The sequence below is a fragment of the Arthrobacter sp. zg.Y820 genome (assembly GCF_030125555.1).
Classification (GTDB): Bacteria; Actinomycetota; Actinomycetes; order Actinomycetales; family Micrococcaceae; genus Arthrobacter_B.
This window is the reverse complement of record NZ_JASKLX010000008.1, coordinates 113,068-167,367: the sequence shown is the minus strand read 5'-3', so window position 1 is coordinate 167,367 and position 54,300 is coordinate 113,068. Positions and strand designations below refer to the sequence as shown.

The 54,300-nt window shown below is 64.2% G+C and carries 60 protein-coding genes, 3 pseudogenes and 1 riboswitch (2 of these 64 cut by a window edge); of the genes and pseudogenes, 35 read left to right on the top strand and 28 right to left on the bottom strand.

Annotated features, from left to right (window positions below; genetic code table 11):
• The 7 genes and pseudogenes from QNN99_RS08320 to QNN99_RS08290 all read left to right on the top strand — a co-directional run.
• Window positions 1-380, top strand: partial view of a chloride channel protein gene (locus QNN99_RS08320; RefSeq protein ID WP_284015818.1) — the 3' end only. The gene continues 451 nt to the left of window position 1, outside the view; 380 of the gene's 831 nt are visible here — the last part of the coding sequence; its start codon lies beyond the left edge, outside the window; its stop codon occupies window positions 378-380.
• Window positions 263-886 carry a chloride channel protein gene (locus QNN99_RS08315; RefSeq protein WP_284015821.1) on the top strand — a complete coding sequence of 208 codons (624 nt, stop codon included), beginning with the start codon at window positions 263-265 and terminating at the stop codon, window positions 884-886. The genes QNN99_RS08320 and QNN99_RS08315 overlap by 118 nt, the downstream gene beginning before the upstream one ends.
• 174 nt (window positions 887-1,060) lie before the next feature.
• Entirely contained in the window at window positions 1,061-1,393 is a 333-nt protein-coding gene (locus QNN99_RS08310; protein WP_229965996.1) for a histone-like nucleoid-structuring protein Lsr2, read from the top strand.
• Between the two features lie 419 nt (window positions 1,394-1,812).
• A complete protein-coding gene (locus QNN99_RS08305) occupies window positions 1,813-3,051 on the top strand; it encodes a cobalamin-independent methionine synthase II family protein (protein WP_231712726.1) in 1,239 nt (412 codons plus the stop codon).
• A gap of 145 nt (window positions 3,052-3,196) precedes the next feature.
• Entirely contained in the window at window positions 3,197-4,423 is a 1,227-nt protein-coding gene (locus tag QNN99_RS08300; protein WP_229965995.1) for an acyl-CoA dehydrogenase family protein, read from the top strand.
• A gap of 57 nt (window positions 4,424-4,480) precedes the next feature.
• Window positions 4,481-4,927: a hypothetical protein gene (locus QNN99_RS08295; RefSeq protein ID WP_229965994.1), complete on the top strand. Its 447-nt coding sequence runs from the start codon at window positions 4,481-4,483 to the stop codon at window positions 4,925-4,927.
• Between the two features lie 113 nt (window positions 4,928-5,040).
• Window positions 5,041-5,364: pseudogene (locus QNN99_RS08290) on the top strand (nucleotidyltransferase family protein); the annotation flags it as partial.
• 400 nt (window positions 5,365-5,764) lie between these two features.
• Here the strand turns inward: QNN99_RS08290 and QNN99_RS08285 are convergent.
• Both QNN99_RS08285 and QNN99_RS08280 read right to left on the bottom strand, forming a co-directional pair.
• Entirely contained in the window at window positions 5,765-6,352 is a 588-nt protein-coding gene (locus QNN99_RS08285; RefSeq protein WP_229965993.1) for a TetR-type transcription factor C-terminal domain-containing protein, read from the bottom strand.
• A 112-nt stretch (window positions 6,353-6,464) separates the two neighbouring features.
• The gene (locus QNN99_RS08280) at window positions 6,465-7,286 is read right to left on the bottom strand and encodes an SMP-30/gluconolactonase/LRE family protein (protein ID WP_229965992.1); all 822 of its coding nucleotides are present in this window, start codon (window positions 7,284-7,286) and stop codon (window positions 6,465-6,467) included.
• Between the two features lie 227 nt (window positions 7,287-7,513).
• On the opposite strand from QNN99_RS08280, the gene QNN99_RS08275 reads away from it, so the two are divergent.
• From QNN99_RS08275 to QNN99_RS08230, 11 genes are all read left to right on the top strand, one after another.
• Window positions 7,514-9,106 carry an ABC-F family ATP-binding cassette domain-containing protein gene (locus tag QNN99_RS08275; RefSeq protein ID WP_229965991.1) on the top strand — a complete coding sequence of 531 codons (1,593 nt, stop codon included), beginning with the start codon at window positions 7,514-7,516 and terminating at the stop codon, window positions 9,104-9,106.
• A 50-nt stretch (window positions 9,107-9,156) separates the two neighbouring features.
• Window positions 9,157-10,515: a TrkH family potassium uptake protein gene (locus QNN99_RS08270; protein WP_229965990.1), complete on the top strand. Its 1,359-nt coding sequence runs from the start codon at window positions 9,157-9,159 to the stop codon at window positions 10,513-10,515.
• On the top strand, window positions 10,508-11,209 hold the full coding sequence (locus tag QNN99_RS08265; RefSeq protein WP_229965989.1) for a potassium channel family protein: 702 nt from the start codon (window positions 10,508-10,510) through the stop codon (window positions 11,207-11,209). The genes QNN99_RS08270 and QNN99_RS08265 overlap by 8 nt, the downstream gene beginning before the upstream one ends.
• Before the next feature lie 190 nt (window positions 11,210-11,399).
• A riboswitch (SAM riboswitch) is annotated at window positions 11,400-11,517 on the top strand.
• Between the two features lie 236 nt (window positions 11,518-11,753).
• Window positions 11,754-13,409, top strand: coding sequence for an ABC transporter substrate-binding protein (locus QNN99_RS08260; RefSeq protein ID WP_229965988.1), 1,656 nt, complete (start codon window positions 11,754-11,756; stop codon window positions 13,407-13,409).
• On the top strand, window positions 13,406-14,446 hold the full coding sequence (locus tag QNN99_RS08255) for an ABC transporter permease (RefSeq protein ID WP_229965987.1): 1,041 nt from the start codon (window positions 13,406-13,408) through the stop codon (window positions 14,444-14,446). Before QNN99_RS08260 ends, QNN99_RS08255 begins: the two co-directional genes overlap by 4 nt.
• A complete protein-coding gene (locus QNN99_RS08250) occupies window positions 14,443-15,300 on the top strand; it encodes an ABC transporter permease (protein ID WP_229965986.1) in 858 nt (285 codons plus the stop codon). Before QNN99_RS08255 ends, QNN99_RS08250 begins: the two co-directional genes overlap by 4 nt.
• On the top strand, window positions 15,297-16,526 hold the full coding sequence (locus QNN99_RS08245; protein ID WP_331461772.1) for an ATP-binding cassette domain-containing protein: 1,230 nt from the start codon (window positions 15,297-15,299) through the stop codon (window positions 16,524-16,526). The genes QNN99_RS08250 and QNN99_RS08245 overlap by 4 nt, the downstream gene beginning before the upstream one ends.
• Window positions 16,418-16,876 carry an ATP-binding cassette domain-containing protein gene (locus QNN99_RS17415; protein WP_502858931.1) on the top strand — a complete coding sequence of 153 codons (459 nt, stop codon included), beginning with the start codon at window positions 16,418-16,420 and terminating at the stop codon, window positions 16,874-16,876. The genes QNN99_RS08245 and QNN99_RS17415 overlap by 109 nt, the downstream gene beginning before the upstream one ends.
• Complete coding sequence (locus QNN99_RS08240; protein ID WP_229965985.1) at window positions 16,873-18,159, top strand: acyl-CoA dehydrogenase family protein; 1,287 nt, start codon at window positions 16,873-16,875, stop codon at window positions 18,157-18,159. Before QNN99_RS17415 ends, QNN99_RS08240 begins: the two co-directional genes overlap by 4 nt.
• Complete coding sequence (locus QNN99_RS08235; protein WP_229965984.1) at window positions 18,156-19,220, top strand: aldo/keto reductase; 1,065 nt, start codon at window positions 18,156-18,158, stop codon at window positions 19,218-19,220. Before QNN99_RS08240 ends, QNN99_RS08235 begins: the two co-directional genes overlap by 4 nt.
• Complete coding sequence (locus QNN99_RS08230; protein ID WP_229965983.1) at window positions 19,213-20,625, top strand: NtaA/DmoA family FMN-dependent monooxygenase; 1,413 nt, start codon at window positions 19,213-19,215, stop codon at window positions 20,623-20,625. The genes QNN99_RS08235 and QNN99_RS08230 overlap by 8 nt, the downstream gene beginning before the upstream one ends.
• 9 nt (window positions 20,626-20,634) lie before the next feature.
• Here QNN99_RS08230 and QNN99_RS08225 read toward each other — a convergent pair whose 3' ends face one another.
• Complete coding sequence (locus QNN99_RS08225; protein ID WP_229965982.1) at window positions 20,635-21,975, bottom strand: NtaA/DmoA family FMN-dependent monooxygenase; 1,341 nt, start codon at window positions 21,973-21,975, stop codon at window positions 20,635-20,637.
• A gap of 80 nt (window positions 21,976-22,055) precedes the next feature.
• Window positions 22,056-22,445 carry a MerR family transcriptional regulator gene (locus tag QNN99_RS08220; protein WP_229965981.1) on the bottom strand — a complete coding sequence of 130 codons (390 nt, stop codon included), beginning with the start codon at window positions 22,443-22,445 and terminating at the stop codon, window positions 22,056-22,058.
• Between the two features lie 245 nt (window positions 22,446-22,690).
• On the opposite strand from QNN99_RS08220, the gene QNN99_RS08215 reads away from it, so the two are divergent.
• Both QNN99_RS08215 and QNN99_RS08210 read left to right on the top strand, forming a co-directional pair.
• On the top strand, window positions 22,691-23,011 hold the full coding sequence (locus tag QNN99_RS08215) for a CYTH domain-containing protein (protein ID WP_331461770.1): 321 nt from the start codon (window positions 22,691-22,693) through the stop codon (window positions 23,009-23,011).
• A 342-nt stretch (window positions 23,012-23,353) separates the two neighbouring features.
• Entirely contained in the window at window positions 23,354-23,695 is a 342-nt protein-coding gene (locus QNN99_RS08210; protein ID WP_229965980.1) for a hypothetical protein, read from the top strand.
• 101 nt (window positions 23,696-23,796) lie between these two features.
• Here the strand turns inward: QNN99_RS08210 and QNN99_RS08205 are convergent, their stop codons facing one another.
• Genes QNN99_RS08205 through QNN99_RS08175 form a run of 7 tightly spaced genes read right to left on the bottom strand, consistent with a single transcriptional unit; the run spans window position 23,797 to window position 30,410 of the window.
• Window positions 23,797-24,918, bottom strand: a complete 1,122-nt coding sequence (locus QNN99_RS08205; RefSeq protein ID WP_229965979.1) for an acyl-CoA dehydrogenase family protein — start codon at window positions 24,916-24,918, stop codon at window positions 23,797-23,799.
• Complete coding sequence (locus tag QNN99_RS08200) at window positions 24,899-26,116, bottom strand: acyl-CoA dehydrogenase family protein (RefSeq protein ID WP_229965978.1); 1,218 nt, start codon at window positions 26,114-26,116, stop codon at window positions 24,899-24,901. Before QNN99_RS08200 ends, QNN99_RS08205 begins: the two co-directional genes overlap by 20 nt.
• Window positions 26,117-26,148: 32 nt before the next feature.
• Window positions 26,149-27,327, bottom strand: a complete 1,179-nt coding sequence (locus QNN99_RS08195; RefSeq protein WP_229965977.1) for a lipid-transfer protein — start codon at window positions 27,325-27,327, stop codon at window positions 26,149-26,151.
• On the bottom strand, window positions 27,324-27,728 hold the full coding sequence (locus QNN99_RS08190; protein WP_229965976.1) for a MaoC/PaaZ C-terminal domain-containing protein: 405 nt from the start codon (window positions 27,726-27,728) through the stop codon (window positions 27,324-27,326). Before QNN99_RS08190 ends, QNN99_RS08195 begins: the two co-directional genes overlap by 4 nt.
• Complete coding sequence (locus QNN99_RS08185) at window positions 27,725-28,171, bottom strand: Zn-ribbon domain-containing OB-fold protein (protein WP_229965975.1); 447 nt, start codon at window positions 28,169-28,171, stop codon at window positions 27,725-27,727. The genes QNN99_RS08190 and QNN99_RS08185 overlap by 4 nt, the downstream gene beginning before the upstream one ends.
• Entirely contained in the window at window positions 28,168-28,752 is a 585-nt protein-coding gene (locus QNN99_RS08180; protein ID WP_229965974.1) for an FAS1-like dehydratase domain-containing protein, read from the bottom strand. The genes QNN99_RS08185 and QNN99_RS08180 overlap by 4 nt, the downstream gene beginning before the upstream one ends.
• Complete coding sequence (locus QNN99_RS08175; protein WP_229965973.1) at window positions 28,752-30,410, bottom strand: AMP-binding protein; 1,659 nt, start codon at window positions 30,408-30,410, stop codon at window positions 28,752-28,754. The genes QNN99_RS08180 and QNN99_RS08175 overlap by 1 nt, the downstream gene beginning before the upstream one ends.
• A 158-nt stretch (window positions 30,411-30,568) precedes the next feature.
• Here QNN99_RS08175 and QNN99_RS08170 point away from each other — a divergent pair, with 158 nt between their 5' ends.
• Window positions 30,569-31,339 carry an IclR family transcriptional regulator gene (locus tag QNN99_RS08170; RefSeq protein ID WP_229965972.1) on the top strand — a complete coding sequence of 257 codons (771 nt, stop codon included), beginning with the start codon at window positions 30,569-30,571 and terminating at the stop codon, window positions 31,337-31,339.
• 39 nt (window positions 31,340-31,378) lie between these two features.
• Here QNN99_RS08170 and QNN99_RS08165 read toward each other — a convergent pair whose 3' ends face one another.
• From QNN99_RS08165 to QNN99_RS08150, 4 genes are all read right to left on the bottom strand, one after another.
• A complete protein-coding gene (locus tag QNN99_RS08165; protein ID WP_229965971.1) occupies window positions 31,379-31,978 on the bottom strand; it encodes a PaaI family thioesterase in 600 nt (199 codons plus the stop codon).
• Window positions 31,979-32,243: 265 nt separating this feature from the next.
• Window positions 32,244-33,191 carry a choloylglycine hydrolase gene (gene bsh / locus QNN99_RS08160; protein ID WP_229965970.1) on the bottom strand — a complete coding sequence of 316 codons (948 nt, stop codon included), beginning with the start codon at window positions 33,189-33,191 and terminating at the stop codon, window positions 32,244-32,246.
• A 187-nt stretch (window positions 33,192-33,378) separates the two neighbouring features.
• Window positions 33,379-33,834, bottom strand: a complete 456-nt coding sequence (locus QNN99_RS08155) for an ACT domain-containing protein (protein WP_229965969.1) — start codon at window positions 33,832-33,834, stop codon at window positions 33,379-33,381.
• A gap of 91 nt (window positions 33,835-33,925) precedes the next feature.
• On the bottom strand, window positions 33,926-34,888 hold the full coding sequence (locus QNN99_RS08150; protein ID WP_229966095.1) for an aldo/keto reductase: 963 nt from the start codon (window positions 34,886-34,888) through the stop codon (window positions 33,926-33,928).
• Window positions 34,889-35,228: 340 nt separating this feature from the next.
• On the opposite strand from QNN99_RS08150, the gene QNN99_RS08145 reads away from it, so the two are divergent.
• Genes QNN99_RS08145 through QNN99_RS08135 form a run of 3 tightly spaced genes read left to right on the top strand, consistent with a single transcriptional unit; the run spans window position 35,229 to window position 38,030 of the window.
• Window positions 35,229-36,053 carry a hypothetical protein gene (locus QNN99_RS08145; RefSeq protein ID WP_229965968.1) on the top strand — a complete coding sequence of 275 codons (825 nt, stop codon included), beginning with the start codon at window positions 35,229-35,231 and terminating at the stop codon, window positions 36,051-36,053.
• A complete protein-coding gene (locus tag QNN99_RS08140) occupies window positions 36,050-36,883 on the top strand; it encodes an enoyl-CoA hydratase-related protein (protein ID WP_229965967.1) in 834 nt (277 codons plus the stop codon). The genes QNN99_RS08145 and QNN99_RS08140 overlap by 4 nt, the downstream gene beginning before the upstream one ends.
• Before the next feature lie 43 nt (window positions 36,884-36,926).
• The gene (locus QNN99_RS08135; RefSeq protein WP_229965966.1) at window positions 36,927-38,030 is read left to right on the top strand and encodes an MBL fold metallo-hydrolase; all 1,104 of its coding nucleotides are present in this window, start codon (window positions 36,927-36,929) and stop codon (window positions 38,028-38,030) included.
• A gap of 173 nt (window positions 38,031-38,203) precedes the next feature.
• On the opposite strand, the gene QNN99_RS17495 is transcribed toward QNN99_RS08135, so the two are convergent.
• Together QNN99_RS17495 and QNN99_RS08130 are read right to left on the bottom strand one after the other, a co-directional pair.
• Window positions 38,204-38,557, bottom strand: a complete 354-nt coding sequence (locus tag QNN99_RS17495; protein WP_502858885.1) for a Pycsar system effector family protein — start codon at window positions 38,555-38,557, stop codon at window positions 38,204-38,206.
• Window positions 38,558-38,970: 413 nt separating this feature from the next.
• Window positions 38,971-39,339, bottom strand: a complete 369-nt coding sequence (locus QNN99_RS08130) for a hypothetical protein (RefSeq protein ID WP_229965965.1) — start codon at window positions 39,337-39,339, stop codon at window positions 38,971-38,973.
• An 867-nt stretch (window positions 39,340-40,206) separates the two neighbouring features.
• Between QNN99_RS08130 and QNN99_RS08125 the strand changes: the two genes are divergently transcribed.
• Window positions 40,207-40,953, top strand: coding sequence for an alpha/beta fold hydrolase (locus QNN99_RS08125; RefSeq protein WP_229965964.1), 747 nt, complete (start codon window positions 40,207-40,209; stop codon window positions 40,951-40,953).
• A gap of 163 nt (window positions 40,954-41,116) precedes the next feature.
• Here QNN99_RS08125 and QNN99_RS08120 read toward each other — a convergent pair whose 3' ends face one another.
• Entirely contained in the window at window positions 41,117-42,028 is a 912-nt protein-coding gene (locus QNN99_RS08120; protein WP_229965963.1) for a toll/interleukin-1 receptor domain-containing protein, read from the bottom strand.
• A gap of 253 nt (window positions 42,029-42,281) precedes the next feature.
• On the opposite strand from QNN99_RS08120, the pseudogene QNN99_RS08115 reads away from it, so the two are divergent.
• Window positions 42,282-42,467, top strand: a pseudogene (locus QNN99_RS08115) (DUF8548 family protein); the annotation flags it as partial.
• A 46-nt stretch (window positions 42,468-42,513) separates the two neighbouring features.
• Window positions 42,514-42,867, top strand: coding sequence for an iron chaperone (locus QNN99_RS08110; protein WP_229965962.1), 354 nt, complete (start codon window positions 42,514-42,516; stop codon window positions 42,865-42,867).
• 41 nt (window positions 42,868-42,908) lie between these two features.
• Here the strand turns inward: QNN99_RS08110 and QNN99_RS08105 are convergent, their stop codons facing one another.
• Window positions 42,909-43,190 carry a PLD nuclease N-terminal domain-containing protein gene (locus tag QNN99_RS08105; RefSeq protein ID WP_229965961.1) on the bottom strand — a complete coding sequence of 94 codons (282 nt, stop codon included), beginning with the start codon at window positions 43,188-43,190 and terminating at the stop codon, window positions 42,909-42,911.
• A 135-nt stretch (window positions 43,191-43,325) separates the two neighbouring features.
• Between QNN99_RS08105 and QNN99_RS08100 the strand changes: the two genes are divergently transcribed.
• Together QNN99_RS08100 and QNN99_RS08095 are read left to right on the top strand one after the other, a co-directional pair.
• Entirely contained in the window at window positions 43,326-43,835 is a 510-nt protein-coding gene (locus QNN99_RS08100) for a hypothetical protein (protein WP_229965960.1), read from the top strand.
• A gap of 148 nt (window positions 43,836-43,983) precedes the next feature.
• Entirely contained in the window at window positions 43,984-44,754 is a 771-nt protein-coding gene (locus QNN99_RS08095) for an SAM-dependent methyltransferase (RefSeq protein WP_229965959.1), read from the top strand.
• On the opposite strand, the gene QNN99_RS08090 is transcribed toward QNN99_RS08095, so the two are convergent.
• From QNN99_RS08090 to QNN99_RS08075, 4 genes are all read right to left on the bottom strand, one after another.
• The gene (locus tag QNN99_RS08090) at window positions 44,709-45,176 is read right to left on the bottom strand and encodes a GNAT family N-acetyltransferase (RefSeq protein ID WP_442860495.1); all 468 of its coding nucleotides are present in this window, start codon (window positions 45,174-45,176) and stop codon (window positions 44,709-44,711) included. The genes QNN99_RS08095 and QNN99_RS08090 overlap by 46 nt on opposite strands.
• Window positions 45,177-45,438: 262 nt before the next feature.
• Window positions 45,439-45,732: a transcriptional regulator gene (locus QNN99_RS08085; protein WP_231712725.1), complete on the bottom strand. Its 294-nt coding sequence runs from the start codon at window positions 45,730-45,732 to the stop codon at window positions 45,439-45,441.
• A complete protein-coding gene (locus QNN99_RS08080; RefSeq protein ID WP_229965956.1) occupies window positions 45,732-46,163 on the bottom strand; it encodes a hypothetical protein in 432 nt (143 codons plus the stop codon). The genes QNN99_RS08085 and QNN99_RS08080 overlap by 1 nt, the downstream gene beginning before the upstream one ends.
• A gap of 179 nt (window positions 46,164-46,342) precedes the next feature.
• The gene (locus QNN99_RS08075) at window positions 46,343-46,807 is read right to left on the bottom strand and encodes a nuclear transport factor 2 family protein (RefSeq protein ID WP_229965955.1); all 465 of its coding nucleotides are present in this window, start codon (window positions 46,805-46,807) and stop codon (window positions 46,343-46,345) included.
• A 287-nt stretch (window positions 46,808-47,094) separates the two neighbouring features.
• On the opposite strand from QNN99_RS08075, the gene QNN99_RS08070 reads away from it, so the two are divergent.
• Window positions 47,095-47,442, top strand: coding sequence for a hypothetical protein (locus QNN99_RS08070; RefSeq protein WP_229965954.1), 348 nt, complete (start codon window positions 47,095-47,097; stop codon window positions 47,440-47,442).
• A gap of 97 nt (window positions 47,443-47,539) precedes the next feature.
• Here the strand turns inward: QNN99_RS08070 and QNN99_RS08065 are convergent, their stop codons facing one another.
• Window positions 47,540-48,286 (bottom strand): formylglycine-generating enzyme family protein, encoded by a 747-nt coding sequence (locus tag QNN99_RS08065; protein ID WP_229965953.1) that lies wholly within the window; start codon window positions 48,284-48,286, stop codon window positions 47,540-47,542.
• A 129-nt stretch (window positions 48,287-48,415) separates the two neighbouring features.
• On the opposite strand from QNN99_RS08065, the gene QNN99_RS08060 reads away from it, so the two are divergent.
• Both QNN99_RS08060 and QNN99_RS08055 read left to right on the top strand, forming a co-directional pair.
• Entirely contained in the window at window positions 48,416-49,078 is a 663-nt protein-coding gene (locus tag QNN99_RS08060) for a GNAT family N-acetyltransferase (protein WP_229965952.1), read from the top strand.
• 2,020 nt (window positions 49,079-51,098) lie between these two features.
• Window positions 51,099-51,491, top strand: a complete 393-nt coding sequence (locus QNN99_RS08055; protein WP_229965951.1) for a DUF6176 family protein — start codon at window positions 51,099-51,101, stop codon at window positions 51,489-51,491.
• Between the two features lie 141 nt (window positions 51,492-51,632).
• On the opposite strand, the gene QNN99_RS17490 is transcribed toward QNN99_RS08055, so the two are convergent.
• Both QNN99_RS17490 and QNN99_RS08050 read right to left on the bottom strand, forming a co-directional pair.
• A complete protein-coding gene (locus QNN99_RS17490; RefSeq protein WP_442860500.1) occupies window positions 51,633-52,025 on the bottom strand; it encodes a class F sortase in 393 nt (130 codons plus the stop codon).
• Window positions 52,026-52,316 (bottom strand): hypothetical protein, encoded by a 291-nt coding sequence (locus QNN99_RS08050; RefSeq protein ID WP_229965950.1) that lies wholly within the window; start codon window positions 52,314-52,316, stop codon window positions 52,026-52,028. It abuts the gene before it with no gap.
• A 163-nt stretch (window positions 52,317-52,479) separates the two neighbouring features.
• Between QNN99_RS08050 and QNN99_RS08045 the strand changes: the two genes are divergently transcribed.
• A complete protein-coding gene (locus QNN99_RS08045; RefSeq protein ID WP_229965949.1) occupies window positions 52,480-52,833 on the top strand; it encodes a hypothetical protein in 354 nt (117 codons plus the stop codon).
• Window positions 52,833-53,453 carry a pyridoxamine 5'-phosphate oxidase family protein gene (locus QNN99_RS08040; protein ID WP_229965948.1) on the top strand — a complete coding sequence of 207 codons (621 nt, stop codon included), beginning with the start codon at window positions 52,833-52,835 and terminating at the stop codon, window positions 53,451-53,453. The genes QNN99_RS08045 and QNN99_RS08040 overlap by 1 nt, the downstream gene beginning before the upstream one ends.
• A gap of 32 nt (window positions 53,454-53,485) precedes the next feature.
• On the opposite strand, the pseudogene QNN99_RS17485 reads toward QNN99_RS08040, so the two are convergent.
• Together QNN99_RS17485 and QNN99_RS08035 are read right to left on the bottom strand one after the other, a co-directional pair.
• A pseudogene (locus tag QNN99_RS17485) lies at window positions 53,486-53,728 on the bottom strand (acyl-CoA thioesterase); the annotation flags it as partial.
• Complete coding sequence (locus QNN99_RS08035) at window positions 53,683-53,847, bottom strand: hypothetical protein (RefSeq protein ID WP_229965947.1); 165 nt, start codon at window positions 53,845-53,847, stop codon at window positions 53,683-53,685. The pseudogene QNN99_RS17485 and the gene QNN99_RS08035, both read right to left, overlap by 46 nt.
• 273 nt (window positions 53,848-54,120) lie before the next feature.
• Between QNN99_RS08035 and QNN99_RS08030 the strand changes: the two genes are divergently transcribed.
• A protein-coding gene (locus QNN99_RS08030) for an ABC transporter permease (RefSeq protein ID WP_331461765.1) crosses the window boundary here: on the top strand, window positions 54,121-54,300 show its 5' portion. It continues 819 nt past the right edge of the window; only the first 180 of its 999 coding nucleotides appear in the window; it begins with the start codon at window positions 54,121-54,123; its stop codon lies beyond the right edge, outside the window.

Sequence of the window (54,300 nt, the reverse complement as noted above, 5' to 3'; positions counted from 1 at the left end):
TTCCGCCCCGGCTCATCCTGGGGCTGACGGTCGCCGGAACCGTGGGCGCACTGTTCGGCACACCGGTGGCTGCGGCGCTGCTCTTCACCGGGATGGCCGGCGCGATGGGCGGCGGCGGAGCCCTGTTCGACAAACTTTTCCTGCCGCTTGCTTCCGCCGGCACCGGGGCCGTCACCATGACCCTGCTGGGCGGCACCCTGCTGCACATCACACTGCCGCCAATGGCAGCCCCAACGGATGGGACGTGCTGGCGGGCTTTGTCATTGCCCCGCTGGCCGCAGCCTTCGCCCTGGTTGGCGTCGCCGCGTTTACCAGGGTGCACCGTGGCTTCCGCCGGCTCCGGAATCCGGTGCTCTACACGATGCTCGGCGGCGCGCTGATGGGCGTCTTGGGTGTGATCGGCGGCCCGAGCACACTGTTCAAAGGCGCCGAGGAATCGGCCGAGCTGCTGGCACACCGCGGCGATGATTCAGCCTGGACCTTGGTGCTCCTGGCGGCCGTGAAACTCGCGGCCCTGGTGATCGCGGCAGCGGCGGGCTTCCGCGGCGGCCGGATCTTCCCGGCAGTGTTTGTCGGTGTGGCGGTGGGGCTGGCCGCCTCGGCCCTGGTTCCGTCATTGCCCGTCAGCCTCGCGGTGTCCGCGGCTGTGCTCGGAGTAGTCATCGCTGTCGCCCGCGACGGCTGGATGGCCCTGTTTATCGCCGTCGTCATCACCGGCGACGTGGACGTGACGGCCGTTCTGCGCCTGGCGGTGCTGCCGGCCTGGCTTGTGGTCACCAATGCCCGCACATGCTGGCGGCCGACGACGGCGGAAGCCGCGTTGGTGCCTAAAGTCTCCTTTGCGCGGTGCGGGGAACTGGGGACATCGGCGGCGGCCCCGTTATAACGCAATCATCCAAAGTATTGGCGGCAGTCCCGTGGACAAGCCCCTTACCCGCCGTTGCGAAAAAATCCCTACAACTCAAAGCGAAAATCGGGCTGCCCGCTATTGCGCAAGGGCAGTTCGGATAAACTTGTCCGAAGGGGTGGTCCAGAATTATAGAAATAGGGACAAGACCACGTGGCTCAGAAAAAACAAGTTCTCCTGATTGACGACCTCAACGGCGAAGATGCGCAGGAAACTGTGAAGTTCGCCTTGGACGGCGCTCAATATGAAATCGACCTGACAACCGAGCATGCGGCCGAACTTCGCGAGAAGCTAAGTCCGTATCTTTCCAGCGGACGGCGGCTGCGCGGTGCAGCAGCCGGCCGCACTGCACGACGTGAAAGCGCACCGCGCAGTGACGACAGCCGAAAGATCCGTGAATGGGCGATTGCCAACGGCTATACGCCAAGCGCCCGCGGCCGGATCAGCCAGGAAATTCGAGAGGCTTACAGCTCCGCGAATAAGTGAGTTCCCGGATGCGTTTCCGGGCGGGCAGAGATGTCCTTGCCAGCGCTCGTTCCAGTCTCGGCCGGGCATGGACGTTTCAGGAGGGGGTGCCCGCCTGGAGGCGGTGTCACGGGGGACCGGTGGTGGGTTCAGCCCTGCGCCGGTTCACGCGGCGCAGCAATCCGTCTCATTTCGCCGCTCCTGCGTCATGTAACGCGCTGCTGGAGTTTTAGAGCCGACGGCGGCATGCTGGTTTCAGCCCCTCCGCGCGGCACCCGGCGACCGGCCGGAGAGGGGACGCACCCGCGTTGCCAGTGGATGAGCGCCTGATCCACACCATCCAGAGCAGCTGAGAGACCTGCCTCCGCGACGCTGCAGCTTCCCCCGGAAACATTCCCTCCGGAACGGTGCTAATGGCAGGACCGATGGAAGGAATTCCCATGACGCTTGACCGCATTTCCACCAGCCACGCCGGTTCGCTGCCCCGCACCGCGGAACTGATAACCGCCAATGCGGCCCGCACCTTCGCCGAAGACGGTTTCACGCTCGAACGCACCCCAGAGTTTGACGCACTGTTGACCACCGCCGTCGTCGACCTGGTTCAGCGCCAGAAGAACCTCGGCATTACCATCCCGGGCGACGGCGAATACGGCAAAGCGATGTCCAATGCCGTCGACTACGGGGCCTGGTGGACATACAGTTTCCAACGGACTTCAGGTCTGGAACTCACAGATTTCAATCCCATCACTGCAGAGCCCATTCGAAGTGGACCCGGCGACATTCGGCTGACCTCTTTTGCCGACCGGCGGGACTGGACCCAATTTGCCGCTGCCTATTCGGATCCGGAAAGCGGGATTCAGCTCGGCCGGAACGCCACGGCCTTTCCCACAGCCACCGGTCCCATCAGCTACATCGGCCGCGACGCCCTGAACAGCGACATAGCAAACCTCAAGGCCGGCCTCGCGGCCGCGGATCTTCCCACCGGTTTTATCACCTCGTTGTCGCCGGGTTCGGCCAGCCGAATCGGCAATGAGTACTACCGGAGCGAAGAGGAATTCATTTATGCCTGGGCCGACGTCCTCCGCGAGGAATACAAAGCCATCGTGGACGCGGGGCTGATTGTGCAGATCGATGACCCATCCGTCGCCGAAAACTGGGACCAGATTAATCCCGAGCCCAGCGTCGAGGACTACCAGCGGTTTACCCGGATCCGGGTGGATGCACTGAACCATGCCCTGCGGGGGTTGCCGGAAGAGCAGGTGCGCTTCCATGTCTGCTGGGGTTCCTGGCACGGTCCGCACACCACCGACATTGGGTTCGAGCACATCGTGGATCTGGTGCTGGGCATCAACGCCGGCTCCTATTCCTTCGAGGCCGGCAACGTGCGCCACGAGCACGAATGGACCATCTGGCAGGATCGGCAGCTTCCCGACGGCAAGGTCCTGGTTCCGGGCGTGGTCTCCCATGCGACCAACGTGGTGGAGCATCCCGAACTGGTGGCCCAGCGGATTGAGCGCTTCGCCTCCCTGGTGGGCCGGGAAAACGTCATCGCGGGCACCGACTGCGGGCTTGGCGGCCGCCTGCATCCGGACATCGCAGTTGCCAAGCTGGAGTCGCTGGGGCGTGGCGCTGAAATTGCCACGAACCGACTTTTTCACGGAGCGGCCGCCGCACACTAACGAATGCCGCACACTGACGGATGCCGCACCCTGACGGGCGGCGCTGCAGTGGCAGTTTGAAGTCTTCGGACACTATTGACGGACGCTCTTGGGCGCGCCCATACTCGGGTCACTAAGCGATCAGTTACCTACGCAGGGAGCCGTCATGACCACAGAGACCATCCGTTCCGGTTTTGATCCGACGGCAGTGCAGGACGTCGACAGCGACCTGTACCTGCTGGACAACCTGCTCGACGACGAAACAAAGGACGTGCAGGCCAGGGTTCGGGCGTTTGTGGATACCGACCTGCTGCCGGTCATCAACGGGTACTGGGAACGGGCGGAAGTTCCGTTTGAGCTGGTTCCCAAGCTTGCGGCCCTGAACATTGCCGGCGGAACCATCAAGGGGTACGGCTGCCCGGGACTGAGCCGGATGGCGGCCTCCGTGGCGGCGGCGGAACTGGCCCGCGGCGACGGTTCGATCAACACCTTTTTTGGAGTGCACTCCGGCCTGGCGATGGGCAGCATCGACATGCTGGGCAGCGAGGAGCAGAAACAGCGCTGGCTGCCGGCCATGGCCCGGTTCGAGAAAATCGGCGCCTTCGCCCTGACCGAGCCGGAGCACGGGTCCGATTCGGTCTCGCTCGAAACGTCCGCCCGCCGCGAGGGGGACACCTATGTCCTGAACGGGGGCAAGCGGTGGATCGGCAACGCGAGCTTTGCCGACGTCGTCGTTATTTTCGCCCGCGATGAAGCCGACGACGCGGTGAAGGCATTCGTGATGGAAAAGGACGACGACGGCAATCATCCGGCCGGCTACAACGCCGAGGTCATCACCGGCAAGATCGGCAAGCGCGCCGTCCTGCAGCCCAACATCGTCATTGAGGACCTTAGGATTCCGGCCGAGAACCGGCTGGAGAACTGCAACTCCTTCAAAGACGTCAACAAGGTCCTGGCCGCAACCCGCGGGGGAGTGGCGTGGGAGGCCCTGGGGCATGCCGTTGCGGCCTACGAGATTGCCGTCGCTTACGCGAAGACCCGGGTGCAGTTCGGAAAGGAGATCGGCAGGTTCCAGCTGGTGCAGAACAAGCTGGCCAACATGCTGGCCCAGCTTACCGCCATCAAGCTGACCTGCTTCCGCCTCAACGAACTCGCGGACCAGGGCGTCATGACCAGTCCCATGGCGTCGATGGCGAAGATGTTCGCCGCCCGGCAGGGTCGCTGGATCTGTTCAGAGGCCCGCGACATCATGGGCGGCAACGGCCTGCTGCTGGAGAACCATGTTGCCCGGCACCTGACCGACATGGAGGTAGTCTTCAACTACGAGGGCACTGATTCGATGCAGTCGCTGATCCTCGGGCGGCACATTACCGGCTTCTCCGCGTTCGCCTAGCCTGGCGCCCGGAGAGGCATGCCGGGCGCCAGGGGAAGCGGAAACAGGGGGACGGGTTTGGCAGATTGGGATGACGTGCTGGCGGCTGTGGCAGCGGCTCTGTCGGGAGATAAACCTGAAGGGCGGCGGCTGCTGGTGTTGTGCTGGGAGAGTGTTTCTCCGGAAGACCATGCCCAGCGGTGCGTGCTGGCGCATTACCTCGCGGATGTCCAGGACGAGTTGGACGCCGAGGTCGGCTGGGACGAAACGGCACTGCACGAACACGGCTTCCTGGACAACGGGGACCTCAAACCCGTGGGAATTCCGTCGGTGCAAGGCATGCTGCCGTCGCTGCACCTGAATCTCGGTGATGGCTACCTGCGGCGCGGCCAGGGCGGGTTGGCCCGCGAGCATCAGCGGGCCGGAATGGTGCGGTCCAGCCATCTCTCCGACGACGGCTACGGCGCGATGATCCGCTCCGGGCTGGACAACCTTGGACTGCGGATTTCCTCTGCGGGAGCCTGACCGCGGGCATGGCGATGAGCGGCGCTTCCTCAGCGCCGTGCTGCGCAATCCGGTGAATGCGAGCATTCTGGAGCGCGCGCCGCAGCTGGGGATAGCATCCGGATACCTCCTATGCTGCCGAAGATGGCGTTATCCACAGTGCTCACGCGCTCTTCGCCGATCTGGGTGTGCGCGTGGAGATCCGCAACGAAGCCCGGGTGCACCTCTGGTACGGGGAGCATTTCGGTGTGCCGGCCGTTCCCTTCACGCCAACCACTGACGACGACGGCGGGCTGAGGAGCTATGCCCCGCGCGGTTACCGTGACCTGTTTGACCGCCGGATCGTTCCCAATCCGGTCCTGTCGCCCCGCAGGGTGTATGAGGACAAGACCCGCCGCTGGGCGGCCGAATGGCCTGCGCTGGAGGTTGTTCCCTGGCCCGAGGCGCCTCGGCACTGACGGAGGGGGAGCGGACGTTCTGGGAAGCGGAGGTCCGGGGGAGCGGGGAACGGGAAACCAGTGCGGGGCTGGCCAAAGGGGCAAAGGTTCAGTGGCCGCTAGCTCAGCCACATTCCGCCGGCTCCGCTTTGATCCTGCCTTGTCTTGCTGCAGCCGGTCCTTGAATACGACTGCTTCCGCCTCGCCTCCGCCATATGACGAGAAGCAACCCTGACGGGATTTTACGTATCCATTGCTATCCATTCATATAAACTTTTCCGGATATGCTGCCCAAAATGTCAGCGCGAATCACCGAGGTTACGAACCACACCTCAGCAGCTCCCAAAAACATTCACAGACCGGGGGGTCTGACCGGCGCAGGCCCGCCAGCTGCAACGGCCTCAGCCGCTGGATTCCACGGTTAGTCGCCGCTCGGGGTGCCGGCCGCGCCCAGCAGGCGCAGGGCCATGGCGCTGTGGTGCTCGCCGATTTCCGCCGCGCTGAGCCGGCCGCTGCTGCGGTACCAGCGTGCGACGTCGATGCACAGGGAGAGCAGCGTGACCACCGCCATGTTGGCATCGGGCACGTTGAAGACGCCCTGAGCGAGGCCGTCATCGACAATCCGGCGAAATTCGTCCTCCACCTGGTGGCGCATCCGCAGAACGTCAGCCAAATGCTCCTCGCTGAGCGCCGGCAGTTCGAAATTCACCACCCGGGACTTGGTGTGGTTGGCGGCCTGCCACTCCACCAGGCTCCGGACCAGGCCACTCATCTGTTCCGCCGGTCCCTGGTCGGAGTTCGTGCTGGAACGTACCAGTTCGAGCGTCCGTTCGTGGCCGACTTTGGAGATGCAGTAGAGCAGGTCTTCCTTGGACTTGTGATGGACGTAGACCGCTCCGGAGGTCACCCCGGCACCGGAGGCGATGTCCCGCGTCGTCGTGCCGTGGAAGCCTTTGGCCGCAAACGCATCTGTTGCGGAATCCAGCAAGCGCTGGGCGGTGTCGGTCATAGCCATGCTCCATTCGGGCCCGGGAAACGCGCCGTCGCAAACTAAGCGATCAGCAACCAGAGTACAGCTGCCATCGGCCCGTTGAAGGCTGCCCCAAACCGCGGCGCTCACCCTATTTCACGCGCAGTCCCATGACCCGGCCGGTGTGTTCGGCTGCGGGATCCATGACCTCGGGCCACTGTGCCGTCAGCATGAACAGGAGACCGCCGTCGGTGCCGCCGGCGGCGCAGGAGAAGCAGCCCTGCTCCAGCTGGACCGTCTGCAGCACCGCACCGCCCTGCCGGACCCGGACGCAGCGTTCCCCGGGCACCTCGGCAAACCAGATTCCGCCGGTGCCGTCCCAGCAGATCCCGTCCGGTGCGCTGCCCTGCACTCCGGCCCACACTCCGTCCGGGACGAGCGAGCCGTCCTCCCCGATCCGGAAGGACGCAAGGCGCCCCGCGTTGGATTCGGCCACCACAAGCGTGCCGCCGTCTTCCGACACCAGCATGCCGTTGGGGAACGCCAGTCCGGCGGCAACCTGTTCCACCGAGCCGTCCGGCCGGATGACGGCGATGATCCCGTTGTCCTGCGCCTCGCCGGTGTAGTCATAGCCAATGCCGTTGACGTAAATGTTGCCCGAGGGGTGCACGGCTATTTCATTCCACGGATATTCGGAGATGCCGCGCAGATCCGCCAGCGGCACGAGTCCCGCGTTGTGCACCTCCAGCAGGACCGTTGCATCGCTGCCGGAGACCACTGCCATGCGTCCGTCCGGCAGCCAGTCAAAGCTGATGGGAAACGACGGAACGGCAGTCACCCGCCGGACATGGCCGTCGCCGTCGAGAGCTGAGATGGTGCCGGCGGTCCAGTCGGCGAACCACAGTTCGTTTCCATGCCACCGGGCCGATTCCCCCATGCCGAGCCCGGACGCCAGCGTCGTCACTTCCGTCATATCTGCACCTCGTTTGTGAGCGTAACGGTGAACTGTTCGTGCGGCTTTCCAGTATGCAGCGGCGGCCGTGCCGGGAACAGGGCAGGCCGGAGGCGATTTCGCCCGGACCGGCCGGCACGGCGCAGCGGATAAGATGAGTGGCTTGGTCAACGGGAGAACAAACACCGGACGGTCCTTCGACCGCCCGGTACCGTGTGCCAGCTTCCATCCCCGAGAGGACACCCCATATGAGCCTGATCCGGCTGCAGGACGTTAATGTTGGCTTCGACAAGACGCAGATCCTGCGTGAGGCCTTCTTCCGTCTGGAACCAAAGGACCGGGTGGGGTTGATCGGCAAGAACGGTTCGGGCAAGTCCACGCTGCTGAAGCTGATCCTCGAGCAGATTGTTCCGGATTCCGGCACGGTCACCCTGGACCAGGGCCTGAAGATCGGCTACTTCTCCCAGTTCTCCGAGCTGAACGGCGAGTCGACCATCACTGAGGTGCTCGACGCACTGTTCGTCGAGATCAAAGCCACGCAGGCGGAACTGGCGGCCATCGATGAGACGATCGCCGCGGACCCGGAACCCAAGGTGCTGGACAAGCTGATCAACCGGCAGGCCGAGCTGTTCGAGACCATGGACCGGCTGGACGGCTGGGACTACCCGCGCCGGATCGACGCCGCGCTGACCACTCTCGGCTTCAGTGAGGCGCACCGTGTCTGCCCCATCGACGCCCTCTCCGGCGGCTGGCGCAACCGTGCGGCCCTGGCCAAGATCCTGCTCGAGGCCCCGGACGTGCTGCTGCTTGATGAGCCCACCAACTACCTGGACGTGGCCGGCGTTGAGTGGCTGGAAAGCTGGTTCCGCGACTTCCGCGGGGCCGCCGTCGTCGTCTCCCACGACCGGAAGTTCCTGGACGCGGTGGTGACCCGCATCATTGAGGTGGAGAACTACCACCTGCACGAGTACCCCGGCAACTTCGGTGAGTACGTGATCCAGAAGCAGTTCCGGCTCAAGGCGCTGGCGTCCCAGTTTGTGCATGAGTCGGAGCTGCTCGCCTTCGAAGCCGAAGGTATTTCGGACCGGCGCGAGGCCGCCAAGGCCGGCAGCGGTGCCCTGGACGGCAAGCTCGCCAAGATCAAGAAGGCCCGCGCGCCTCGCCCGGTGGACCAGATCATCACCGAGATTTACGGCGGCCTGCATGTGAAGGACAACCTGTGCCGGGTGGAGTCCCTGGAAAAGTCCTACGGCGACAAGACCCTGTTTTCCGGGCTGAGCTTCGAGATTCGGCGCGGCGACCGGCTCGTGGTCCTGGGCTCGAACGGCAGCGGCAAGACCACCCTGCTGCGCGTTCTTACGGGCGAGGAAAAGGCCGACGCCGGCAAGGTCGCCTGGGCGAACGGCGCCCGGATGGTTTCCTACAACCAGGTGCTTGCCGAGCTCGACGACGCCGACACCGTCACCCACGCGGTGAACGCCATGCCGGACAGCCTGGCCCTGACCGCCACGAAGAAATCGGTCAACCGGTTCCTGACCATGTTCCAGTTCTCCGAGGCGGACCTGAAGCAGAAGATCGGCAACCTGTCCGGCGGGCAGAAGGCCCGCGTGGCGATGGCCCAGTGCTTGCTCTCCGGCGCGTCGGTGCTGCTGCTCGATGAGCCCACCAACCACCTGGACCTCTCCAGCACCCAGGTCATGGAGCGGGCACTGCTGCACTTCCCCGGTGCCGTGGTGGTGGTCAGCCACGACCGGTTCTTTACCGACAAGATCGCCAACCGGCACCTCGTGTTCGGAGCCGACGGCGCCGCGCCGGGGGAGATCGACCTCCGCGTCGCCTAAACCGCGGGGCCCGCTGGCGGCGCTGCAGCGGCCCGGCGTACCGTCGGGACGTGGGAAACCGTGCACGCCTGCTGCCGCGCCGCAGGAAACCCCTCCGGCCGGCGCGCTCCGTGTTTCTGGGGTTCCTGGCCGCCGACCTGGCGGGAACGGGTCTGCTCACCCTGCCGGCTGCCAGCACCGAATCCGGCGGAGCCCCGATCATGGTGGCCTTTTTCACCTCCACGTCCTCGCTCTGCGTCACCGGCCTGGGGGTGGTGGAAACTCCGGTCTACTGGACGGGTTTCGGGCAGGCCGTGATGCTGGCGCTGATCCAGCTCGGCGGATTCGGGGTGATGAGCTTCGCATCGGTTGTGGCGCTCACCGTCATGCACAGGCTGTCCCTGCGCAGCAAGGTCACATTCGCCCTCGAAGGCAACAAGCCGGACCTGTCCCATGTGCCGTCGGTCATTGCGGGCGTCGCGAAGATTACCCTCCTGGTGGAAGGGATCGTGGGTCTGATGCTGGCGGCCCGTTTTTGGCTGTCTTACGGCCGAAGTCCGGGGGAGGCCCTGTGGCTGGGGGCCTTCCATGCGGTGTCGGCCTTCAACAATGCCGGCTTTGCCCTGTTCTCCGACAGCCTGGTGCAGTACGCCACCGATCCGGCGGTGAGCCTGCCCATCTGCGCGGCGGTCATCCTTGGCGGCCTCGGATTTCCGGTACTGGTCCAGCTGCGCCGGGACCTGCGCATCCCGCGGCGCTGGTCAATGAACACCCGGCTGGTGCTGGCCGGCAGCGCCGTGCTCCTGCTTGCCGGAACTGTCTTCATCACGGCGCTGGAGTGGGACAACCCGCGCACGCTGGGTCCGCTGGACTGGCCCTCCAAGCTCCTGACCGGGTTCTTCCAGTCCGTGCAGACACGCACCTCGGGGTTCTACAGCGTGGACATCGCCGCCCTGGACGGCGCCACCCTGCTGGTCATGGACGCGCTGATGTTCATCGGCGCCGGACCCGCCGGCACGGGCGGCGGGGTCAAGATCACGACTGCTGCCGTGCTGTTCTTCATTCTCGCCGCGGAGGTCAGGGGCCGGCGGCAGGTGAACGTCCTCGGCAAATCGCTCTCCCCGGCGGTCTACCGCCAGGCCATCGCCGTGCTGGTGCTCTCGGTCCTTCTCGTGGGCACCGCCACCGGCATACTGCTGGTCCTGACCGGGTTTCCCCTGGAATCGGTCCTGTTTGAAGCAGTTTCGGCGTTCGCCACGGTTGGCCTGTCCACCGGCATCACCGCGCACCTTCCGGCGGCGGGCCAGCTGATCCTGATCGTCCTGATGTTCGCCGGCCGGCTCGGCCCACTCCTCTTTGCCTCGGCGCTGGCACTGCGCGACCGGCCGCTGCACTACGAACTTCCGATCGAAAGGCCCATCATTGGCTAGGTTCAGCTTTCTTGGTGCGCGGGATCCGGGACACGCCCGCGCCGACGCAGACGCAGTCGCCGTGCTCGGGCTGGGCCGCTTCGGGGAGTCCGTCGCCCTGGAGCTGATGGCCGAGGGCACCGAGGTTTTGGGCGTGGACAGCAATGGAGAAGTGGTCCAGCGGCTCGACGGCCGCCTCACTTTGGTCGTGACGGCGGACTGCACTGACACTGAAGTGCTCGATCAGCTGTCGGTGTCCGAATTCAACCGTGTGGTGCTGGGCATCACCAGCGACATCGCGGCCAGCGTGCTCACCGCCTCGCAGTTGGTCCGCTCCGGGGTGGCCCAAGTGTGGGCCGCGGCCGCCAGCGAGCAGCACGGACTGATCCTGGACCAGATCGGCGTCCACCACGTGGTTTACCCGGAGCAGGACATGGGCCGGCGGGTCGCTCATCTGGTCCGCGCCAGCCTGCTGGAGTACATCAGGGTGGGCGAAGACTTCGCCGTCGCCGAAACGGTGCCGCACGGCGCCGTCGTCGGCGTTCCCCTCGATCCCGGGCGGGTTCAGGAGATGTACGGCGTCTCGATTATTGCCCGCCGGAGCGCGTCCGGCCCTTGGGAATTCGCCGGCGCCGGCATGGTGCTGACCATCCTGGACCGGATACTGATCGCCGGGCCGCCGGAGCGGACCGACGCCTTCAGCCAGCCAGCCTGACGGCCGCCTAACCGGGCATGCCCGCCCTTCCGAGCACGCCCGCGAGCGCCGGTTGACGACGGATGACGCGTTCGGTGGAGTGTGACGGTTTGGACCGAAATATGACCGAATTAGCGACCTGTGACCGTCGCTTACCCCGGATAACGTCATCTGCCCGCCGGTAGCCGGCGTCCTCTAGCATGTAGTCAGCAATCAAGAGTTCCAGCCATCGGCCCTGGCCGGCTGGGCAGCAACCCTCTCGTCGTAGCGGGGTGCTCCAGGTGATGATTCGGCCGGCGGGCAGACGCCCGGCCCGGCAAGTACGGCGTCCGTGCTGCTCCGGCGGCACCCCGCGGCGCCATGATCGCAGAGGCAGCCCCGATGAATCGATGTCCCCGCCCCACCGGCTAGACCCTTTCCCGCGCCAGGCCTCGGCCTCCCCGCCGGGCATCCTCCTGCCCGGCTGACTTCCTGCTCCCCGCTGGGCATCCTCCTGCCCGGCCGGCGCTTGCCCGCACCCCCTGTCACTGCATCTGCTCCAGCCCTTCCGAGAGAAAGCAGCACCATGAACCTGTCCAGGAAACTCACCGGGAAGCGTCCGGTGTCCGCTCCCGCCGCGTCTCTGCTGATCCTGTCCCTTATCACCGCCGTCCTCGCTTCCGGCTGCAGCACGCAGCCGGGCAGCGCCTCCGATTCCACCGATCGGCGCGGCGGCGAGCTGGTGTACCTGGATGCCGAACTGTCCTCCAACACGCAGCTCCAGAGCAGCGGCACCTGGCAGGACAGCGCCTACATCCAGAACATCACCGATCGGTTGATCTACCGCGACCCCGAGACACTGGAACTGAAGCCGTGGATCGCGGAGGAGTGGACGGTCAGCGACGACGGCCTGACCTACACCTTCCTTATCCGGGAGGGCGCCAGCTTCAGCAACGGCCAGGTGCTGGACGCTTCAGCGGTTCAACGGAACCTGGAGTGGCAGGCCAACGGCGACAGCGCCAAGGGCATCCCCGCGAACAACTGGTTCCCGAAGGTCTCGGCGGTAACGGCCGACGACGCCGCCCGGACCGTAACGGTGCAGCTCACCACCCCGCACGCCCCCTTTCTGAATGTGCTCTCCTTCTGGCGCACCAGCCTGGTCGCCGATGAAACCATCAACGCACCGATCGAGGCGCAGTCACAGCTCACCGGCATCATCGGCAGCGGCCCGTTCACCGTGGAATCCGAAAAGTACGGAGAGGAAATCGTCCTCACCCGCCGGGAAGGATATGCGTGGGCGCCGCCCGGCCTGGAAAACCAGGGCGAGGCCTACCTGGATCGGATCACCATCATTCCGGTCACCGAGGACAGTGTCCGGCTGGGCTCGCTGCGCGCCGGCGAGGCCGACCTGATCCGCTACGTTCAACCCAGTGAAGAGCAGACCCTGACCGCGGCCGGTTTGGAAGTGATCAGCGCCCGGGGGGTTGGCAACGCCAACGTCTGGGACCTGCGGCAGTCCGCGCCGTTCCTGGATGACATCCGGGTGCGGCAGGCACTGCAGCACGGCATCAACCGGGAGCAGATCATCTCCGATCTCTACACGGAGAACTGGAACGCTGCCACCAGCATCCTCACCCCGGGATCCCTCGGGTACAAGGACGAATCGGAGAAGCTGGCCTTTGATCCGGAAAAGTCCGGCCAGCTGCTCGACGACGCCGGGTGGACCGGCAGGGACGCCGACGGGTTCCGTACCCGCGACGGCGAGCAGCTGCACATCCTGACCTACGTGGACGTTTTCGACAGCACGTCCAAGCCCCTTTTCCAGCTGATCCAGTGGCAGCTCAAACAACTGGGCGTAAACCTGGAAATCAAGGAGACGGACTACGCCAACTACTCCACGGTGCTGGCGGACCCCGCGGTGGGCGCACGGCGCAACGGATGGCCGGAAGCTGACCCGATCCGGCTCACCGTGAACTACTCCAGCGACCACCTGAATGCCTTCAACCTCCAGCAGCCCGACCCGGTCCTGGACGCCCTGCTCGCCGAGCAGCTGACGGCTGCCGACACCACGGCCCGCACCGAAATCCTCGGCCGGATCCAGGACCACATCATCGAGTCCGCCTACGCACTGCCCATCCTGGACGACTCCCAGATCTTCGCCCTGCAGCCCACCCTCCACGGACTGACCTTCGGTGCCGAGGCACGCCCGTCCTTCTACGAAACCTGGACGGAAACCAAGTGAGCAACCCGTCCGGCACCGGTGTCACCGCCGTCATCGCCGCGCGCATCGGGCAGTCCCTCCTGGTCATCGCCCTGACCTACGTGTTCGTCTACTTCATTCTGTTTGCCCTGCCCGGCGACCCCATCGGCAGCCGCATCAACAACCCGCTGAACCCCATCCCGGAAGAGCAGGCGGCAGCCATTACCGCTTACTACAACCTGGACCGGAACGCCCTGGAACAGTTCTGGATCTCGGTGACCCGCCTGTTTCAGGGCGACCTGGGATTCTCGCTGGCCACCGGCCGCCCGGTCGCCGACCTGATCAGCCAGGGACTGGGAGAAACCGTGGCGCTGGCCGCCGTCGCCCTGGTTCTGGCCCTGGCCCTGTCCCTGGTGATTGCGGCCGCCGCCGTGCTGGCGCCGTGGAAAATGGTCCGCCGGCTGGCCGGTGCCTTCCCGGTGCTCTCCCTGTCCACCCCCAGCTTCCTGGCCGGTCTGCTGCTGCTGCAGGTTTTCGCCTACCAGCTCGGCTGGTTCTCCTCCATCCGCGACGAGGGCGCCAAATCGCTGCTCCTGCCGGCCGTCACGCTGGCCTTCGGCGTCAGCGCACCGATCACCCAGGTGCTCATCCGCGGCCTGCGCAAGGCCTACAACGAACCGTTCATCACGGTCCTGCGCGCCAAGGGCGTGCCCGAGGGCCGGATCTTCACCGGCCACGTGCTGCGCAACGCCTCGATCCCGGCACTGACCCTGTTCGGGCTGACGGTCGGGGAACTGCTGGCCGGGTCGGTCATCGCCGAGGCCGTCTTCAACCGTTCCGGGCTGGGCTTCATGACCGAACAGGCGGTCCGTGCCCAGGACGGGCCGGTGGTTCAGGCGGTGGTCATGCTGGTGGCCGTTGTCTTCACCACCATCAACCTGCTGACCGACCTCCTGTATCCCGCCATTGATCCGCGGATGGCCCGGCAACGGAACAACCGCCGATCCGCCATCCGACCGGTTACCAACAGTCCGTCCACCCCTCGACCGTCGACTGCACCGGAGGCCCTGGCCCGATGACCACAACAACACTTTCCAAAACCGCCGCGTCCCCGCTCACCGCCAAAGCCCGCACGGCGGCGCCGGCCGACTGGCTGGCTCTGGGCTTCCTGTTCCTGCTGCTGGCCGCTATAGCAGCGCCGGGACTGCTCACCCGGTTCGATCCGCTCGAAGCCTCCCCGGGAAACACCCTGCTGGCACCCACGGCGGCCCACCCCTTCGGCACCGACTATCTCGGGCGGGACCTGCTGGCCCGGGTCATCCACGGCGCAGGCCAAACCATCGGCGCGTCCCTGGTCGCCGTAGCCATCGGACTGGGTGCCGGCTCGGTGCTGGGGCTGGTGGCGGCGTACTTCGGGTCCTGGGTCGACGCGGTGGTCAGCCGGATCGTGGACGTATTGCTCTCCATTCCCGGGCTGCTGCTCTCCATGATGGTGGTGGTGGCCCTGGGCTTCGGCACCCTCAACGCCGCGATCGCCGTCGGCATTGCCTCCGTGGCCACCTTCACGCGCCTGATGCGCTCCGAAGTGCTGACCGTGCGGAACCTGACCTTCGTGGAGGCCGCACAGCATATCGGTGCCCGGCCCGCGACCGTCCTGTTCCGGCATGTGCTGCCCAACTCCTACACCGCGGTGCTCTCCATGACGGCCCTGCAGTTCGGCTCGGCCATCCTGTGGATCGCCGCGCTCAGCTTCCTGGGCTACGGCACCCCGCCGCCGCATCCGGAATGGGGGCTGCTGGTGTCCGAAGGCCGCGAATACATCGTGTCCTCGCCGTGGCTGACACTCCTGCCCGGCCTCGTCATCGTCCTGACCGTGCTTTCCATCAGCCGCGTCAGCGCCCTGTTCCGCGACACACGGGAGGTATCCGAATGAGCACCGCAGACCAGATCACCGCAAACCCGGTCGCAACCCGAACGGCCACAGCTCCGGCGCTGGAAGTCCGCGGCCTGAGCGTCGCCTACGGGAACGGTCCTCTCGCCGCCGACGTCGTTCACGGCGCGGACCTGCGCCTGGAGCGCGGCCAAACCCTGTCCCTGGTGGGCCAGTCGGGATCCGGGAAAAGCACCCTCGCGCTGGCCGCCAGCGGGTTGCTGCCCGCCAACGGCAGGATTACCGCCGGCAGCGTGCGGGTGGGCGGAGAGGACGTCACCGCTTTCCGCCGGCGGGACTGGCGGCGGCTGCGCGGCACCGGAGTGGGCTACATTCCGCAGGATCCGCTCAGCTCCCTGGACCCGCTGCAGACCATCGGCGCCCAGCTGGGGCAGGCGCTGCGGCTGCACACCGGCACCGCCGCCGGCGGCATTACTGCCGCGACCATCGCCCTGCTCGGCAAGGTCGGGATCCGGGAGCCGGAACAGCGGATCCGTTCCTATCCGCACGAGCTCTCCGGCGGGCAGCTGCAGCGCGTGCTCATCGCCATCGCGATCGCCGGACGGCCGCAACTGCTGATCGCCGATGAGCCCACCTCCGCCTTGGACGTCACCGTGCAGAAGAGAATCCTGGACCTGCTCGGCGAGCTGCAGGCCGGTTTGGGCCTGGCCATCCTCTTCATCACTCACGATCTGGCGCTGGCCGGGGACCGCAGCGACGCACTGGCCGTGCTCAACCACGGTCGGATCGTGGAGTCCGGTCCCGCGGAACAGATTCTGGCGGCTCCGTCGGATTCCTATACCCAGGCCCTGTTCGCCGACGCCCCTGCGCTCAGCCCGCAGAAGTACCGCACCCGGCTTGCTGCCGCCGCGGCCCGGCAGCGGGACACAGCCGTCGTCGTTTCCGGTTTGGTCAAGCGGTACGGGCACGACGACGGCGTGCCGGCCGCCGTGGACGGCGTCAGTTTCGCGGTCCGCACCGGTTCCACGCACGCCCTGGTCGGGGAATCCGGGTCGGGCAAGACCACCGTGGCCCGCGTCCTGGCGGGGCTGGAGAGCTTCAGCGGCGGATCCGTGTCGGTGGGCGGACGGCAACTGGAGCCGGAACCCGGGCCGGTCGGGTGGCGCAGGTGCTGGACCGGGTGGGGCTGCCGCTCTCGCTGTTGGAGCGCAGGCCGCGCGAAATCTCCGGCGGCCAGCGCCAGCGCGTTGCCATTGCCCGAGCGCTGATCCTCACCCCGGACATCCTGGTCCTGGATGAGCCCACCTCGGCCCTGGACGTCACCGTGCAGGCCCGCATCATCGACCTGCTGTTCCATCTGCGGGAAGAGGCCGGGCTGACCTACCTGTTCATTTCGCATGACCTTAGCCTGGTGCGGCAGATCGCCGACGAAGTTTCGGTGCTCCGGCGCGGTCAGCTGGTGGACGCCGGAACCGTGGACCACATCTTTGCCAACAGCACCAACAGCTACACGCGCCGCCTCATCAATTCGATTCCCGGGCGGGACACAGCACGCGTTCCCTCCGCCGGACCGATCCCGTCTGCCGAAAGTACCCTCGCTGAAAGGACCTCCGCATGACTCTGATCATTCCCAGTGCCGGCGCAGCCGCCGCTTCCTGCCCAAACGTCCCGGCCTTCACCTCGGCCTTCGCAGACATTCGGGCTCGGGCGCGGGCCGAAGCAGTTGCCCGCGAGCGCGACCATTCGCTACCGTTCGGCACCGTTGAGGAGCTGCAGCGCATCGGCTTCGGGTCCCGCCGCCTGACGGCTGACAGACGGATTCCGCTCACCGAGCTCTTCGGCAACGTGATCGACCTGGCCGCTGCCGACTCGAACATCGCGCACCTCTTCCGCGGCCACATTGCCTTCATTGAAACGCTGTTGTTCAACGGCGACGGCGCCGCCCAGGCACGGTGGGCGGCCCGGCTGAAGGGCGGGGGACTGGTCGGCAACGCACAGTCCGAACAGCGGGAGACCACCGACATCGCCACCGCGCTGACCCGCACCCCTGACGGCGCCCTGCTCAACGGACGCAAGTTCTACACGACCGGCAGCATCTACGCGGATTGGATCCATGTCTCAGCCCTCGACGGCGAGGACTATGTGGGTGCCACCGTCGACGCCCGGGACCCGGGCGTGGCGGTGGTGGACGATTGGGACGGTTTCGGCCAGCAGCTCACCGGCAGCGGCACCACCACATTCACCAACGTTCCGGTGGCACCCGCCGACATTGAGGTCTTCAGCCCCCACGGCCAGCGGTTCCAATACATCACCGGCATCTACCAGCTGTGTCTGCTGGCCACCGTGGCCGGCATCGCGGAAGCGGCCCTGGCCGACACCCTCGACTTTGTCCGGCCGCGCCGGCGGATCTTTGCGCAGGCCGGAGAGCATCTGCCGCGGGAAAGCGAACTGGTGCAGGCCAGCGTTGGCCGCCTGTCCGCCGTCGCCCACACGGCCCGCGCGGCAGTGCTGGCCAACGCGGAGGAGCTTGATGCCGCCCTGGCCGCCCGGTGGCGCGGCGAGGAAGCTGCTGACGCGTTTCTCAGCGCCCAGCTCGGCGTCTTCAAGACCCAGCAGACACTCCTGCCGCTGGTGCTGGAAGCGGTCAGCGAACTGTTCGAGGTCGGGGGAGCCTCGGCGGTAAGCACCCGGCGGGGCCTGGACCGGCACTGGCGCAATGCCCGCACCATCGCCTCCCACAACCCGGCAGCCGAGCGGGCGCGGCAACTGGGCGACTACCACCTCAACGGCCGGCTCCCCGCTTGGCGGCGTCTACCCGCTGACCCCGGTGCTGCGGTCCCCGGTCCTGCGGGACCGGCCACGGCTGCAGCCGCCGGCAGCACTGCGGGGGAGACCCGATGACGGCGCGGCGGATCACGCTCGGCGACGGGCTGGTCACCTCCGAACAGGGACTGGGCGGCATGGTCTTCAGCAGCGTGTACGGGCAGGCGGACAAACGGGAATCCCTGCTGACCATCAACACTGCCATCGACGCGGGCATCACGTTGCTCGACACCGCGGACATCTACGGAAGCGGCGGCAACGAAGAGCTGTTCGCCGGCATCCTGAAGACCCGCCGCGATGAGGTGCAGATCGCCACGAAATTCGGGATCCTCTCCGATCCCGGGCCCGGCGGGCCGAAGGCGCAGGGCGACCCTGCCTACGTCCGCACCTCGCTGGAAGCGAGCCTGCGGCGGCTGGGAACCGACGCCGTCGACCTCTACTACTACCACCGGGTGGATCCGCGCGTGCCCATCGAGGAAACCACCGGAGCCCTCGCCGAGCTGGTCCGCGAGGGCAAGATCCGGCACATCGGACTGTCCGAGGTCACCGCCGGAGAGCTGGTGCGGGCCGCTGCGGTGCATCCCATCGCGGCGGTGCAAAGCGAATGGTCCGTGTTCAGCCGGGACGTGGAGGACAGGCTGCTTCCGGCCGCCGCCGGACTCGGCGTCGGCTTCGTGGCGTATTCGCCACTGGGCCGCGGGTTCCTCACCGGCGCCGTGGGCAGTGCCGGCGACCTCCCCGACGGCGATCTGCGGCGGCGCTTTCCACGCTTCGGTCCGCTCGAACTCTCACGGAACGTGCCGTTGCTGGAGGTCATCAACCGGACGGCGGCTGCTGAAGGCATTACCGCGGCGCAGCTGGTCCTGGCCTGGGTCCACCATTCCGGGCGGCGCCTCGGCCTGGCCGCAGTTCCCATTCCGGGCACCCGCCGGGCCGGAAGGATCCTCGAGAACCTGTCCGCCGCCGCACTGGACCTGTCACCGGCCGCGGTAGCGGCGCTGGACGGCCTGTCCGCCCGGGTGGCCGGGGACCGGGCTGCCGATCCGCTCTACATCTCCCGGGGCCGGGAACTGCTGGAACCGGAACTGAACGCTGCAACCGTCAATGCTGGAACCGTCGAGGAGGCTTCCCGTGCGTGAACCGAAAAAACTGACCGTCAACCTGTTCGAGATGGCCTGCGTCAGCCACATCACGCACGGCCTGTGGGTGCTCGAGGACAACAACCGGCACCGCACGGCGGACATCGATTACTGGACCGAGGTGGCGCAGGTGAGCGAGGAGGCGGGATTCGACGCGATCTTCCTGGCCGACGTCGTCGGCGCCTACGATGTGTTCCGCGGCGGCCCGGCGACGGCGCTGCGCGAGGGGCTGCAGATCCCGAACCTGGATCCGCTGACGCTGATTCCGGCCATGGCCGCCGTCACCCGCCATGTGGGGTTCGGCGCCACCTTTTCCACCAGCTACGAGCCGCCCTTCGCCTTCGCCCGGCGGATGAGCACGCTGGACCATCTCACCCGCGGACGGGTGGGCTGGAACATCGTCACCTCCTATCTGCCCAATGCTGCCCGCAACTTCGGTCTGGCCGAGGAGATTCCGCATGACCGGCGGTACGAGATCGCCGACGAGTACCTGGACGTGCTCTACAAGCTCTGGGAGGGGTCATGGGACGACGGCGCGGTGCTGGCTGACCGCAGTACTCGGGTCTATTCCGATCCGGACCGGGTCCGCTACATCAACCACCGCGGTGAGAACTTTTCAGTGGCCGGACCGCACCTGACCGCCCCGTCGCTGCAGCGCACGCCGGTGCTGTTCCAGGCCACCGGCTCGCCGGCCGGCATTTCCTTCGCCGGCAAGCATGCCGAGGTGGTCTTTACCGGAGGCCGCACGGCCGCTGGGTTCCGGGCCAACGCCGCCGCCATGGACACTGCTGCCGCCGGGCACGGCAGGGGATCCGGGTCGCTCCGGTACATCGTGCAGGCCGGAGTGGTGGTGGGCCGGACAGATCGCGAGGTGGCGAAGAAGCTGCAGGCCTACCGGGCCCATTCCAGTGTGGACGGCATCCTGGCCCACGGCGGTTATGCGATCGATCCGGCCGCGTATCCGCCCGAGACCCCGGTCGCCGAGATTCTGCGGCGGGAGGGCAAGCAGGACACTCCGCTGGCCCGCACCCTGGCACCGGGAGCCACCGCCGGTGAGCTGCTGAAGAACGTGAGCAGCTCACGGGAAGGCAGGTACTTTGTGGCCGGCACCCCCGGCGTGGTGGCGGACGAAATTGAACGCTGGCTCGACGGGGACGGCATCGACGGCATCAACCTGCGCCAGTACCACTCCTTCGGCACGGCACGGGACTTCGGTGAGCTGGTGGTGCCCGAACTGCGGCGCCGCGGCCGGCTGCGGGAAGGCTATACGGCGGGGGAGACCCTGCGGGAGCGGATCTTCGGCCCCGGCCGTGCCCGTCTGCCGCAGGAACACTTTGGCGCCCGGTACCGCGGCGGCCGGAATTTGGGCAGCAACGACGTCGACGACATTCTTGCCGTCTCCTAACCGGAAGAGTTACTGGACTCTGCTGTCGAGCCCGTACTGATCCGGCACTCCGAGGTGGTCCCGGAGAGTGCTTCCTTCGTAGTCGGCGGCCATGAGGCCGCGTTCCTGAAGAATCGGTACGACCTCGTCTACGAAGGTGTCGACGCCGTCCTCGTAGACATCGACGGATACCCAGAATCCGTCCACTGCTTCTGCCTCGAACCATTCCTGCATGTGGTCCGCGGTGACGGTTGCATCGCCGACCGGGGTGGGGTGGTAGTCGATGATGCCGTGGGCCAGGATGTCGCGAATGGTCCAGCCTTCGCGGGCGACCTCGAGGGCCCGGAGGGAACGCGGATCGAACGGACTTGCCTGTGCCGCTGCCAGTTGGTGCGGGGTCAGGGGCTGATCCAGCTGGCTGGGTTCCAGGTTCAGTCCGAGCATTGACCCGAGGTAGGGAACCCGTTGCGGGAAGATCCGTTCGCCGAGCATGAGCCGCCGGTCCAGTGCTGCGCGCTTGGTGGCGCCGATGGCCGGCATGAGGCCGGCGAAATACTTGATTTCGTCCGGGTTGCGTCCTGACCGGCGGGCCGCATCGCGGGCTGCCTCACGTTGGGCGCGTGCGTCCTCGATGGTGAAGGCCGCGCCGATGACTCCGCTGGCGTACCGCCCGGCCAGTCCCAGCCCGTACTCGCCCCCACCTGCAGAGAAGATGACGGGTTGTCCCTGCTCGGACGGCGGAATGGGCAGCGGGCCGCGTGAGGAGACGATCCCGCCCCGGAGGTCGACGGGACGGATTTTCGAGGCATCAGCGAAACGTCCGGTTTCCTTGTTCCTGGTCCAGGCGTCTTTCTCCCAGCTTCCCCACAGCGCCTGGGCGATCTGGATCGTCTCGTGTGCACGCTGGTAGCGCTCCGGGCGCGGAGCAATTTCCTGGCCGAAGTTCGCAGCAGCCGAGGGGTCGCTGGTGGTTACGGCATTCCAGCCGGCGCGGCCGTGGCTCAGGACGTCAAGTGCCTTGAACTGCCGGGCGATGTTGTAGGGCTCGTTGAAGGTCGTGGATCCGGTGGCAACGAGGCCGATGCGTTCGGTTCCCCGGGCGATGGCCGCCAGGGCCATCATCGGGTCCAGGGTCATCTGCGGGGCGTCGTGGTTCACGTCGCTGGTCAGGGCGGGGGTGTCTGGGAGGAACAGGAAAGCGACTTTCCCTCGTTCAGCAGCCTGCGCGTACCGGACCAGCGCGTCGTAGCTCGTGTAGTTGGACGGATCAACGCCGGGCATCCGCCAGGCGGAGGGCTGGGAACCGTAGCCGTTGTTGAGGTGCATGCCAAGAATCATTGCGCGCTGGCTCTTGAGCGTTCTTTTAGTCATGCACTAATGGTGCAACCTTGCCATTAGTGTCAAGGTCAAATCGGGAAGGTGGTGACTGGTCCGTGTGCCAGCGAGGGGACCTAGCTCGCGGCGGACTCCTGCGACGCTGCCGCGGCGCGGTCCAGGGCCTCAACGTAGCGGGTGATCGCGTCCCGGTTCTGGATCAGGAAGTCAATCTTCACGCTCATCCGGTCCCGCTCCACCAGTAGGAGCTCTTTCAGCTCCGGGTCCGGGTCATCCACGACAATGCTCTGCGGCTTGTCCAGGCACGGCAGAATATCGGCAACAATGCGGGTCGGGATTCCCGAGTCCACCAGCCCGCGGATCTTCTGCACCCTGTCCACGAGGTAGTCGTCGTAGACGCGGTATCCGTTCTGCAGGCGCTGGGGGCTGATCAGGCCCTGTTCCTCGTAATACCGCAGCATCCGGGCAGGTACCCCGGTCTTTCGTGCCAGTTCACCGATGCGCATGGCTTCCGTTCCGTTTCCGACTGAACCTTCACAGGAATGACAAAGTTGAGACTATACCCAGCCGTTCCGTCACCAGAACACGGCCCGTGGCGGACTGGCAAAGCTCTAGCCAAAAGTCTCCCGGCCTTCTGGAAAACCGGCGCAGCCACTGCCCTGTGCCGACCCTGTGACCTCGCAGAGGTCCGTCATAGCAACGAGCGGGAGGATGAGTGCGCGCCCCCAGTCAAACGCTCGGAGAATAGAAGATGAATATCCTGATCCTTGTTGCGGCGGACCTCGCCGCAATTTTTATGCTGACTTTCGGCCGGGCCACCATCGATTCCGACGTCACCTGGAGCCTGCCCGGCCACCCCGGCTCGACACTGGACCGGAAAGTGGTGGTGGAAACCAAGTCGGGATCCGCCGCCGGGGCCCTGGACCGGCACCTGTGGGCCCACGGCGTGCGCCCCTCACGCATTTCCAAGTTCGCCACCGGCCTCGCCGCCCTTTGCCCGGGCCTGCCGTCCAACCGCTGGCACCGGACTCTGATGCGCGACCTCACGCTGCGCCCGGCCTCCGCCGGGTAAAAAGTGCCGACTCTTCCCACCGGATTCACAATTAAGGGCTCTCCAATGTTCTTGACACCACACCGAACGGCAGGCCCTGCCGTTCGCGCTGGCCGCGCACCGCACTGACTGCTGCCGGGTTGGCGGTCGCTCTGGCCATTGGCGGCTGTTCAACGGCCGGTACCGGCACAGGGACCGGCCAGAACTCCGAGGCAACGGCATTTTTCGATGACGGCACAGTGCATGAGATCAGCGTGCAGTTCAGCGACGAGGACTACCGGGCGATGCTTGCCGTAGTCGGAGTCGGGCGACAAGGACTGGATCTCCGCAACCGTCACCATCGACGGCAGCACGCTGGAAAATGTGGAACTGAGACTCAAGGGCAATTCCAGCCTGCAGGCCCTGTCCGGCAAGGGCGGCGGACCGCAGGGTGCGGGAGCGGCCGCAGCCAAAGAGGCGACCGCATCGGCCCATGCAACTGCACCCGCCGACGCGACCGCTCCCGGTTCCAGCGGCGACGGCGCAGGGACGGCCGAATCTCCCGAGACCCTTCCCCGGCTGATCCGAACCAACAAGTTTGTTCAGGGGCAGCTGTACCAGGGCCGCACGGACCTGGTGATCCGCGGCAACGACACCGAGGAGTACATGGACGTCTTCGAACAAAAGACCGGCGCTGAGAAGCGGCGGACATTGCCAAGTTCCTGACAGCCGAAGCTTCTTAGCATCCCCAAATGCCCAATGGCCCCGGAAGATCCGGGGCCATTGGTCATTGCTGGTGCGCCGCCACCAGCTGCGAGGAGCAGAGGTCAGGCAGGAGTTCCGATCATGGGCAGGGTTTCGATCATCGATCCAAGTTCGGCCATCAGCGCCGGTGCGCTGCCCAGGGAATAGGCGTTCTGCCGGCCCCACAGGAAGTACCGGTGGATCGAATAGTCGATGTCGGCGCCCATGCCGCCGTGCAGGTGCTGCGTGGCGTGCACAACGCGCAGGCCGCCCTGTGCCGCCCACCAGGAAGCGACGAGCGACGCCGACTCCGCGTCAGCATGTTCCTGATCAACGAGCCAGGCCGCACGGCGGGTGGTGAGCTTGATCCGCTCGGCGTCCAAGTGCGCATCCGCGGCTCGGGCCGAGACAGCCTGATTGGTCGAGAGCGGACGATCGAACTGAATCCGCTCCGAGGTGTAGGCAGCAGTAATTCTGATCGCTTCCTCACAGACACCCGCCTGGACGGCCGCCAACGCGATCCGTCCGAGCAGCCGGGCCTGCCGGACCGGAGCGCCCTCGCCGGTAAGCAGCTCAGCGGCGTCAACGTGAACGTTGGTGAGCGTGACCGTGGCTGCGGCCCCCTGGTTCGTCATCGCGATGCTCTCGCGGTGAACTCCGTCGCGGTCCACCGGCAGAAGAGCAGCGACCACGCCGGTCTCCGTCATCACCGGCACAAGCAGGGCAGCGGCGGCCGTGGCCCCCGGCACCGCGGCGAGCACGCCGTTCAGCCGCCAGCCCGCACCGTCGCGTTCGCCGCGAACCGCATTGTCCCCGTCCACGCCGGCGTCGATTGCTCCGACGATCAGTTCCGAACCGTCAAGGAAACCGGGCAGCCAGCGCTGCCGCTGCTCCTCGGTTCCCCAGTTCGCGAGCGGCAGGGCGGCCATGGCGACGGCGGAGGCCAGCGGCACCGGTGCCACCCGGCGTCCCTGCTGCTCAAGCACTGCAGTCAGGCCCAGCATGCCCAGCCCGGAGCCGCCGAACTCCTCGGGAAGCGCGAGTCCCAGGATGCCGCTCTCGGCCAGGGCGCTCCAGAGCGTCTCATCGTGGCCGCCGAGCTCACGCTCGACGTCGCGCACGCGCTGGAGCGTGGCCAGTGAGGCGAAGATTTCGTCCGCAAGCTGCGCTGCTTCGCGCAGGTCTTCATCGAGTTCGAACTGCATTGGAGTCTTCTTTCTTCTCTTGGCGGCGTGCCGCCAGTGTCATTCCGAGCGCCTTGGCCGCGACGATGTCCCGCAGGACCTCGTTGCTGCCTCCGCCGAAGGTATTGTTCTGTGCCCGACGTGCCAGCGTCTCGACGCGGCCGGAAATGGCGGCGCCCGGAGAGCCGGCGCGCAGCAGGCCTGCCACGCCGAGTACTTCCTGCAGCTTGCCGTAGACCTCCACGACGGTTTCGGTACCGATCACCTTCGCGGCGGCGGCGTCGCCGCCGGTGAGGGTGCCCGCCGCGACGTCGGCAACCAGGCGCAGGTTGACCAGATCAGCTGCGGAGAGCAGCGCGTACACCTCGGCGAGCGTGGAGCGTACCCACGGCAGGTCGATGACGTGGCCGGAGCCCAGCGGCTCGGTGCGGGCCCACTCCACCACCAGTCCCAGCATCTCGTTCGCAATGCCGCCGCGGGCCGCCAGTGCGACCCGCTCATGGTTGAGCTGGTTGGTGATCATGCGCCAGCCGCCGTTGAGCTCGCCAACGACGTTGCTGAGCGGAATCCGCACGTCCTGGTAGTACGTGGCGGCGGTGCTGATGCCGCCGACGGTGTGGATCTCGGTGGCGGAGAAACCCGGCGCCGAGGTAGGCACCATGACCACCGAGATGCCCTTGTGGCGCGGTGCGTCCGGGTCGGTGCGCACGGCCAGCCAGATCCAGTCGGCGAAGATTCCGGCACTGGTGAACAGCTTGTTCCCGTTGATGACAAGCTCGTCGCCCTCGATCCGCGCCGTCGTGCGCAGGGACGCGAGGTCGGTGCCGGCGCCGGGTTCGGAGTAGCCGATCGCGAAGGTCAGCTCGCCGGCGAGGATCGGCGGCAGGAAGAACTCTTTCTGCTCGGCCGTGCCGTATTTCATCAGCGCGGGGGCGACGGTGTTGAGGCTGACCAGGGACAGCGGCGCGTTGGCGCGGATCACCTCGTCGTAGAACACGAACTGGGCTTCCGGGTCCACGCCCCGCCCGCCGAATTCCTCCGGCCAGCCGAGGCCCAGCCAGCCGTCGGCGCCCATTTGTTTGAGGATCCGGGTGAAGGTGGGGCCGCCTTCCGTCTGGTGCACGAGGTCGCGGGCATCCTCGGCGCTGATGATGTCGGCGAAGTAGGCGCGCAGGTCGGTGCGCAGCTGCTTCGCCGCCGGTGAGAGATCGGGGTTCATTTTTCGCTCCTGGGGCTCAGTAGTCATTGGGCTCAGCGGTCGCTGGCGAGTACGAGTGCGCTGTGCGGCACCGGCGAGCCGCCGGTGACCAGCACGTTGGCGAGGGTCTTGGCCGGCTGGTTGGTCGAGGTGCCGCGGATGAGGCGGACGCCTTCGGCGATGCCGTTGACGCCGTGCATGTAACCTTCACCGAGCTGCCCGCCGTGGGTGTTGATCGGCAGGCTGCCGGTAAGTTCCAGTGCGCCGTCGGCGATCATGTCCTTGGCTTCACCGCGTTTGCAGAACCCGTACTCCTCGAGCTGGAGCAGGACCATGGGGGTGAAGGCGTCATACAGGATGGCGGCGTCGATGCCCTCGGGCCCGTGTCCTGCCTGCTGCCACAGTTGCCGTGCCACGAGCTCCACTTCCGGCATCTCGTCGATATTGTCCCGGTAGTAGCTGGACATGGAAATCTGCTGCGGTCCCACACCCTGTGCCGCGGCAGTGATGATCGCCGGCGGATGCGGCAGGTCGCGGGCGCGTTCGGCGCTCACGATCACCAGCGCCTGTCCGCCGTCGGTCTCCTGGCAGCAGTCCAGCAGGCGCAGGGGGTCGGCGATGAACCGGGAGGCCTGATGGTCCTCGATCGTAATGGGGCGGTTGTGGAACCACGCATTTGGGTTGTTGGCCGCGTGCTTGCGCGAGAGGACGGAAATCTGCCCGAAGTCGGCACTGGTGGCGCCGAACTCATGCATGTAGCGCCGGGCCAGGAAAGCTTCCTGGGCCGCGGGCGTCAGCAGCCCGTACGGATTGATCCAGTTCCGGTACTCCTGGTCGGTGGTTTGGGCGTAGGCAAACTGCGGCGGACCGGAGCCGAAACGGTGGCCGGAACGCTCGTTGAAGGCCCGGTAGACGACGACGACGTCAGCGACACCGCTGGCCACCGCCATCGCTGCCTGCTGCACCGGAGCGCAGGCTCCGCCGCCGCCATGCGGAATGCGGCTGAAGAACTTCAGCTCCGGGATGCCGAGCGCCCTGGCAACGGCAATCTCCGGATTGTTTTCCATGGAGAACAGGGAGAACCCGTCGACTTCCTCCACTCCGATTTGGGCATCGGCCAGTGCGGCCAGCACTGCTTCGCAAGCGAGCCGCCATTCACTGCGCCCGGAGTCCTTGGAAAACTCGGTGGCGCCGATGCCCGCAATGGCCGCCCGGCCCGAAAAGCCGCTCATGCTGCAGCCTCCGCCGGCAGGCTCACGCTCACCGTGGCCGTGAGGTGCGCGCCGCGGGCATGCGAGCCGACGACCTTCACCGTGGCCTGCGTTGCATCGTGCCCCACGATTTCTCCGGTCAGGTGCAGCACGTCACCCGGATAGAGGGGAACCCCGAGGCGCAGCTTGACCGAACGCAGCCGCGCGGCGGGCCCGGCCCAATCCGTGACATAACGGCCCAGCACGCCGTTGCTCGAATTGATGCTGATGAAGATGTCCGGGGAGCCGCCGCGCCGGGCGGCATCCGGATCGTGGTGCACGTCCTCGAAGTCCTGCGAGGCAATGGCGCCGGCCACGATGAAGCTGCGGTCGATCGGGATGTCGAGCTCGGGAAGTTGATCTCCGAGTTTAAGCTTGCTCATGACGCTCCTTGCTGCTGTGTAGCGTTCGTTGTTTCGCGCCGCAGCCGGAGCCGCGGCAGTTTCTCGCCGTGGGCGTGCTCGGCAAAGTACACCTCGACGGCGCAGCCGATGGCGAGGTCGTCATGGTCGGTCGGCTCGAAATCGGCCACCAATCGGGTTCCAGTGTCCAGATCCACGAGACCGACCAGCAGCGGGTAGGTGAAGGCCGGATCCTGGGGATGGTGCACAACGGTCCAGCTGTGCAGGGTGCCCTGCCGGTTCGATTCCACCGAGTCCCACTCGAACGAGCGGCACTGCGGGCAGGTGGGTGCCGGCGGATGGCGCAGCGTGCTGCAGTCGGTGCAGCGTTGCACGACTAGGCGCCCTTCGGCCGCGGCGTCAAACCAGAACACGTTGTCGTGCGTCCGCACGAGCGGCGGAACTGCTGTTCCCGGGGCTGTCATGCTGTCTCCTTGGGCCGGAACCGCAGCAGCGTGAACTGTTCGGTTGTGATGGTTGCCTGTTCGGCGTCTTCGTAGCGCTTTCCGAGAGTGATGAAGTATCCCTCGCCGAGCCCTGTCTTCTTTGGGCCGACAATGGAGTCAATGGTGTAGTGGCAGGTCACGTGCATTCCCACGGTCAGTTCGCGCTCGTAATGCTGCTCCAGCTCGGTGGCGACCACCGAGGTGTACCCCGCCTTGTCGAGCAGAAACAACAACTCGGAGTACGGGGTCTCTTCGACCACGCCGTCCCTGCGGGCGAGCTGCACTTCACGCCATCGGCGGTATCCCGACATGATCCAGGTGGAGACCATGGCCGGGGGAGCGATCACCCCGCTGCGGCCGGTTTCCTGTGCCGCGGCGTCGTCAACGTAGACCGGATTCCGATCGTCGAGGGCCTCGGCCCAGTTGCGGATCATTGCTTCCGAGACTGCGTACCTGGCCACCCGGGGTGGTTCGGCGACCGTGCCGACGAACCGCTGGAGGTCTTCGGCGCTGAGGGCGTGTGCTGCTGCGCCGCGCTGGCTCTCTTCCAGAGTCGGCATCAGGCACCTGCCCCGACGAGAGCCTGCGATGCTGCCGGCAGGGAATTGATGCGGCCGGCGGCGATGAATTCGGCGCGAATCGTTTCGCGCAGCTCCTGGTCCAGCGGGACAAACGGGCTGGTGCGGCTGGCAGCCCACCACACGTCGTCGGCCTCCCACGCGGTCTTGCGCAGCGGCGCCTTGTCGATCTTCACGTTCGCCGTGGTGGGTGCCTTGTCGACGATCCGCACGAACGTCGGACGCCACTTGGTGCCCAGGTCCGGCTGCGCGTCCAGGAAGGCCGCGAAGTCGAGAGGATCAAACTGGGCACCCGGGTGCAGCACCAGGGTGACCATGAGCTGGTCGCCGGTGCGCGGATCGGGCACGGCGTAGGCGTGCGCGCCGGAGACTGACGGGTGGCGCGAGATGATGCGTTCGATGGGTGCGGTGCCGAAATTCTCTCCGTCCACCCGCAGCCAGTCGGCGGTTCGCCCCCCGAAGTAGAAGTAGCCGTCCTCATCGCGGTAGGCCAGGTCGCCGGTCCAGAAGTCTTCGCCGCCGAACCGCAGCCGGTCCGCCATCGCTTCCGGGTTCTTGTAATAGCCCTCGAACCGGGGCCCGGCGCCGACCACGACGATCTCGCCGGTGGCCTCTTCGGCGTTAAGCAGCCGGCCGCTTTCATCAAACCGGGCCCGGGGGAGCTCGACGTTGTCGTCGGAGCGGACTTCCACAATCATGCCCGGAGCGGGAAGCCCCAGCGACCCGGCGGGGGTGCCCGGCACGGGCACGATGCGCACGATGCCCTCGCTGGAGCCGAAACCCTCGCGAACCTCGCAGCCGAAACGCTCGCGGAAGGCCGCGGCCTCGGCGGGGGAAGCCTCGGAACCGAAAACCGCTTCCAGGGAGTTGTCGGCGTCGGCCGGATCCTCCGGTTGGGCCAGCACGTAACTCAGCACGCGACCGACGTAGTTGACGAAGGTGACCTTGTGCTCCCGGAGGTCGCTGGAGAATCGGGTGGCCGAGAATTTCCGCACCATGACCACTGTTGCGCCCACCTCGGCGGCAGTCGCCAGGTTCATCATGATGGAGTGGCCGTGGAACAACGGCAGATGAAGGAAGCTGACCGAATCGCGGTGCAGCGAGATGCGATCCTTCAAGTTCGGGGTCAGGGCACCGAGGCGGCCCTGGGTGCAGATCACGGCTTTGGGGGCGCCGGTGGAACCGGAGCTGAACAGCAGCAGGTAGATCGCTGCCGGGTCCGGAATCTCCGCCGGCAGCGGCGAGCCGGCGTGGGCGGAGATCAGCTCGGCATAGGCAGCAGACTCCACATCGAAGATGCGGTCGGCGGGCACCGGAAGTTCGGGGCGGTCGTCTGCGGCCAGGTAGAGCGGCTCGCTGATCAGCAGATCGCAGTCAGCATGGGCCATGTCGTGCGTGAGCTCGGCCCCGCGGCGGGTGGGATTAATGCCGACGACGACGTCGCCGCTCAGCCCTGCAGCCAGCAGCCAAAAGACGAAATCGGGAGTGTTCTGCAGCAGGATCCCCACATGGACCTGGCTGCGTCCGGCTCCAGGCTCGATCGTGTCCAGGATGGCCGCCCTAGCTGCAGCCTCGGCGACGACCTCGGCCCAACTCCAGCTCCGCCCCTCGAAGCGAAGACCCTCATGCTCATCATGCACGCGCCCTCGAACTACTTCAGCGTACGTTCGCACCGCATCTTCTCCTTGTTGTCACAACGTTTCGCCTTACGCTAGGTGATCTTCCACCGTGCTCCCGCCGTCGTCCCACTGGGTGGAATCGGCAAGGCGCCGGTCGGAACGCCGGGCAGGCTGTAGTCATGTTTGACGGACAGCAAGAGGACGCGGGACCACGCAGCGGCGTACTCGAGCGCGTCACCCTGATCATGGACTGCCTGGGCGAGGCGCCAGGCCACCTCATGCTCGAGGACGTCGCAGGAATTACCGGGCTTCCGCGCTCGACGACGTTCCGGCTACTCCGCCAGCTGGCAGACCTGGGCTGGGTGGGGCACGAGGCGGAGGGCTATGTGCTGGGCCCGCGCTTGGCGTACCGCGGCGTTTTGGCGGATTTTGACGGACTGCGGGCCGCCGCGTCTCCGGTGCTGAGCGAGCTGGCCGGCAAGACCGGCTGTGTTGCCCACCTCGGGATCATGCACGGGGGCTTCGTGGACTATGTGGACAGGATCGGCGCCGGAGCCGAATCCAGCGTGCCAACACGGATCGGCACCAGGATCTTCGCCCCGGAATCCACCTCCGGAATGGCGATGCTGTCCTGGCTGGCGCCCCAGGAGGTTGACGCCGTCATTGATCACGCCGGGGCCAATCGTTCCGGCGGGCGTGATGTTCTGCACCGGGATCTGGGGATTGTTCGACGGCGCGGAGGCGTCGCTTACCGCGACGGCAGCGGCGGTGCCAGTGGCGTCAGCTCCGTGGGTGCTGCCATCCTTGGTCCGGAGGGGCCGGTTGGTGCGGTCTCGGTTGCGCGCCGGGGGAGCATTCCGCTGCAGAGCGTCGGGCCGCTGGTCCGGCGTGCCGCCGATGCCATAACTGCAGCGCTTCACGACAGCACCGCTGGCAGCGAGCGGTTATGACAGCCGGGCCCGCCGGCCGCCCTGAGTGAGTGCTGGCGCTCACGGCCTGCTCGCCGGAACGAAGATCCCCCGTGCACTGAGCGTGGCGCGCCCGTTGTGGCTGATGGCTCCCTCGGCGACGACTGTGCGTGCCTTCAGCTCGACGATCTTTCCGGACACCTCAACGACTTCGCCGATCGGGGTGGGATGGTGGAACGTCAGGGTGAGCTCGGCGGTGAACGCCGGGGTAACTTCAGCCATCACCAGGACACCGAGCACCGCGTCAAGAAGCGCCGCCCCGAAGCCGCCGTGCAGCATGTCCGGAGGCCCTTCGTGGACAGCGCTCAGCCGGAGGCGTGACCGCGCCTCACCGTTGCTGATCTCAATCAATTGGGGGATGCCCAGGGCGTTGTACGGAAACATGCGCCATCCGGCTCCCGAGCGGACCTCGCTTTGCCGGTCCGGCGTGAAAGGAATGCGTCGCATCCGGGGTGCGCGGCTGGCCTCCAGCCGTGAGCTGATCCCGTCCAGCCGCTCTGCTGCCTTCAGCATCTGCTGCTCTGACACTGTTGTCGTCGTTGCGGCGAGCATCAACCGGCGGGTGGCGGCCATCAGGGTGTCTGCTGTGTTTGACGGCCCGTATTCCCGGTCATTTTCCATGGCGTGCACGCTACGCGGTGGCCGCTGCCGGAAGCGGCCGCGTCCCACTGAATGAAATGGTGCAGGGCGGTCAAGGGGTGTCCCCGGGCCCACCGACGCGGAGGCTGCTCGCCTCGTTCGCTAACCGGAGCCCAAGATGGAGGTGATCAAGGAAGCGAAACTCTCTCGAGGCTGCGACTTGTACCGCTGGCACTGATACCTGCGAGGTGAGGCGGCGCTTCCGCGCCCTCGACGCACAGGGATCTTCTCGTGCCGGAGCGGAGAGCTAGACGACCACGAGGTCCGTTCCATCCGCCGCATGGTCGGCCATCGCTACGCTGCGGATTGCCGGATCTTCATAGGTGTTCCAGTAGTAGGTCGTGGTCCGGGACGAGAAAAGCCCGGTGTAGGTGGTTATTTCAAACTCGCCCGAGCCCATGGCCGCGCTTCCGTCCACCATCGAGACCGACTGCAGGGTATGGAACGCGCGGCTGACGTTCTCCTCTTCGCTCGTCTTGGGCGGGTAGTTCGCGTGGACGTAGGCCGCGCGCACAAACCGCGACGGCGAGTAGTAGTCGCCGGGGATCCCCCGCATCAGCGACCCCGAGCCGAACGGGGCCAGGTGCGCCTGGTTGAGCACGACCTCCTCCGGGAAATCGGGCGAGGCATTGAGGTAGTTGCGCAGGTTCTCGTGGTGCCAGCCGAAGCCGGGCTGGTTTGCCAGGACGTCGACGTCGTCGTGGAAGACGTGCATGCCGTCGTGCGTGTACTCCACAACGATGGCGCGCGTCGAGTCGCCGATCAACCAGTGCAGCAGCGAGCTCGGGTACTTCTCGTTGATCGGCCGATCCACAATGACAACCTTGTCCAGGGCTGCCTCTACCTCGTCAACACTGGAGAACTGGGAGGCCACCCAGAGCGGAAACTCAAACGCGGCAACATTCGTCGCGCCTTCAACCGGTGCCGACGCGTACTCCGCGTACCCCGGAAAGTTAAGGCCGCCGACCGCCAGGCCGGCGTCATTGCCGCAGTCGAAGTAGAGCGGCGTGTCTTCCTCCACAATGCCCATGCCAATGACGGCATGTTGGATCTTCGGCGCCGCGCCGAAGGGCGATTTGGTGGCGTACCCGGTGGGCGTCACCACCACCTTCTCCCCGAAATCGGATGTCCAGTCGAGGTTGCGGGCGAAATAGAGGTTGCCGCTGCCGTCCGAGAACCTGATGCCTGTGCACATATTGATGCTCCCTTTGATGGTGACGCTCCGAGAAGCTGCGATGTTTGGGGGACCTGCCGGACGCCTTCAAGAAGTAACGGAGGTGGCCACCCGGCCCGCAGCCTCCCTGCCGGTTCGTTTCAAGGCTAGGCCAGAGCCCGAGCAGGCGGCAGTGTGCTCTCCCCAAACGACGACGCCGCACACATATTCAGGTTGTCGGCTTTCCGCGTGAGGGGTCGACGTCGACCTGCGCTTCCGGGTGTCGGATCAGATAACCCTTGTCTCGCAGGGCTTGCAGAGACTGATCCAGAAATTCACCGCGCAGGAGTAGGAGGTCACTGTCGAAAGTCGATAAAACGAAGACTGGTAAGCCCTGCTGGGCGACCGCCGTTGTGAGGCCGGCAACAATCCCGGCCAAGTTGAACGGAATCGGCCCGTCAACGTAAAGGCAGCGCCACCCTGAATCAACATCGTCCGCCGTAAGACAGGCACTTTCTTCCGCGACCACGGAAAGCTCTTTGCGGGTGCGGGTGATCGACCACAGACCAGACAGCTGGCCAATGTCATCCAACGCGGTAAGGGGATCGAAACGGTAAATGCTCAAATGGTCCGGAAGAAGAGTAAGGCTCGCTGCCGGTGCCACACCGATTGGATTCTTGGTCATGGTTACACCGATTCGGTGTCGCGGAAGACGCTCACGACGGCGTCACTCTAATCGCTCGGCCACTATGGCAGAAGACCGACCACCGTCACAACTATTGCCAGGTCGGGCTCATGCCCTCGGGATAGCGAGCTCCGAAGCCGCCGGTCGGCAGGATCTCGCTGATGCGGGCTAGATCGGCTTCGGTGAGGCTGAGGTCGACGGCGCCAACGTTTTCCTCGACGCGCTTGGCGCTGCGGGTGCCGGGGATCGGGACGATATGTTCTCCCTGCGCGAGCAGCCAGGCGAGGGCGAGCTGCGCCACGGTGGCGTCCTTGGCTGCAGCGAGATCAGTCAGCCTACGGGTGGCGTCGACGTTCTTCTCGAAGTTGCCGGGCTGCCAGCGGGCGTCCCAGCTCCGCATGTCGGTCTCGTCATACTCGGCGGCGGGCTTCGCGGTGTCGGTGAGGAACCCGCGCCCGAGAGGCGAGTAGGGCACGAAGCCGATGCCGAGCTCGTTCAGGACGGGGAGCAGCACCTCCACGTCGCGTTCGAAGAGGGAGTACTCGGTCTGAAGGGCCGAGACGGGGTGAACGGCATGCGCGCGGCGCATGGTCTCCGGGCCGGCTTCGCTGAGACCGAAGTACTTCACCTTGCCGGCATCGATAAGCTCCTTTACGGTTCCGGCGACGTCCTCGATGGGAACGCTGGGGTCCACCCTGTGCTGGTAGAGCACATCGATGTGGTCAACTCCGAGACGGCGCAAACTGTTCTCGACGACGTCGCGGATGTGTTCCGGGCGGCTATCGAAACCGCCGTCGCGCGTGAAGCCGAACTTCGTGGCGATGACGACCTCGTCGCGGAAGCTCTTCACGGCCCGGCCAACAATTTCCTCGTTCGCACCCCAGCCGTACAGCTCGGCTGTGTCAAAGAACGTCACGCCCAACTCATGCGCTTTCCGGATTGCAGCAATGCCTTCCTGCTCATCACCGGGACCGTAGGCAAGCGAGATTCCCATCGAGCCGTAGCCGATGGCGGAAGTGGTCAGGCCCTGCGTGCCCAATGTTCGTGTCTGCATCATGTCTCCTTGGTATGGATCGAGCGGCAGTATGGATCTAGCGGCGTCCAAGACGCCCACCGAACGTGCGTGCAGTCTATGTCTGTTCGACGCGCAAGGTTTCGATGAGACCACCGTCTACCAAACTCCGCAACGGTGCGATGACATCTCGGGAACTCCGTCATGAAGCCTTCAGGCTCCTGAAACCCACAGCACTGGTCAGCTCGACGATCTGCAGGGTCCGGCTTTAGTGGCAGGAACCTCCGCTCTTTAGATCACGCCCTTATCCCGTTGGGACTTCCGAGCGTCCGGGTCTGCAGTCTGCTAGCCTGACCAAACAAGCGCTAGACAGAGGAAATCCATGCTCGCCGACCTGGCCTTCTTTTCATTTGTGGAACTCACCGATGCCTCTTCGCACGGGGCCTACAACCGCTGGCACCAGCTCGACCACCGGCCGGAAAACCTCGCGCTTCCCGGTGTGGCCTGGGGAGACAGATGGGCCCGCGTAGCTGACCCGGAGGCAGCGCTGTCGCGGGGGAGTGCAGCAGGCCGCACTGGATCAACGACCGGCGCCAACTCCCCGAAGGGCGCTGACGCCCTGGCCGGCACCGACTATGTCGCGATGTACTGGTTCCGGTCACCCGCCGAGGAGAGCGTCACGGCCTGGAACAACCTCGGAGAGGCTTCCTTTCAATGGGGCCGCGGCCCCATCATCCCCGGCGTTCGGCGTCCGCTTCTCGGCTTCTTCCGCCCCGTCAAGGGGTATGCGGCACCTCGGGTGCTGGTGGATCCGGACGTGCTGCCCTACCGCCCCAACCGCGGCCTGCACCTCACCCTGACCCGCTACGCCGAGCCGCACGGACTCGACACCCACAGTTCTTTTACCTGGGAGGACACCCGGCTGATCCCGGAACTGCTCAACGTTGACGGGGTGGCCGGGGCCTGGACCTTCTCCTTCAGCCATCCGCAGCAGCACGGCACACTTCCGTTCACCGCCACATTCGCCGAACCGCCGGGCGGCCTGCGGATCAGGATGCTCTATCTCGACGAGGACCCCGGCACAACAGCTGAGTCCGTTCGAAAAGCGGAGCGCAGGCTTGAAACGGCTCCGGACGCCCCGCGGGACGTCGGCGAGGTGCTTTTCTCCTCGCCCCTGAGCACCATCATTCCTTGGCAGGACTGGTGAGCACCTCCTTGCCCGGAACGGGCAGCCGCCAGCCGACAACCGACAACAAAACCGCAGGAGCGCAGATGACGCTGACCGAAACTTCCATCAGCATTGAGTCCACCAACGGAGTGGCATGGCTGCGCTTCAACCGCCCTGACACGCTCAACGCCGTGTCCACCGCCGCCCTGGCGGAACTCGCCGAAGCCCTCGAATCGGCCCGGGACGCTGACGCCGTCGTCATCACCGGGGCGGGACGTGCCTTCTGCACCGGCGCGGATCTCGGCACCGACGTCAACGGGGCGACTGTCGCAGCAGCCGGGGAAGTGGTGTCACTGATCGCCGCCATGCCGGCGCCGGTCATCGCGGCGGTGAACGGGCCGGCTGCCGGCGTCGGGGCCTCCATCGCCTTCGCCTGCGATCTGGTGCTCGCCGCTGACTCGGCCTTTTTCCTGCTGCCGTTCCTGCCCCTGGGCCTGGTGCCCGACGGCGGTGCGACCCACGCCGTCGTCACCGGCGCCGGCAGGACGCGGGCGGCCCGCATGGCGTTCGGCGGGGAACGCATTCCGGCAGCCCTCGCCGCGGAATGGGGGCTGGTGGGCGAGGTGGTGCCGGCTGCGGAGTTGGAGGCCCGCGTTGGCGAGGTGGCCAGCCGGCTGTGTTCCGCACCGCGCGCTGCGGTGACGGAAACCAAACGGCTGCTGCGTGCCGCCGAGGCCCCGGCATTGGCCGCAGCCCTGGAACGGGAGCTGGAAATTCAGTCGGACCTGCTGGGCAGGCAGGAGTATGCCCGGGCCCGCGAAGGATTTCTGGCCCGGAAGCCTGTGGATTTCCGCGGCGAGCGCGGCTGAAGGTTGTCGGGATGCCGGACCAAGTGCTTGCTAGACTCTCGCCATGAGCAGCAATGGAGTGCGCACTGTCCGCCCGACGAGCGCCGGGCAGCAGACGGCGCTGCAGTCCTCGCGGCTGCCCCGGCCTGAACTCGTCGCGGACAACGTGTGGGCCATAGCCGCACCCATCCCCGAAGGCGGTGTCACCTACACTCTCAGCTACGTCCTGCTCAGCGGCGACTCGGCGTCCTTCTCCATCCTGGACCCGGGCTGGGACTCACCCGGGAACCTTGATGCCCTTCACCGTTCCCTGGGGCTGATCGGGCTTACCCTTGAACACCTCTCCACCGTCGTCGCCACCCATCACCACCCCGACCACCTCGGCATCGCAGCCACGCTCAGAGCCATGACGGGTGCGAGGGTGGTGCTCTCCCGCGAGGAGCGGGCTGTCCTGACACATCAGCTCAGCCCCGAGCTGCGAAGTCCGGCGTCGTACAGCCGGGTCCTGGAGGCATGGGGAGTACCCGCTGCACGCCGGGGCGAGCTCACTGCTGCATTTGCGCGGCCGCCGGCGTTTTCCGACATTGAGCCGGACCTGCTGCTGGACGACGGCGACATGCTGGATCTGGGCTCCCACAGCTTAACCGCTCTCGCGACACCCGGTCACACGGGAGGCCACCTGTGCTTCGCCGACAATGAGCGCAAGCTCCTCTACACCGGCGACCATATACTGCCGCAGATCCACTCCGGGTTTGGGCTCGGTTCCCGCCCCGGAGACAAGCCGCTGCCTGATTACCTGGCGTCGCTGCAGTCCCTGCAGCGGTTCGGCGGATATGAGGTGCTGCCGGGGCACGAGTTCCGCTTCCGCGGACTTGACGCGCGCGCCGCCGAAATTTGCTCGCACCATCTGCGGCGCACGCAGCGGATTGCGGATCTGCTGCCGGAACTCGGGGACGCGTCCGTGTGGGACTACTCGTGTCGGCTGCACGGAGCGGGCTGGCCCCGCCTGCACGGGTTCTTCCTGCATGCCGCGCTCCGCCAGACCGAGCTGCACCTCGAGCTGGCCCGCAGCGGACTCCTCGAAGGGCTAGTTGCGCGCTGTCCCGAACCGGGAACTGAGACGAACACCGGGGACTTCCCGTCCGTTTCAGCCGGCTCCGCCGGCTAGGCATTGCCGCAACAGGACCTGTGCGAAAGCCCAAGCCAGTCCGCAGGGCCGGCAGCGAATATCTTCGACGAGCTGGAGCAGCTGCTTGTCGTGGGAGGATGGCCGTCCGATGTCGCTACAAAGGCAATCGCGACTATCGAATCTCGCGCCGAGCTTGGGACGTTCACTCCTGGTCAGATGCTTAGGGAAATGACCTGTGTGCCGCGTTGCCTCGAATCGGAGTTCCTCGGCCCACGAAACTTCTTGCCTTGCTCTCTCGTCTTCGTGCGCGGAAACAATGCGCCTGCCGCGAATCCAACTGCTGCTACCAAGGCTGCCAGGCAAGCGAAGGCTGCAAGGTTGAGCCCGATAGACCATACGTCGTTGGACCGTGCCACGTTGAAGAGCAGAGTCCCGGTCACGCCCACAAAAGCCAGCGTAACTCCGGTTTTTGCATCGGCGTGCCGGATCCATTCATTCGTCGTAGACAGGACCTTCCACGCGTGATCTGGTTGGGTTGGTTCAGGTACTGCTTTACGCTGGCGCACTAGTGCCTTCTATTCTTTGGTCGTCCGCATCAGACCCTACGAGGAAGAGGAAGTAATCCAGTGCTCGAGAGGGCTCGAAGCCATTTCGAGTGCAGAGACAGTAGAATCACAATCAACCATCCTTCTGTGGGCGCATAACACGCGTTCCAAATGCTTGGGTTAGCTGCAGGTGACCTGGTCCTCGGTAGATCTAGCAGCACACTAAACGACTTTGCGCAGACCTTCCGACGCATCCTGAAGATGGTGCTCGACCTCGTGGAGGACAAAGGATGAAAAGGACTGCACTGTGAATTCTTTGCCGTCCCCGCGGAGTCCTGCGCGTTCCCAGGAACTGGAGGGAACTTGGTCGAATACGCGAGCAGCAAGTTCCAATTGGCTCTCGAGATCTGCAGACAAGGCGAGCCTGTCCGAGTTCAGATCCCTTTACCGGATTTCATGATCAGACCGATTGTTCCAGGTACGAATCGAAGACCTACGCCACCGTAGGATGCCGCGTTGATGGTAATCGGCTGAATGCTTTCCAGCTCAGAAAGATTGAAAACGTAGCGCTTCAAGGGATGCAGATTCAAGACCAGCTGCTGTTTGTCAGTTGAAGTCTCGAGTTTGGGAAGAACGACGATGGCACAGCTCAGTCCGATGACTAACATTCCGGTTATAGATGTCACCAGAACCTCCCCCTCTGAGAGACCCATGACGAAGACCGCACTTCCGATGACGACCCCCGCGCCAATGATCCAGGCCTTGAGAGGCCCCCGAAATCTCAGGGTCTCAACCTTGTGCATGTTCTAAAGTTCCTTCCATTTGGACTCCGCGACGTCTCGTCATACACTGCTTCGCTTTGCAGAGAATCCCACCTCCGCAAACCGGTCCACGCACCTTTGGCCAAAAGTGTGATCGTCTGTGCTCCCGCAGTAGGGCACTACTTTGGTACGCATTTCTGGCAGTGCAGCTTGTTCTCTTTGTAACCATCAGCCTGGGGCTCGGGTTCCTCCTTTTCTGACTCTCCGATCACGGCCATAAGAGTGCAGCAGGAGCACTAGCCTCTGTCTCTGGAGCGACACTTGGCCTGATAACCCTGGTTGGCCCGTTCTGGCCGCCATTCATTGGCTTCATCGTTCTCATGGCTTATGTCGCTGCTACGTACCTGTTCCGGTGGATCCGATCCCCGCGCCGATCCCTCAAAGGGATGACACTATTCGCTACTGCCACCCGCAGAGGTGACCAGAGGCTTCACCGTATCCCCCCCATGACAGGATCTCAGCGCCGGCCACACATAGTTCAGATGCAGTTCTGGCCTGATATCAGCCGTGCGACGAAGGCGGATACATGCTCCAGTACGTAGCCTTGCATCATGAGAGTGAAGCTAATCAATGGTTCGACCTACTCGATCATCAAACGCGCACCCGCACTTGGCCGACGAGACTACGTATGGGTAGGTGATAACGGCCAGGAGATTGAGCTTACGGATGAAGAGGCTGCTCAGCTTCTGTAGGAGATCCGTCTGATCATTCCTCCGGGACGGTCGGTGCTCCGATAGACGTTCTGCTCGCGGGCCACTAGGCGTTCGTGGTAAGGATTCGAGACCGGACACCCCGTCCTTAGCGCCATTGGGCAGCGAGGCGGTCGAAAGGCTCTGGGATGATGGCCTGATGTACATAGACGTGGGCGATGGCGACGAACCGGTGCTGATGCTCCACGGAGCCGGTGTCAGCGGGTGGATGTGGTCACCCACGCGTGCGCTGTTGAACTCTGCAGTGAAAGCGATCGTTCCCGACCTCCCCGGATTTGGCCGCAGTGCTTCCTATCCGTACGTTTCGCACAAGGCCACCGTCGAGGAACTGCGCGCAGTCATAGAAGGTTACGCTCCGCAGGGAGCGCACATCGTCGGGTTCTCGCTAGGAGCACAACTGACGATCTTGCTCGCGTCGGAGGTGCCCCACCTCGTACGGAGCGCAACGGTAATCAGCGCAGAAACCAAACGCGCCCCGCTTCCCGGTCCCACGCTCGGTCTGCTGGCACTGGCTGCACCACTCTCTCGTCAGCGGTGGTTCGCCGAAGCTCAAGCCCGCCAACTCGGTATCCCGAAGGACCTTTGGGCTGAATACCTGCACGACAGCGCGACGACCTCTCGCGAAACCCTCCTGGCCAGCGTCGGCGAGAACATTCGATTCACACTTCCCGCAACATGGAGCGACTACCCGGGCTCCGCCAGCGTCCTCGTCGGCGCACGGGAGAGGAAACTGATGCACGACTCTGCCGGTCTTACCTCGTCAGCTTTGCCCGGGAGCACCCTGCTCACAGTGAAGGGGGCTGCGCACGACATCCCGCTCTCAGACCCACGTGTCGTCGTGTCGGAACTCGGTCGCCAGATGAGCGACTGGCGGACGCGCCCATAAGCCCATCCTCTACAGCGCCACTCAGCGAGGACTGGAATGATAGATGTCCCGCTCACGGATTGGCGGCTACTCGAGGAAGTACCCCTGCTCTGTGTGAGGAGGTAGGTGCATGCGTCGCCGTCTCCAGCTAATCCAGTGTTCGGCTAAGCATCAGCCCGTCTGATCAGCTCGCGAGCAGAATCTCGTACCGGAACTTGACCGAAGGACGCCGGTACTGATCGCCGTCCTCGGTTGGGGTCACATCGAGAAGGTCAATCCAACACAATGCGCCGTGCTCATTCAGAAGAAGCACGGCGTCTCCCGGTCTAGCGTCGACTACCCGGCCAGGGATCAAGTGGTCCTCGGCGGCGCCACTGAAGGGTCGTCCACCACGGCTTATCCCGACTGCTTTCACCGGGTCCGAATAGACGGCGACAACGTCCCCACTCCGCTCAGACGCCATGAACCCGAAGCAGTACTCTCCATGACCGAGCACGTAGGTTTCCCCGGGTGCCCATTCGTAGTCGAAGAGGATCTCCCCGGTCGGTGCAGGACTATGCCAGTTGCCCGGATTGCGCAGCGTATCGATCTTTTCAAGTCGGCGCGCGCGAGCCCGGAGCATGGCGACGGTGGTCTCGCTATCGCGGCGGCCAGGAAGTCCCTCAATCCACCGCCAGAGCTCCTCCACTTGCGCGCTGCCGGGGAACCAACCCTGAGCGGGATCGGCGTTGAAATCGAAACCGCGGGGTTTCTCCTCGGCGAGCCATTTGGGAAGCGTCGTCTTCGGATTCCCCTTGAAGAGAATGCCAAGCCATCCCTGCGGCTTCGTGGCGAAGACAGACGACAGCCAGCGTGTCTCGACTCCTACCCCAGACGTAGGACTATTATCGGCACGCTCCACGTAGTTCTCGTCAACCACCAGAAGGACGCGGTCTGAGTCTGTGGCAAGTCGCATGAAGCCGTTGAGGCTATCCGAGTAGTTAACGTCCGCGTCGATAAGGACTTCGTAGCCCACGGCCTTGAGATGCACAGCGAGAAGATTCACCCACTCCCGATGGGCGTTGGACGTCCAAGCATATGAGATAAACAGCTTCACAAATTGCTCCACAGATAATAGGCGACACGGTCCTCACCTGGACTATATGCCACTAGATCCGGCGGCACTGTCGCGCAGTCGCGGCGCTTGAACGTGCGTGTACCAAAGCGGGACGCGATCGCTCCAAGATGTCGGCACTCGGGCATCGGCAGACGCGGTCAGCCTGCTGTGTAGCGCCCTGGTGCGTGGACTCGATAGCGGATCTTGCGACTAATCAACGTGCTCATGATGGGCCAGCAGCGTCGTAGCGAAGAGGATGGTTATCCGCTTCGTAGCGGAGCCTGCGGGCCTCGACGCTCAGAAGCTGACGCCCGTGGAAACGGCCGACCTGATCCAGCAGGTTGCAGAGCTCTATCCGGCCCAGCGGAGACGCCTTGATCACGTGATCTGGCGCCATGTTTACGGGCGGGATACGGTCAAGGCCGATGAGTTGGTCTAGCATCGCTACTGTTGCGAGACGAGGTCTCATGGTTGAAGAATGGCGGATGACCATCTCCGACCATGACACGTACATCGCTGCGGCTCCGGAACAGTTCCGCCCACTGCTGACCACGTTGCGTGCTCAGCTCGCGCGTACCCTGCCGGACGCGGAAGAGGTCATTGAGTACAACATGCCGGGGTTCCGAATTGGACGATCGATTGTCGCCAGTTACGCCGCCTTCAGTAAGCAATGCGGCCTTTATCTCGCCCCAGGCGCCATCACCGCTCATGCCGAAGACATCGCCGCCGCCGGGCTGAAAGCCACCAAAACCGGCATCAAATTTCCCGTGAACAAACCCATCCCTGACGACCTCGTCGAACAGCTCGCCCTAACCTCGCGGAAGGACGTTGGGCTGTAACGCTGTGGACGATCCCTTAGCAAGGCGGGGGCAGCAAGGCCTTACCTGGCGCTTTTCGCCGGGTTGCGACCGGCGTCGCGGCTTGAGGAGGTGTTAGCCCGGCGACCGATGAGGAACCAAAGAAGCGAACCGATCACGGGGAAGACAAACACCACGAGTACCCAAAGCGCCTGTGCGAGGCCGGTGAGATGGTGAGAGCACGCAATACCGATGACAGCCGCTACAAAGAGGAGCAGTGCAAGCACGCCAATCCCTACAACTGTGAACTCCCACTGAGTGGGCACGATCGGATTTGCACCTTCAGCTGCTGTCCATACCAGCACTACAGTCCCCCTTTGTTTGGGCCCGCGAGATACGGACGCTACTCCAACCTAGTGCTGATCTCGAGTTTCCCACGGGATCCGCGTACGGATGTGGGATCACTTCGTCCTGGCCGTGCGCCATGTACCGTGTTGGCCATGAAGAATCTTCCGCTGTCGCTCACGCTTGCCGCTGTATCCGGTGTGCTCACCCTCAAAAGCCCGGCCGGTTGGTCCCCGGGGGCGCGCCGCGTCTACGTTCTTGCGCCCGGCGCCGCCATTGGCATCATCGCCGCGGCAGCCGTGTGGAAGGGCAGTCAGAAAGGGAGGGAGCAGGCTTCCGCCGGAAGAATCGATCTTGTCACTCCGGCCGCTTCCCGCTCCACCGACGGCACTGCGGGCACCGCACCCCTCCCTTCCTATGTGCGCGCAGACGCCCGCCCGGCAAGGCTGCCGGCAATCGGATTGGCCGTGCTGGCGGCGACGGTGGGCATCACCGTGAGCGGGGTCTTGGCAGTGAGCCTGGTGCTGGATGAGCGGCTTGAAACATGGTTGCTCCGGCGCGGGGTGGCTCGGCCGCGGCGTGTGATGGCGGTCATCGCGGCCATGAGCTCCCTGGTCCTGGACCAGATGATGGATTCGAAGGGTCCCGAGGATGCCCGTAAGTAGAGCCGCCGCATCGCCGCCCAATGGCTAATTGACTCTCGAGCCGTCCAAGTTACCCCCATCGCCTCGGTGTCATGCCGTTCAGAGGTCCGTTGCCGGACGAGCGGATATCCCAAGCAGCCGCTTCCATGAATCGTGAGAACATCCCTGAGTGACCGACGACACTTTGCTTGAACTGCCGCCCCTATATGAGTCCTTGACCTGGCTCACCCCGCTTTCCGAGGAACGTGCCGCTCACCTTGTGGCGTTCTTGTCCGACCCGGCTGAGGTTCTGGACATGGGGTGCGGATGGGGCGAACTGCTACTTCGGGTTTTGACGGCGGCCCCGCAGGCACGGGGACGCGGAGTGGACAGTGCTTCCGCATCCATCGACCGGGCGAAGCAACAGGCATTGGCTCGTGGGCTGCTCAACAGAGCGACTTTTGATTCGACGCCCGGGGCAGAAGCTCAGGCTCGCCCCGCAGATGCCGTCATCTGCATCGGCGCGAGCCAGATCTGGGGGCCGCCGGTATTAGAGGACGCCCAGCCGCTCGACTATGCCGCAGCCCTGCGCGCCCTTCGAGCCCTGGTGCTCCCCGGCGGCCGACTCGTCTACGGCGAGGCGATCTGGTCAGCAACACCTCATCCGGCTGCTACCGCCCCTCTGGCTGGACGTGATGACGAGTACCTGACAGCGGATGCGCTACGCGAGCAGATCCGTGCCGCTGGTTTCGAGGTGGTGGACGGCGACCAGGCAAGCGTTCAGGAGTGGGACGTCTTCGAGGCCGGATATCGCGACAGGTTTACCCGCTGGCTAGAAGCACATGATGCCAGCCATCCCGCCGCAGGGCAGGTCCGTCGGCAGTATGTGGAACAGCGCGCTACATATGAACAGGGCTACCGAGGCGTACTCGGGATGGCGTATTTCTGCCTAAGGGGGTAGAAGTCCACAGCAACCCACCGTTCACCTGGCGCGCAGGCATGCTGGCGTTCCACCAGGGGATCCTCCACAGGGCGGGACTCGGTGCTCTTCAGTGAGCCCGTGCGATGGGCCGTTCCCAGAGGGTGACGGTACTGCTGAGTTTGTCGTAGTGGTACGGTTTTCCGTTCGCCGGTCGGCAGGCATCCGAGTGCTCGCCAGAATGGTTCCGCTGCAGCCGCGTTCTTCTCGACGATCCCGAGCCGCAGGCGTTCGGCGGACGATTGCCGGTGAACGCGCGCAAGAACCGCGTCGTGGAGCTCTCGTCCCAAGCCCTTCCCAGGGTGGTCGCCGTGCACGATGAAAAGTCCGATATAGGCCGCGGCGGGATCAGGGTAACCGAAAAGGATGTCGGCAAAGGCGACGAGGTCGGCACCATTCCACAAGCCGGTTCCACGCTTGCCCGCGGAAAGTTGAGTGGTACGGAGATCAAGGCGCTGGGGGCGTCCGCCGGCCCCGGCGGATAGCCGGCAATCCGCTCGGCATAGTCCGGGACCGATTCGAGTAAATTCTGCAGCGCGCCGACATTGGCAGGCCCTAAATCGCGGATGGTGTTTATCACGTCACCCAGTTTGCCACCTACCGCTTGACTCCCTGAGTGGCCGTAAGAGGAACCCTAGCCGGGCAACGTTGAACAGGATTGAAATCTTAGTTGTCTGTGATCCGCTTGAGTGCCGCGATGTGTGCGGTGAGGGCTGCGTGTCCTTCTTTTGTGAGGGATAGCCACGTCTTCATGTAACGGCCCGATCGCTGCTTATCGATACGAACGTAGCCAACATCAGAGAGTCTGGTGAGCTGTCGTGAAAGCTCAGCGTCGTTCGTTTCAATTGCGTCGCGAATGGCGGCGAACTCAGCTTCGCCCACTCGGGAGAGAGCGTCGAGGATGGAAAGCCGGAGAGGAGAGAGTAGTTCTTTATCGAGCTCGGATCGTGGGTGTGCCATTAGTGGGCCGCTCGGTTTCCTGTGACGATGAAGGCGACAGGCGGGGTTGCACACAGGATTGCCGCGGGAATCCAGAAGCCCGGTACTTGCGGGTAGAGGTACATGCCTGTGATGATCGTCCCGGCGAAGAACAGAGCCCAGAAGCCAATAGTAAAAAGGTAGCGGCGAGAGAACGCCCGGTCGCGTGCTCGTGCGGTTGCGCCGACGAGTGATACCGGAATGGTTGCGGCGACTATCGCGGTGGTTCCAGCGACGACAGCACCGATCGACGGGACCAACCCAATGATGAGCAGCCCGAAGGCAGTAGCGGCGGCCAGGCTCACCATCGCGACACGCATTGCATACACATCTTTGTGCATTTTTGCGGCCAGCCGGTCGGTTTCCGCGATCGTGATAGCGGCGTCTTGGGGGCTTACCTCATAGGGGCTCACGAGCGTACTCCTTGCTACAGTGGACGGGGTATTTGCAAGCATCGCATGTACTACGCAAGCATATTCAAGGCGCGAAACTACTACCCTTCAGATCCCTTCGGCCTGGCGGTGGCTTTGTCCTTTGCGAAAGGGATCCTCCTGCGGAGCGTCCAACGGTTAGTTTGTCTATGCTCGCTGAGCTAGCGCTCAGGAACTGCCCGATCTGGTTCATCCTCAGGGCGGCCGGCGTACCACTCATGGAACTCGGAACACCGTCCCGAGTCATCAAACCGTAAAAACCACATGTTGTCGTATGCCGTGACCACGCGATCACTGCCCGGTTGGTAGAAGACTGTTCGGCCATGAGCGACAACTCGGTCACCCTCAATGGCGACCGGATAGTACTTGGCATCAAAGGACTCACCTACGAAGGCGTCGCGCTCACTCATCCATTCAGCAACGATCTCTTCGCGTCCTGATGCCCGCATCTGGAAGGGGTAGTGCCACTCAGCAGTCTCTGACCAAAGGTCCGCAATCTGTCGTTCGTCATAGGACTTCCAGGCTGCCACGTATGCATCAAGCCACTTCTGCGCGGTGACCCTGGTAATCGATACCGGAAGGATAGGGGTGTCGTGCCACTCGGGTTGATGCAGGAAGCTCACCATCCCCAGATCATATCTAGAGAACTGACATTGGATACGTCCGTAAGCCCGTCGTTGACTGGGACAGCCGATGTCGGCCGGCGGCAGAACGGGGAACGGATTTCGGGGAAGCCGACGGTTATTTGACCCTTCTCTTTTGCCGGACGTGTTCGCAAGGCCGGGCAGTCCCGGGTGCGGCCGGTTGAGTCGGGTCATGAGCACGCGGCTGGTGCAGCTGATTGGTCGTTAGGCAGTCCCATAGACTACGTCGACGGCAGCGGAAATACTTCGAGCATGCGTTAGGACGAATAGTGGATACAGAAACACAGGTCGATGAACGAAGTGCCAGACAGCCCTCAATCATCGACCGCGTCTTTTCAATCGTCTTCTTGGTCGCGCAGCCGTTCGTCGCCGTCGTGCAGTACTTGATTATCGCCCTCGGCGCGTCCGACTGGATGGACGGAACCCGTTCAGTACCGCACTGGGCGGCAACGACTGGCATCGTTCTGGTCTTCCTCATCCCACTCGCGGCGGCAGCAGCCACGCTCGTGATGCTCGCCCAGCGCCGGATCGCGTTCTGGGTACCGCTCCTCGCGATGGTGGTTACGACCGTGATGGTCCTCGTCCTCTCCGCATATGCGCAGAAACCTGACATCTAGTAAACCTTGAACGCATCTATGTCAGACGCACACAAGGTGTTCGCTGAGAATCCTTTTCAAGGTCACCACGCGGGGTTAGCAGGGGGGAGGCCGCGTACTACTCACCTAAAGGTGTCCAGCCTGACGGTAAAGGCCCCCAAACGGTCCCTCGCTTGATGTCTGCTTGAGCTGACCAGCCCTGTGCAGATTGCCCCGTATGAAAAAGGCCTTTGGCTACTCGGAGGCCGACGTCGGGATGCTTCATCCCGGGTGCTCCTCCCCGCCGCGTGGACGCCCGAACACTCCAACGTTTGTCAGCAAAACCACCTCCACGGAAGACTCGGTAGTCTCCATATCGTGCTGGGTCGAGCAGATCCCAGCACCATTCCCAAGCGTTCCCCAGCGTGTCATACAGGCCGAAAGTGTTGGGCTGCTTCAATCCGACAGCTTGAGGTTCATCCACTTGATCGTCGGCAGTCCATGCGATCCGCTCGAGGGACCCGTAATGCGGCCCCGTCGTACCGGCCCGGCAGGCATACTCCCATTCGGCTTCCGTCGGCAGCCGGTACCCGGAAGCTTCAGTCTGCCAAGTCACATTGCCCTCATCCATTGTGTAGACGGGCACGAGTCCATCGTAGATTGATGCCGTGTTGCAGAACCTGACTGCATCCAGCCAGCTCAGATCCACCACGGGCGACATGGAGCTTGGTTTATCATCGCCCATCATCTGGGCGTATGTGGCCTCAGTAATGGGAACAACTCCGATGGAGAACGGTTCGAGCTTCACGGACCAGTGACGTCGGCGTCGCGCGTCATGCAGATCCACCGCTCCTGCCGGCAGAGGGCGAACAGCGAGAGTAGCCATTCCGCCATGCTCTCACCGAAGCAAGGACGAATGTCGTATGGCGGTAGCCGATCCCTCAACGGGCCGTGCACATAGGAGGTTACGGATTTCGAGCCGGATCAACGTCACAACGTCTGGTTAGGATTAGGGGTGACCAGCCTAGCCACCTTGTGGCCACCCTTCGGATTAGTTCTCTCCACTCCACGTTTGGTTCTGCGACCGATCCAAGATGCGGACTTGCCCGCTGCCGTGGAAGCCGCGGAGGCTGGCATACATCCCCCAGGGCAGATGCCTTTTTCCCATCCGTGGACGGAGGCACGCCCTGAAGATCTTTCCGCAAACACTGCACGACGGATTTGGCGGGCACGTGCAGAATCGACACCGGAGAAGTGGGCACTCCACTTCGGAGTCTGGAGAGGCAACGACTTTGTCGGGTGTCAGGACTTGAGTGCCGAAGGGTTTGGCACACTCAAGACGGTGTCAACGGGCTCCTGGCTCCGCCAAGATGCTCAGGGCCAAGGCCTCGGCAAGGAGATGCGAACAGCAGTCATCCTCTACGCATTTGATTGGTTAAAGGCGAACACCGCTGTCTCCGAGGCAGCAGTCTGGAACTCGGCTTCTCTAGGTGTGTCAAAATCTTTGGGTTACGAGCCCAATGGGATTTTCAGGGAATCGTGGAAACCTACGGAAGTAACAGAGGTTCAGTACCTGCGCCTTAGCTCGGAAAGGTTTATACGGCCCGCCTGGAACCTCGACGTGAGAGGACACGTACGTTCCGCAGACTATCTTGGGATTCTCCTTAGCGACGGCTAGGTTCAGCCGCTGGTCTTTTTTGAGAAACCACCCACACTCACAAGGCGACCTCAAGTGCCCGTGAGCCTGTCGGCTTACGGGCACTCGATTGTGCCGTCGAATATGCTGGCGTGATGGCACCCCGGCGGCTCGGCATAATCCTTCTATGCGTTGGTGCGGTCAATGAGTTCATTGGAACCATGTTGGTCATCCAAATCCCGGCCGAGCGAGTACACACGGCGGACCAGAGTTTTTCCGTTCGGCTTGGGATCCGTTGCTGTGGTAAGTGAATGACAACCACATAGGATTTATGAATGGGCCGTAGACAGCAGTACAGCTTGGAAGCCATCCGAGACGAGATAATCGCCGCAGCAGAGGAGCTACGTGCTGCGGCCCGGACAGAGCAGGACAAGCAACGAATAGAAGTTGCCGACTGGCTCGACGAGCAATTCATCGATATCGCAGACCGAGGCATTTTGCTTGAGGCAACGCGAAAATGCTCTCACCTTGGACCATGGCGGGATGGGGTCGTTTCAAGATGTCGGCACCGCGGCATCGGCACACACGGTCAGTCGGCTGCGCCGCGCTCTGGTGCGTGGGCTCGATAGTGAATTTGGCAACTCGTCAACGTGCTCATCATGGGTCGGCAGCGTCCTGATGAGGGATCGCCTAGGCATGGCCGTGGTTGACTCCCTATCTGAGTTGCCTAGGCTGGCCAGATGGAAACTGAAGCGGAACCGGGATACCTCGGAATGCCCAAAGGCTGGTTCTACCGCGCTCTAATAGGGGGAATGATTTTCGGCGCAATATTCGCAGGTGTTACTCAACAATGGTGGATTATGACCATCACCGTTCTTATAGCTGTTGCTGTTGGCAGCGTCTGGTCCGTTCTGCGACGTCGGCGATGTGGCAACGTGGTAAAGGGTGACTGACATCCGCACAGTAAGTTCACCAATCGTTCTGCGACATACCAACTATTTCCTACCTTACAAATGGTCGCATCCACGGCCAAAGACTGCCCACCGCAGGCATTCCGAGCGCCCGGTGATGGACCGGCTTACGGACGCTTGCGCGAATGGCATTAGCATCACACTCATGAGATCCATACGTCCTTGACCTGTTCCTTTTGCTCGCCTCGCGGTTATCGTCACGAGCCTGATGTTGTTGATCGCCGTCTTCAACGTTTTTGCCAACACAGACAGAGTCGCCACATGGCTTCCCCTCTTTGTCATGATGCCGTGGCTGCTCTACATGGGTATATGGAGTTTGCGGAACCAGAATCGAACGTAGCCGGATTAGAGTTGCGTTCGTCCCTTCAGCCCGCCCGCAGGCCGATCCCTCAGTGATCGTCCAGAAGCGATTAGTTTCGAGTATTGCGGAAATCTGCAAGGACCCAATGTAGTGTGCGGAAAACAACGTCAGCTGCAGGCCTCGTCGCGAGGAAATCCTGATCAAGCGGGGGAATCGTCGTTTCGTCTTACTACTTGCTGCCATTGCGGCGGTGGTTGCAGGCGTTGTGGCAATATTCTCGCGGCCGGGCACCTGTACTGATTTTGTTGCTGTGGCGGGTGAATGCAGTCTTGGGCCGTCGCTGTCCACCATCATTGTGGCGGTACTCCTCTGGAGCCTAGCGGTATCGCTTTTCTACGTATGGTGGAGCGACGATCGGCGAGCGTGAAGGCGAGCTCAGGATCCCGTCGCTAGTGTCTTTTGCCTTCGTCTGGCCCCAATGGCGTCCGCTCTTGTTTGCCCCGTCCATCCCTCATAACTTAGGCGCAGGATGGGCGGGAGAAAAACGCATACGCCGACAAGGATTCCACACCAAGCTTGGAACCTATTTCCATAACGGGACGAGGATGACGGGCTCAAGTTCTGACCTGCCGCTGGGGCTCACGCATACCAGGAGTCTAATCACCACGTTGATTTTTGATAGACCTGTCCGCAAGCCGACCCGCTTACGGGCAGGACCGGGGCCGTGACCAGTAGGATCAAGCGGTAAATATGGCCGAGAAAAGTTAAGGAGCCGTGAAAGGTTTGGGTCATGCGTGTTGAGCTAACTAGATTCCGTGTTCAGGCTGGGAAACAGGATGAGGTAGCTGAGTGGATGGAGTTCTTGCGGTCGCATATGGAGGCTGTGCAGGAGACCCTCGAGCCAGAGCAAATGTACGTGGAAACGATCTTCTCGGAGACTCTCGACGGCATCGACTATCTCTATTGGTACAGCGTGCGGGGCGAGGGCGGTACTGACCTTTATGAGTCTTCGCACTGGCTTGATGCCAAACACATCGAGTTCTGGAAGTCCTGCATTGATCCTGCTTTTACTCCTGTCGACCTCACTGCGCAGGTGACGATGATGCCCGCCCGTGTCATCGACTCCATGCATCCGCTGCCGCAGAAGCAATCTCCTGGGCCCTTACCAAAGCGGAAACAATGAGCGTATGAGCCGGTCACAGGCCTGCGTCTCGCTGGAGGATGCGCTTACGAGATCAGCCGGCCATGAAATGCCGTGAAACCATCCCGTCTATTGTTGCGACCAAGACCGCTGAAGCTATGGCTTCAGCGGTCTTTTGTGCGTTTAGGGGACTGTGGTTGGGGCGGCGGTAACGACGGTGTTGTGCGTGTATTCGAGGATGCTGCCGGTGTTGTCGATGGGTCCGCCGCACGTGATGAGGACGAGCTGAGGCGGGCCGGCGGGGGCAAAGAGTTCCTGGGGGAGTCCGGTCTTGGTGAGGGTTTCTGCGGTGTTCGCTTTGTATTCGTGCCGGGTACCCGTGGCGTCCGTGACGTAGACGGGTGTGCCTTTGGTGATCTTGGCGAGGGGTTCAAGGGCCCCGAGCCGTCTGCGAAGTTCACGTGTCCGGCTATGACCGTGGAGCCTTCGGTAGCTCCCAGGGAGGCAGCTCCTGTGTACCTGGTTGTCCTGTCCGAGGTTGGAAGGACGAGGGCACCGGAGGCGTCTATGTCGGATTCAGCGACGGGGGCGGTGATCCCCAGGAGGGATAGCGATGGTGGAGGGCGGCATTTCCGGGGGAGGTTCGGTGCCGGTGTAGGTGTTCGGGTCTGCTGCGGCGAAGGGCTTAGCGGCGGTGGGGGCCTGTTGGTAGGTCGGCGGCTCTCCGAGGCCCTGGCTACCGGCATAGATGGTCGCGGTGCCGCCGAGCAGGGCCAGGACAGCCAGGGCGGGACGTAGGTACTTAGCGGAGCGGCCGCGGCGGGTTGCCGGTTTCGTGGTGGCTGTTTCCTGTTCAGCAAGCGGCATATCTGCGAGCGCACCTTTCGGTTATGGGAGAGCCGGGAATCAGGCTTCTTCCTGTCTGCGCGGGGCGGTCGGCAAATGGCAACTTTACAGTTGCCGCTTTCGGGGTGCTTAGAGGGTGAGAGGGCGCCGGAGAGGGTGCCTACATGAGGAACAGGTGACGTGGGTGCGTGAGCGGGATGTTGTGCGGGAGATCTTCCCGGACGGAATGGACACCTGGTGCGAGGACAAGATCCTGTTGGCCGTGGTGAGTAACGCTGACCGTTACGGCATCGCTACAGGCAATGTCACGGCTAATGGGACTCCGGAGCCCTTGGGTATCGAGGAGTTGGCTAAGCAGGCGCAGGTGCCCCTGACAGCGGCGCGGGCTGCTGTGGCCAATCTGGAGGCTTCACGGGCGTTGACCCGCTTTGAGTCGAAAGGCTCTGACGTGTGGGTGTTGGCAGCTCCGGAAGATGACCTGGCTGTCCCTGGGCCGAGCCTTACCGAATGCCCCAAGATCAGCGAGGAAGGACAGTAATGGCAGAACAACAAAGCCGTATTGGTTCTACAGCCGAAGTCCGCGGCGAGGGGGAGTCGTGGGTGTTGGCTGACGGCACCCGGACAACCAGCGCGAAAGCAACGCTGGAGCTGCTGCGGAACTCCCGGCCGGCTGAGCAGTTCCCTGTCCTGGTCACCGTCACGGACGGTGATGAGACGTATGCTCTCAAACTCGGTGCTGACGGTACGGCAACGCTTGTTGAAGAGGGACAAGACGCTAAGACAGGGCAGCGGATCTGGACCGCAGTGCGCGAGCGTTGGTGGGCGATCCCGGCTGCCGCTACGTTGCTTCTTTCGTTGTTCCTCGTTCCCGCTCTCGCGGGTTCAGGGGAAAAGAGTGCTGCCCCTGAGAGTGAGAGCGGAGATTCTGCGGCGGCGGTTGCTGGTGATGTTCTTTGGACTATTCCCGACTCAGCCAAGCTCGTTGGAAGCACCGCGGATCTGGTGGCTACCTATGACGATGGCAAACTCAGTCTCCGCGAGGGGCGATCAGGTACGGAACAGAAGTTCGGTCCTTTTGAGGTTCCCAGCCAGCCGACTCGGGTGCTTGGGCCGGATCTGATCGCGGCCCACACCTCGGGGGTGCGGATGGGGCGCTGATCCGGAGAGACGGTGACGAGCCAGTTTGAAGCGGTGGCGACCAGCGTGTCATCGGCGTACCGCCACATCTTAAAGTCAAAGCGCACCGAGGACGTGCCGATTTCGCCGACCCGGAGTTCAATCGTCATCTCCTCAAAGAGCCGGGCCGCGCTGAGGTAGTCGCACCGGGTTGCCCGCGAGACGGTCCACCAGCCAAACCGCTCCAGCAGCGTGTCCTGCCGCAGGCCGTTCAGGAACAGCCATTCCGTTTGCAGGCCTCCATCCGGGGAAACCATGCTGCGTAATAGAGGATGCCGGCGGGGTCAGTGTCCGCGTAGCTCAGCCGCTGCGTGTGCTGATGCAGCGGCGGACGCCGTTCGGTCACCGGTGCTGCGTTCAGGGGAACCGCTCCCATGAAGTGTCCTCGTCGTTGTGGATAGGTCTGCGGAGGCGGGCAGCTCCTGATCGGTCCGGCCCCGTCCGATGGAGCACGGCTATGACGGCCGTTCGATGCACTGCAGCGCGCCGCTTACAAAGATAGCGCTTGCTTGGTTTTTGGTCTACGGTGACACCAGACGCAACGAAGCGCGAACCCGTTTGATCACGGGATCACCGGTAGAAGGGACAGCACGATGACTGGCTACTCACCCGAATCGGCGGACATCGCCGAGTCGTTGCGCCCCGAAAGATGTCGGAACGTCCATTTCACACCGCCGCGCAACAATCGCCGACCCGCAGGGCACCGATGATCAAGTTTCTAATTCGAAAATTCGCCATGGCATTGCCCCTCCTCATTGTTGTGCCGTTCCTGGTGTTCGCGATGATTGAGCTCGTCCCTGGGGATCCCGCCGCGATCCTGGCGGGTGAG

Bases quoted from the DNA above. Each gene is read 5' to 3' on its own strand.
- QNN99_RS08260 (WP_229965988.1), top strand. From the start codon at position 11,754: ATGAACCTGTCCAGGAAACTCACCGGGAAGCGTCCGGTGTCCGCTCCC.
- QNN99_RS08285 (WP_229965993.1), bottom strand. From the start codon at position 6,352: ATGACCGACACCGCCCAGCGCTTGCTGGATTCCGCAACAGATGCGTTT.
- QNN99_RS08170 (WP_229965972.1), top strand. From the start codon at position 30,569: ATGTTTGACGGACAGCAAGAGGACGCGGGACCACGCAGCGGCGTACTC.
- QNN99_RS08190 (WP_229965976.1), bottom strand. From the start codon at position 27,728: ATGAGCAAGCTTAAACTCGGAGATCAACTTCCCGAGCTCGACATCCCG.
- QNN99_RS08305 (WP_231712726.1), top strand. From the start codon at position 1,813: ATGACGCTTGACCGCATTTCCACCAGCCACGCCGGTTCGCTGCCCCGC.
- QNN99_RS08280 (WP_229965992.1), bottom strand. From the start codon at position 7,286: ATGACGGAAGTGACGACGCTGGCGTCCGGGCTCGGCATGGGGGAATCG.
- QNN99_RS08220 (WP_229965981.1), bottom strand. From the start codon at position 22,445: ATGCGCATCGGTGAACTGGCACGAAAGACCGGGGTACCTGCCCGGATG.
- QNN99_RS08165 (WP_229965971.1), bottom strand. From the start codon at position 31,978: ATGGAAAATGACCGGGAATACGGGCCGTCAAACACAGCAGACACCCTG.
- QNN99_RS08075 (WP_229965955.1), bottom strand. From the start codon at position 46,807: ATGGTGAGCTTCCTGCATCAACCCGAGTGGCACGACACCCCTATCCTT.
- QNN99_RS08135 (WP_229965966.1), top strand. From the start codon at position 36,927: ATGAGCAGCAATGGAGTGCGCACTGTCCGCCCGACGAGCGCCGGGCAG.
- QNN99_RS08240 (WP_229965985.1), top strand. From the start codon at position 16,873: ATGACTCTGATCATTCCCAGTGCCGGCGCAGCCGCCGCTTCCTGCCCA.
- QNN99_RS08085 (WP_231712725.1), bottom strand. From the start codon at position 45,732: ATGGCACACCCACGATCCGAGCTCGATAAAGAACTACTCTCTCCTCTC.
- QNN99_RS08235 (WP_229965984.1), top strand. From the start codon at position 18,156: ATGACGGCGCGGCGGATCACGCTCGGCGACGGGCTGGTCACCTCCGAA.
- QNN99_RS08250 (WP_229965986.1), top strand. From the start codon at position 14,443: ATGACCACAACAACACTTTCCAAAACCGCCGCGTCCCCGCTCACCGCC.
- QNN99_RS08100 (WP_229965960.1), top strand. From the start codon at position 43,326: ATGAAGAATCTTCCGCTGTCGCTCACGCTTGCCGCTGTATCCGGTGTG.
- QNN99_RS08275 (WP_229965991.1), top strand. From the start codon at position 7,514: ATGAGCCTGATCCGGCTGCAGGACGTTAATGTTGGCTTCGACAAGACG.
- QNN99_RS08300 (WP_229965995.1), top strand. From the start codon at position 3,197: ATGACCACAGAGACCATCCGTTCCGGTTTTGATCCGACGGCAGTGCAG.
- QNN99_RS08125 (WP_229965964.1), top strand. From the start codon at position 40,207: ATGTACATAGACGTGGGCGATGGCGACGAACCGGTGCTGATGCTCCAC.
- QNN99_RS08195 (WP_229965977.1), bottom strand. From the start codon at position 27,327: ATGAGCGGCTTTTCGGGCCGGGCGGCCATTGCGGGCATCGGCGCCACC.
- QNN99_RS08150 (WP_229966095.1), bottom strand. From the start codon at position 34,888: ATGCAGACACGAACATTGGGCACGCAGGGCCTGACCACTTCCGCCATC.
- QNN99_RS08130 (WP_229965965.1), bottom strand. From the start codon at position 39,339: ATGCACAAGGTTGAGACCCTGAGATTTCGGGGGCCTCTCAAGGCCTGG.
- QNN99_RS08145 (WP_229965968.1), top strand. From the start codon at position 35,229: ATGCTCGCCGACCTGGCCTTCTTTTCATTTGTGGAACTCACCGATGCC.
- QNN99_RS08245 (WP_331461772.1), top strand. From the start codon at position 15,297: ATGAGCACCGCAGACCAGATCACCGCAAACCCGGTCGCAACCCGAACG.
- QNN99_RS08185 (WP_229965975.1), bottom strand. From the start codon at position 28,171: ATGACAGCCCCGGGAACAGCAGTTCCGCCGCTCGTGCGGACGCACGAC.
- QNN99_RS08035 (WP_229965947.1), bottom strand. From the start codon at position 53,847: ATGGGAGCGGTTCCCCTGAACGCAGCACCGGTGACCGAACGGCGTCCG.
- QNN99_RS08110 (WP_229965962.1), top strand. From the start codon at position 42,514: ATGACCATCTCCGACCATGACACGTACATCGCTGCGGCTCCGGAACAG.
- QNN99_RS08040 (WP_229965948.1), top strand. From the start codon at position 52,833: ATGGCAGAACAACAAAGCCGTATTGGTTCTACAGCCGAAGTCCGCGGC.
- QNN99_RS08155 (WP_229965969.1), bottom strand. From the start codon at position 33,834: ATGACCAAGAATCCAATCGGTGTGGCACCGGCAGCGAGCCTTACTCTT.
- QNN99_RS08205 (WP_229965979.1), bottom strand. From the start codon at position 24,918: ATGCAGTTCGAACTCGATGAAGACCTGCGCGAAGCAGCGCAGCTTGCG.
- QNN99_RS08200 (WP_229965978.1), bottom strand. From the start codon at position 26,116: ATGAACCCCGATCTCTCACCGGCGGCGAAGCAGCTGCGCACCGACCTG.
- QNN99_RS08215 (WP_331461770.1), top strand. From the start codon at position 22,691: ATGAATATCCTGATCCTTGTTGCGGCGGACCTCGCCGCAATTTTTATG.
- QNN99_RS08065 (WP_229965953.1), bottom strand. From the start codon at position 48,286: ATGGCTACTCTCGCTGTTCGCCCTCTGCCGGCAGGAGCGGTGGATCTG.
- QNN99_RS08055 (WP_229965951.1), top strand. From the start codon at position 51,099: ATGCGTGTTGAGCTAACTAGATTCCGTGTTCAGGCTGGGAAACAGGAT.
- QNN99_RS08180 (WP_229965974.1), bottom strand. From the start codon at position 28,752: ATGCCGACTCTGGAAGAGAGCCAGCGCGGCGCAGCAGCACACGCCCTC.
- bsh (WP_229965970.1), bottom strand. From the start codon at position 33,191: ATGTGCACAGGCATCAGGTTCTCGGACGGCAGCGGCAACCTCTATTTC.
- QNN99_RS08050 (WP_229965950.1), bottom strand. From the start codon at position 52,316: ATGCCGCTTGCTGAACAGGAAACAGCCACCACGAAACCGGCAACCCGC.
- QNN99_RS08225 (WP_229965982.1), bottom strand. From the start codon at position 21,975: ATGACTAAAAGAACGCTCAAGAGCCAGCGCGCAATGATTCTTGGCATG.